This window comes from Mucilaginibacter sp. L3T2-6, from assembly GCF_030519355.1.
Classification (GTDB): Bacteria; Bacteroidota; Bacteroidia; order Sphingobacteriales; family Sphingobacteriaceae; genus Mucilaginibacter.
This window is the reverse complement of the sequence record NZ_JAUMKC010000001.1, coordinates 401494-459164: the sequence shown is the minus strand read 5'-3', so window position 1 is coordinate 459164 and position 57671 is coordinate 401494. Positions and strand designations below refer to the sequence as shown.

Here is a 57671-nt window from a genome sequence, read left to right as displayed (position 1 = left end):
CAGCCGCTACCAGGGCGTTCTCAGCAGCTTTACCCGTTATGTTTTTATTACGCAGGTCTATTAATATCAAATGGTTATCAGTACCTCCGGAAACAATATCGTAGCCTTTTTCGGTAAAGGCCTTAGCCATAGCTGCACCGTTCTTTTTCACCTGGACTATATATTTCATATAATCCTCGCTCAACGCCTCGCCGAAGGCAACCGCTTTTGCAGCAATGATATGCTCAAGCGGGCCACCCTGCGTGCCCGGGAATACCGCCATATCCAACAACGACGACATCATCTTGATTTCGCCCTTCGGAGTTTTCAATCCCCACGGATTTTCAAAGTCTTTGCCCAGCATGATCATACCACCACGCGGACCACGCAGGGTTTTATGAGTAGTAGTAGTAACAATATGACAATGCGACAGCGGGTCGCTTAACAAACCGCGGGCTATAAGGCCGGCAGGATGCGAGATATCGGCCAGCACCAAAGCGCCAACTTCATCAGCTACTTTTCGGATAAACTCATAATCCCAATCGCGCGAGTATGCAGAAGCGCCGCAAATGATCAGCTTTGGCTTTTGCTCCAGGGCAACTTTTTTCAACTGATCGTAATCAACCAGGCCGGTTTCTTTCTTCACCCCATAAAAATGAGGCTCATATAATTTTCCGGAAAAATTTACATGTGAACCATGCGTTAAATGCCCCCCATGAGACAAATCGAAGCCCAAAATTTTATCGCCCGGATTCAGCACTGCCAACATAACTGCGGCATTGGCCTGTGCACCTGAATGCGGCTGCACATTCACCCATTCGGCGTTAAACAATTGTTTGGCTCTTTCAATAGCTATCGTTTCAATTTCATCAACCACCTGGCAGCCGCCGTAGTAACGTTTACCCGGCAGGCCTTCGGCATATTTATTGGTTGCCACCGAACCGGCGGCTTCCATAACCTGCCTGCTAACAAAATTTTCGGATGCAATAAGCTCTATGCCCTCTTCCTGGCGCTCCTGCTCTTCATCCAATAGCTTGAATATTAATTTGTCTCTTTTCATGGATTGTGGTAATGGCGCAAATGTAAGACTTTGAGCGTAAAGCGGAAAGCTAAAAGCTTTAAAAAACAGAATACGAGATCAAGGCTGATAGCTTTCGGCCTGCTTTGCCGAAATCCAGAAATTATTATAGCCCAACCCTATCTGTATATCTATTAATTCCTGCTGCAGCATCTCTAAAACCGCCAGAAAATTATACACAAAGTGAACTTTATTTTCAGAGCGTTCCCTGATGGCATTAAAATCCAGCATTTTATTTATACGCAATAAATCGCCTATTGATTTTTTTTGCTGCTCGATAGTATAAGGGTATTGCACCACCGTATGGGTAACTTCAACGCTGCGATTTTCGAAGCGCTTTAGCAGACGGCTGTAAACCATCATCAGCTTATACAGGTTAAGCTCTGATAATTCTTCGCCCGGCTGGGGGATGGCTTCCGCTTGTTCAATATCAAACTTTACATTTCCGCGTTTTTCCTGCAAAAACCGCTCGTCTTCCAGCGGGTGCAGTTCTTCACATATCTCTTTGAACTTTTTATATTCAACCAGCTTACGTATAAGATTTTCTTTACTGTCTTCCTCGTTAGCTTCGGCATCAGCGTCGTACCGTGGCAGCAGCATTTTTGCCTTGATGCGCATCAGGGTAGCTGCCACTATAATAAATTCACTGGCCAGTTCCATGTTCAGGCTGGTCATGTGGTGAATGTATTCTAAAAAGTCGTCAGTAATCTTGGCAATAGGGATGTCGTGTATTTCCAGTTCATCCCTTTCAATAAAAAACAGCAGCAGGTCAAAGGGGCCCTCAAACTGCGGCAGCTTTATTTCAAAATTTTCCTCGACCATCATCGGCTCAAAAGTAATTTAATTTTTTAGCGTTTTAAAGCTCTGAAAGCTGTATGACAGGCTGATATTTTAAATTGTGCACCAACCACTGCTAAATTTAAGCTGATAACATAAGGCTGTTTTAATAAGGAGAGTAAGCAATAGCCGATATAATTGACGCTGTTTATCTCCAACTGAAATATGATGGAAGTAACTTAGGCCATTTTCAACAACCATTTTATAATGTTTATTAAATATTGATGTTAATTCATAATAAATTGCCGTACTTTGTAAGTTAAATATCTAAGGACTTAAATGCAGGTACCAGCAGGCAATTTACTTCAAACCATCAACTCCCCTTCCGATCTAAGAAAGCTAAAAGAGGATGAACTAAAACAAGTATGCCAGGAATTGCGTCAATTTATTATTGATGTAGTTTCGGTAAACGGCGGGCACTTTGCTGCCAGCCTCGGCGTTGTTGAATTGACGGTGGCACTACAGTACGTGCTGAACACACCCTACGACCAATTGGTGTGGGATGTTGGCCACCAGGCCTATGGTCATAAGATATTAACCGGCCGCCGGGATTTATTCCATACCAACCGTGTACATGGAGGTATCAGCGGTTTCCCCAAACGTTCAGAAAGTGTTTATGACACCTTTGGCGTAGGCCACTCTTCCACTTCAATTTCTGCGGCCTTAGGTATGGCTGTAGCTTCACATTACAAAGGCGAAACCGACAGGCAACATGTTGCTGTTATAGGCGATGGTTCTATGACTGCCGGCATGGCTTTCGAAGCACTTAACCATGCAGGTATCGAAAACTCCAACTTGCTGGTAATATTGAACGACAACAACATGTCTATCGACCCTAACGTGGGAGCGTTGAAGGAGTATTTAACTGATATTACTACCTCAAAGCCCTATAACCGCTTCAGGGACGACATTGCCAATATATTAGCGAAGATCTCGGCAATAGGGCCCGATGCATTTAAAATTGCCCAAAAGCTGGAGAAAAGCATTAAAGGGACTCTCCTTAAAAAGAGCAATTTTTTTGAGGCGCTTAAATTCAGGTACTTTGGCCCTATAGACGGGCATGATGTTGAACATTTGGTACGCGTGCTGCGCGATTTGCGCGATATCCCCGGCCCCAAGTTGCTGCACTGTGTCACCGTAAAAGGTAAAGGCTATGCATTAGCGGAAAAAGATCAGACCAAGTGGCATGCTCCCGGACTGTTCGATAAGATCACCGGCGAAATAAAGAAATCAAAGTCTGATAAGCCACAGCCGCCTAAATATCAGGATGTCTTCGGTCATACCATAATTGAACTTGCTGAGCAAAACCCAAAGATAATGGGTATTACGCCTGCCATGCCCTCAGGATGCTCACTTAACCTCATGATGAAGGCCATGCCAAACCGGGCATTTGACGTAGGTATCGCTGAGCAACATGCGGTAACTTTCTCCGCTGGTTTGGCATCGCAGGGATTAATACCATTTTGTAATATCTACTCAAGTTTTATGCAACGCGCTTACGACCAGGTGATACATGACGTTGCAATACAAAACCTTAACGTAGTTTTCTGCCTGGACAGGGCCGGTCTTGCCGGTGCTGATGGCCCTACACATCACGGAGCTTACGATCTTGCTTATATGCGCTGTATACCAAACATGACGGTATCTGCGCCAATGAACGAAGAGGAATTGCGTAACCTGATGTTTACCGCGCAGCAGGATGATATGGGGCCGTTTGTGATACGGTATCCGCGAGGCAATGGGGTTATGGTAGACTGGCAGCGCCCGTTAAAGGCTATCAAAGTTGGCAAAGGCCGTATGATTTCTGACGGTGAAGAAATTGCGATTCTGTCAATAGGTGCTATAGGCAATGAAGCAGTGAAGGCAATTGCTGTATTGAATGACGAGGGCTTTCACCCGGCACATTATGACCTGCGCTTTGTAAAGCCCCTGGATGAAGCCCTCTTGCACGAAGTATTCCAAAAATTTGAAAAGATTATCACCGTGGAGGATGGCTGCCTTGAAGGCGGCATGGGCAGTGCAGTACTGGAATTTATGGCTGATAACAGTTATAAGTCGCAGGTCGTACGTCTTGGTATCCCTGACCATATCATCGAACATGGTGAACAACCTGAACTTTGGGCCGATTGCGGCTACGATGCGCAGGCCATCGTCCAACAAGTAAAGAAATTAGGAATTAAACAGGCGAAGCATATCATTGCCTCTTGATGTGCTAATTTTGATGTGCGGATCAGAAAATTTGCTAATGAACTAACAATTTGAAAATCATCTTCTCGTTTATTTTCAAATTGTCGAATCCACGTTTTTTCAACAATTCTCACAACACCTGCACATCAATTTGCCTTATATCTTGCCAAATCGTTATACAAGCTGCGGAATGAACTGCGCAGACCTATGGTAAGCATTGTTGTTTTATCGGTAAACTGGCTGTTTTTCTCATTCCGGATGATGCCGCCTATTTCTAAACGTAAATTATATTTCGGATTAAGCAGGTAGGCTACTTTTCCTTCAGCATAAATCATATTGGTTGTTAACCCCTGGCCTATATAATTTCCTTCCTGCCTGGCCGGGTCAGCATAAATTTGAAATGGATCTTTTCCATAGTTTAAGCCATTGATATCCAAGCCATAATGGCCGTAGTCGAGTTCACCGGAAAAGTCGAACCTTTTGTAAGAGTAGTTCAGCAAACCTACCACCTCCCTGAAGTTAGCGCCCCATGGATGAGCCAGCATTTCGCCATTTTCAGTATAGCTCACTATAGCGCTATGCTGTTCGGAATAAGTATAAGGTGTTGCTGAATTTGTTTCAACAAGATAATTTAAATTTTTTACACCAAAGAGGTTTGCGCCCCTAAAGCCAAGTTGCCAACCATACTTATTCCGGTAGCTGCCCTTGCCTGAGAAAAAACTGGCAGATTCAAATTCATCCAACGCAAACTGACCATAAGCAGTAACGCCGTCGCTTATTTTATATTTACTTGTAAGCCCGATTAACGCATTATCCGGGGAACCATTCAGGGCCTCAACCGGACGCAGGAAAATAATTGGATTGAGGTACGACAGATCAAATGGACGGCGGTGGCCGGCATCATCTTTACTATAGAAAACAACCGCATCGAAAAATCCAATAGAAAACCTGTTGCTTACGTTCCAGTCAAGATAATGAAATACAGCCCCTTTTTTTCGGTTATTACCGTTAGCATCTAGATCTACCGGGTCATTAAAACTCGTCCACATAGCCATATACCTAACATTACCAAGGGTACCGGTCAGTCTGAAAAACGGATAAGGCGAAGCGGCATCAGATAACAACATCGAACGGTATCCGTCGCCGATAAATGTTTTATCGCGGCCGAGGGAAATATTCAGATATTTAACAGGCGTATAAGATGCTACCCCGGTGATATAATCCCAATCGTAGCCGTTGGTCTTATAGATCCTGGCATATGCCTGCCCGGGAACAATACCGGTTTGGTTAATATAGGTGGCTATATAATTTGGCACTACTGCCTGGTTTTCATAACCGGCAACATAATAGCTGAATTTATCACCAAAGGTGCCCCCTATCTGCAAACCAAGCGACACTGTATTTGTGGTAAGCTTATTAGAGAATTCCCTGCCTATCCCAAAATCAGGCAATAAATCGGCGTAAAATGTAGAATTAGCGCCTTTGTAATCTATCAAATGTTCATTAAACAATTTATTGTACAAACCACTATGCTGCAAGCCATCTTTTCCATAGTTCAATAATGAATCTACTGTGTGTTTTATCAGTGAGTCATCAGCAAAATATGGCCTTAATGAACTATGCTGCCTCGTTTTGGTAGAATATACATCCGAATTGAGCTTTTGATAAAACTGGTATGAATAAGGCTGGTAAACAGATTGCGACCTGGCAACGCCAACTGCTGCAAAAAGTAGAAGTAAAGCACCAAATATTTTTTTCATAGGGTGTGGTTATTACTCAAAATAATTGAGTGTTTCGAAGCCGCCTTTTTTCAAATAATCGTCCTTTTTTACCAGGTGCAAGTCTGACAGCACCATATCATTTACCAGGGCTTGTAAATCGTATTTTGGTACCCAGCCCAATTTCTCCTTTGCCTTTGTTGCATCGCCAATTAGCAAATCAACTTCCGTTGGTCTGAAATATTTCGAATCAACCTTCACCACCGTCTGGCCGAATTTTAATGCGTCCGGGTTTAGTCCAAGATCCGTAATTCTTTGCTGATCCATATCGATAATTACACCGCGTTCATTTTCATCTTTGCCGCTAAATTCTACCTCTATGCCCAATTCGCCGAAGCTCATTTTGATGAATTCCCTTACTGTGGTGGTTACCCCTGTTGCAATAACAAAATCTTCTGCCGTATCATGCTGCAGCATCAGCCACATCGCTTCTACATAATCTTTGGCGTGACCCCAATCGCGCTGTGCCGACAAGTTGCCTATATAAAGGCAATCCTGCAGACCCATAGAAATTTTTGCTGCGGCACGAGTGATCTTGCGGGTAACAAAAGTTTCGCCGCGTACAGGGCTTTCGTGGTTAAACAAAATACCATTGCAGGCAAACATGTTATAAGCCTCGCGGTAATTCACAATTATCCAGTAGCCGTACAGCTTAGCCACTGCATAAGGCGAGCGCGGATAAAACGGTGTTGTCTCGCTTTGCGGAACGGCTTGTACCAAACCGTAAAGCTCAGATGTAGAAGCCTGGTAAATACGGGTTTTCTTTTCTAATCCCAACAACCTTACTGCTTCCAGTATCCTTAAAGTGCCGATACCATCCGCGTTGGCAGTATATTCAGGGGTATCAAAGCTCACTTTTACATGGCTTTGAGCAGCGAGGTTATATATTTCGTCAGGCTGGATTTCCTGCACAAGCCGTATCAGGTTGGTTGAGTCGGTAAGGTCGCCGTAGTGGAGTTTTAGTTTTACATTAGGCTCGTGCGGGTCGTGGTAAAGGTGGTCAATGCGGTCAGTGTTGAATAGCGACGACCTGCGTTTTATGCCGTGTACCTCGTAGCCTTTCTTCAGCAAAAATTCCGCTAAATAGGCGCCATCCTGCCCGGTTATGCCTGTTATTAAAGCAACTTTCATCAATAAAATGGTGTAATATCTTTACAGCTACAATATTATCCAATTTAATTGTAAATGTGGGTATGCGCAACAGGATTGGATGATTTTTTTGTTTGACCGGTTGTCGCCTTTTTTGGATGCATGTCTAAAAATTGACGTCTGATTTAAAACGTTTTGGTTATGACGTTATGATAATTTGAGTTCAGTTATCTTATATAAAATGCTAAGTGCCCCATCGCTGAAATCCTTGTTTCTGCGTGTATCGTCAATCTGAAGGCTTCGGGAAATTTTCGGATGATCTTAATTCTGTTATCAATAAGCTTTAACAGCTTTTTTGCATATCTCGGCGACCCGTTTCTAACTGTCCAATATCTTAAAATCTCAGTTCGTTGTCTCACGGCCGTTCCGGTCCAAACTACAGTTCGTTTAACCACTTCAGGTCGTTTTTATTCAAATCCTCATGTGAAATTAAATTACCCGACTCTATATCTTTGTCGCTAAGTTTTAGCATTTCAATTTGGGCATCGGTAAGTTGAACCAATTTATCACCTGAAACGCTTTTTTCTACCAACTCGTTTAAAGCGTTCAAATATTCTTTATTTGAAATAGTAAGTAATTTATCGATTAATCTATCCCGTATAGTGTCGATTGTTGCCATACTCAAATTTACATAATTTTCAAGTCTCATTAAACTGATTCGTTCAGAATATTTAGAGTTACATCCGTTTAGACTTTTCCATCTCCACTAACCTTTTGTTACCTTTACCTTATAATGAACCTTTCTACCCCTAACAAATACAACGAGAAATTTCGGGATGCATTAGCCCAGCTTAACCCCGAACAACTGGCCGCAGTAAACAAAATGGATGGCCCTGTTTTGGTTATCGCTGGCCCGGGAACGGGAAAAACGCAAATACTGGCGGCCCGCATCGGTAAAATATTAACTGAGACCGATGCCAATGCCCACGAAATCCTTTGCCTTACTTATACCGATGCCGGAGCCGTGGCCATGCGCAAGCGTCTTTTTGAATTTATCGGCCCTGATGCTTACCGGGTGAATATATATACCTTCCATGCTTTTTGTAATGAAATTATACAGGAAAACCTGGATTATTTCGGGAAGCTGAATATGGAGGCCCTGTCTGATTTGGACTCGGCGATGCTATTTCGGGAGCTGGTGGATGAATTTGCGAACGACCACGTACTAAAGCGTTTTACCGGCGACATTTACTATGATGCGCCACGTTTAAAAAGCCTTTTCTCGGCCATGAAAAGCGAAGGCTGGGATGAGGCGTTTATTCAAAAAGCTGTCCGGGAATACCTGGATGATTTGCCCAACCGCGAAGAATTCATTTATAAAAAGGCAAACGTTAAAGCGGGCATTAAAGCCGGTGACTTGAAGCAGAAAGATATCGACAAGGCCCATGATACCATGAAAAAACTACTGGCTGCAGTAGGTGAATATAAAAACTTCGACCGAAAGATGAAGGCCAGGAGCCGGTACGATTATGACGACATGATCCTATGGGTATTAAAAGCCTTCCGTGAGAACGAAGAATTGCTGCGACGCTACCAGGAGCGCTATCAATATATATTGGTAGACGAGTTCCAGGACACCAGCGGTTCACAAAATGAGCTGCTAAAATTTATATTGAATTATTGGGAAACGCCTAACGTGTTTGTTGTGGGTGATGACGATCAGTCGATCTTCAAATTCCAGGGCGCTAATATGAAGAACATCCTGGACTTTGCGAATGATTACGTTAGTTCACTCTACACCGTAGTTTTAAGGCATAATTATCGTTCCAATCAACACATTCTCGATATTTCGAAAGCGCTGATAAACAACAACCGCGAACGTTTAACAGCACAATTAGCCCTCGATAAAAACCTGAAAGCCGCCCATCCGCGATTCGATAGCCTAATGGTTGAGCCCGTGATAAATGAATACGAAAACCCGGGTAAGGAACTGGTGGATGTTGCTGAGCAAATAAAAAAGTTGCTTGAACAAGGCACCAAGCCTGCAGAAATAGCTGTGATTTATCGCAACCACAGCCAGGTTGAGGAACTGATTCAATACCTGGACACGCAAAATGTAGCCGTTAACACCAAGCGCAAAATCGACATCTTTACCCTGCCATTTGGTGAGAAGATCATCAATATCATGCGATACCTCGCCATGGAAATGGACTCGCCTTATAGCGGCGACGAGCTGCTGTTCGAGGTAATGCACTATGATTTCTTCGATATTGCGCCTATTGAAGTCGCCAAGGTAAGCGTTGCGGTAACCCAGGAAAATTACGCCACGTCGCGTAACAATCAGCCTAAAACGTCGATGCGGCAGTATATCAGCGACATGAAGCTGCCTGCGCAGACCGGACTATTTGAGAAGACGCCGAATTATGGGATGAAGTTTTTGGTAAGCGATATAGATTACCTGCTGAACTATTCTGCCAGCAATACGTTGCAGCAGCTTTTTCAGCAACTAATAGCTAAAATGGGCATCCTGAAATACATCATGCAGCAGCCCGACAAAGGCTGGTATATGCAGGTGCTCACTAATTTCTTCGATTTTATAAAAGACGAAAGCCGCAAAAACCCGGAAATAAAGCTGGCAGATATTGTAGCCACCATCAAGCTGATGAAGGAAAATAAAATCCGGCTGGATTTGAACCAGGTTATCTTTTCGGAAAACGGCGTCAACTTCCTTACAGCGCACGGCTCAAAAGGATTGGAATTTGAACACGTATTTTTAATAGGATGCACCAAAAAGATATGGGACAGCAAGGGCCGCAACCATGGCTTTAGCTACCCGGACACCCTCACACAGGCGGCAGACGACGAGATAGCCCAAAAGGAAGAGTCGCGCCGGTTGTTTTATGTTGCCCTTACACGCGCTAAACAGCATTTGTATATTTCATTTGCTAATAAGGATAAAAACGGCAAGGAGCAGGAGGCATCGCAATTTGTAGGGGAGATCCTGGCTGAGACAGACTTGCAGGTGCGATATCCGGAGGTAAGTGCCGATGCCATGATAAACTTTGCAGCCCTGCAGTTCAGCGAGGCGGACAAGCCAAAAGTGGAACTGCTGGACAGGAATTATATAAACCTGTTATTGCAGGATTATACCCTTTCGGTGACGCATTTGAGCAATTACCTGGACTGCCCGCTAAAGTTTTATTTTCAGTGTTTGATCAGGGTACCTTCAGGTAAAAGTCCGGCTGCTACGTTTGGTCAGGCTGTGCACTGGGCCTTGAACAAAGCATTCAGAAGTTTAAAAGATGATGGCAATGAGTTTCCGCTGACGGAGGATTTTATGAAGGAGTTCCGCTGGTATATGTACCGCAACCGGGATTCGTTTACGAAAGAAGATTTTAAATTGCGCCTGGATTATGGCGAGAAAATACTGCCGCCTTATTATACCCAGAATATTGAAACCTGGAACAAAAACGCGGTTACCGAACGCAGCATAAAAAATGTAGAAGTAGCAGGCGTGCCCATAAAAGGTAACCTTGATAAAGTAGAATTTAACGGCAAGGAGGTTACTGTTGTGGATTACAAAACCGGCAAGTTAAAATACGCCAAGGACAAATTTAACCGCGGAGGGCTGGAAGAACCCGGAGGTGATTATTGGCGCCAGGCGGTATTTTATAAGATATTGGTAGATAACGACCGTACCCTGGACTGGCAGGTGGTAAGCACGATATTTGAATTTGTTGAACCGGTTGATGACGAGTATTACAAAGAAAAGGTAGTAATAACCCCCGAGGACACCGAAATAGTGACCAGCCAGATAAAAGATGTTTACCAGAAAATAATGAATCACGAGTTTGCCACCGGCTGTGGCAAAAAGGAATGTGATTGGTGCCATTTTGTGAAGAGTAATTTTAAGCAGGTGGGGAATGTAATGCAGGAAGAGGAAAATTTGTAATTTTATTCAGAGCTGCAAACTATGGTGGCTTTACGATAAATAATCTATGAAAAAACTATTACTTATTATCCCCGCATTTGTTATTCTGCGAACATCCGCCCAAACCATCATCAAACAGGATAACTCCATTAAACAAATGGTTGATGAGGTATCCTCAAAAAACATCGAGGCCAATATCCGCAAACTGGTGAGCTTTAAAAGCCGGCACACCTTAAGCGACACGACCAGCAAAACAGAAGGCAGCGGCGCAGCGCGCAACTGGATAAAGGCAGAAATGGAAAAATATGCAAAGGAATCGACGGGCCGGATGACCGTGGAATTCGACACATTCACCCAACCTAAAAGCGACCGTATAGATAAGCCCGTAAAACTTAAAAACGTGCTGGCTATTCTAAAAGGAACTGACCCGAATGACACCCGGGTTTACATTGTTTCCGGCCATTATGACTCACGGGTTAGCGATGCGATGAACACCAATTCGGTAGAACCGGGCGCCAATGACGACGCTTCAGGTTCTGCAGTATCAATGGAATTGGCAAGGGTAATGTCTAAATGGTCATTCCCGTCAACCATCATATTTATGTGCGTTGTTGGCGAGGAACAGGGAATATATGGCTCTGCGAATGTAGCCAAACGTGCAAAGGCTGAAAAATGGAATGTAGACGCCATGCTGAATAATGATATCGTTGGTAACACCCATGGCATGGACAATGACATTAAAGACAACAAAAGCGTACGTGTGTTTAGCGAAGGTGTTCCGACTACAGCAGCCAGAAACGAACGTGAAATATCCGCGCTTATATCGCGCGGGGGCGAGAATGATAGTCCATCGCGCGAGCTGGCGCGTTACATTAAAGAAACCGCGGAGCGTTATGTAGATAACCTGGATGTAAGGCTAATTTACCGCCGAGACCGTTTTCTGCGTGGCGGCGACCATACTTCATTTCAGCAACAAGGCTTCACCGCCGTCCGGATTACTGAAATGAATGAAGACTTTACCCGTCAGCACCAGGACATCCGCACCGAAAAAGGCGTAGACTATGGCGACCTGCCTGATTTTGTCGACTTCAATTACGTACAAAAGGTAGCGCGAATGAACCTGTCGGTACTGGCCAACCTGGCCCTCGCTCCAGCTGAGCCGGAAAATGTGGGCGTAATAACCAGCGGCTTAACCAATAAAACTACTCTAAAGTGGGAAGCACCAAAAGCAGGTAAAAAACCAGCAGCCTATTATGTGCTGATGCGCGAAACCATCAGCCCGTACTGGGAGAAGAAGTTTTACGTAGAAGGAACAGGGATCACACTGGATTACTCAAAGGATAATTACTTTTTTGCGGTGCAATCGGTGGATGATAAAGGTCACGAAAGCTTGCCGGTATACCCTAAGCCAGTGAGGTAATTGTGTAGTAAAACGCAGCTTTATCTTGAATTAAGAGATACTTACGCTATGGTATTTATTGTACTGCCGCCAGGATTATTTTACGCTGCGCTTTAATACGATATAATAACCTGCTATAAACACTGCTATTGCTACTGCCAAACTCACCCAGGTTTCGTGGGTAAACATGTTAATGGTTATCTCCGGCATTTTGCCGGATACCCCGTTGTCTTTCGGATGGGTTTGAGATAGTGCCTTCATTGCCATCATGGGGTGTGAGTATGGGAAAAGGTAAGCGTATTCCCAATTATTTGAGGCCAGGATGCTGCCGGTTATGGTGCAAACAAACCCGATGCCCATCGGCTTTAAAAAGTCGCTGAATAAAAGGCTCAATAAAAATTGAATGGAAAGTATACCCAGCGCAGCAAGGAAAAACTTAAGGTAAAGCTGCGTCAAAAGGCCGGCAACACTATATTCGTTAAATTTCAGGCCCGGCTTTACAATACTCAGCAAGTTTCCAAAGCCAAGTGTAAAAAGCACAAATAGGGCAAGACATAAGAACACCAGGAATAGCGCATAAAAATATTTTGCTGCATAAACCGAAAGCTTGGATAACGGCAAGCTAAAAAGTGTTTTCCATGTATCGGCCTTATGCTCAACGTTATTTACCGAATAGGCAATAAAGATGATGAGCATCGGCAGTAACAGCAGTCCCATTATACCCAGTATAGCGCCGGCGAACTGCAGCCATAACATCATACCCGGCGTATTGATCAATTTATCGCTTTTAATAAAGAAACCGACAAATAGCAACAGGCAAAGCAGAAGGGGCAGTAAAACACTGCTCCAGAAACCCATGGTTTTGCGGGTTTTATAAAATTCAGACCGGAACGATAGTATAAATCCTTTCATAGTGCCTCAGGCATTTTGTGTGATGGCTAAAAATAATTTTTCCAGGTCCTGTTGTTGCTTGTTAATGCTGTAAACAGTATAGTCGTTTTGGTTAAGCAGGGCATTTATAGCGCCCATGTTTTCCTTTGATGTAAACGGAACAAACAGGTAATGGTCATTAACTTCGGAAACTTCGATGTTATTTCTCTTCAGGAAATTAGCAGCGTCAACTGTTTTATCGGTTTCAATTTGAACAGACGGTTTACTTAATGCTTCCAGTTCTGCAATACTTCCCTGGAACATCAGCTCCCCAAAATTGATAATACCAACATGTGTGGCCATTTTTTGAATTTCTGCCAGCAGGTGGCTTGAGATAAAAACGGTTTTGTTATGCACGCTGGTCAGTTTTACAAGCAGTTCGCGAATTTCGATGATCCCATTGGGGTCGAGGCCATTAGTTGGCTCATCGAGTATCAACAGTTTCGGGTCGCTTAATAAAGCCAGCGCAATACCGAGGCGCTGTTTCATACCCAGCGAATATTGGCCTGCCTTTTTATTTGCTGCCTGAGATAAATGTACCAGGTCGAGCATATCATCAACCCGCTTTTCAGGCACGCCAAGTAATAATGCCCGGTTCATCAGGTTTTCTTTGCCGCTTAAGTGAAGATAAATGGCAGGCTGCTCTATCAGCGAGCCTATTTGCGACAGAATTTCGATACGGTTGCTTTGCAGCTCCTTATCAAATATATGAATGCTGCCCTCCTGCGTTTTAAGCAGGTTGAGCAGCAATTTTATGGTGGTGGTTTTTCCGGCGCCGTTTGGGCCAAGGAAACCGTAAATACTTCCTTCCGGTACTTGTAACGATAATGATTTAACAACCGTTTGGCTGCCAAATGTAAATGTCAGGTTCTGTGTGCTGATTACCATACTTTTTCTTTGGCTACAGCGCATACAGTTTTTACCAGGTTAACGCTTTTAATAAAAAGCGAAGTAGCCTGAACCTTAGGGGTGCCAACAATAATTTCCCTTTTTTGCTGAAACTGGTAACTTACCCCCATTATCAAGGCAAATAAAACCGGAACCAATAATAATATAAAAGGATTCGAATTTTTGATGAGCGTTTTCATTGTGATTATTTTATGATACAAAGGTTTAAGAAAAAAATTACCTGCTAAAAACATTTAGACCAACACACGGGATTTATAGATAAACGGCGGAATAGAGAAAGCAACCAGTTCGTCGGATTTTTAGGGCCGTTCATCGATAAAACGGTGTGCTATATATAATATAAATGCTTTAAAGCGCTTTAAATAGTATCTTAGGTGTAATGAAAAAAACTCGCTGGCAAGTAATCTGGCACATCGTTATCTGGTTAGCGCTAATCTCGTTTATCATATTTATCAGTAAAACAGATTCCAAGTTAACATCAAAAGAACTATTCATCATTTTTGTGCCCTACGCAGCAGTAAACCTGAGCTTGTTTTATCTTAATTATTTGCTGCTTATACCGCAATTTATGGATAAGAAGAAGTACGGCGCCTACGCCCTGGCTATCGTCTTTACCATTATTGCCTTCGGCTTTATAAAATATGGCGTTGCCTTAATGTTCAAAAAGGTGCTGCTTACAGGGGCGAAGGGCACCGTAACCACTTTCGGCTCTTATTTTTTTCATACTGTTTTTATCAGCATTATTTTCCTGTTTTTGAGCACTGTATTGAAATTTACCGTGGATTGGTTTTTGAACGAACGGATACAACGCGATCTTGAAAACCAGCGGCTTAGCGCAGAGCTGGCATTTTTAAAGTCGCAGATAAACCCCCACTTTTTATTCAATTCTTTAAACAGTATCTATTCGCTGGCTTATCAGCGATCCGCAACAACGCCTGATGCCATACTTAAGCTCTCAGAGATCATGCGTTACATGCTGTACGAATGTAACGACAACAAAGTTGATCTGTCAAAAGAACTGCAATACCTGCAAAATTATATCGAGTTGCAAAAAATACGTTTTAGCGACAAAGCTTACATCGATTATAAGGTAGAAGGCAAGGTTGTAGCGCAACAGATAGCGCCTTTATTGCTTATCGCCTTTATTGAAAATGCCTTTAAACATGGCGTTGCAAACAATCCGCTTACCCCCATCCGCTTGCTGATTGACGTTGACGATGAGCACCTCCATTTTTACATGCAGAATAAAAAACACACTAATAATCGCGACGCATCCGGCGGAATTGGTTTGAATAATGTAAAACGGAGACTAAATTTGCTTTATCCGAACAAGTATAACCTGGACATCCGCGATGAGGCGGACACCTATACTGTTGAATTATCATTAGTTTTATAACATGATCAGATGCCTTATTGTTGACGACGAGCCTTTGGCATTGCATATACTGGAAGATTATATATCAAAGATTCCATTTTTGCAATTGGTTAAGGCCACAACAAACCCTATTGAAGCACTCACCCTGGTGCAGGAAAAACAGATAGACCTGGTGTTTCTGGACGTGCAGATGCCGGAACTTACCGGCATACAGTTTTTGCGCATAGCCAACGGCAAGGCAAAGGTTATATTAACAACTGCTTATCCACAGTACGCCCTGGAGGGTTATGAGCTTGATGTTATAGATTATTTACTTAAGCCTATCGCCTTCGACAGATTTTTCAAATCAGTACAAAAAGCACAAAGCGTTTTGCAGCCGACAGCGGTGCCAGTTCAGCCCGAGCCGGTACAGCAGCAGTTTCAGCAACCGCAAAATGACTTTTTAAGCGATTTTATCTTTGTAAAAACCGAGCATAAGATTCAAAAGGTATATTTAAACGACATCCTTTTTATCGAAGGCTTAAAGGACTATATTTCCATCTTCACTCCGGCCGAGCGAATCATTACCCTCCAAAATATGAAGAAAATGGAAGACGCCCTGCCGGAAAAGAACTTTATCCGCGTGCATAAGTCGTACATTGTATCTATCAACAAAATAGACAGTATTGAGCGCAGCCGTATTTTTATCGGCGATAAAGTGATACCCGTAGGCGATACTTACCGGGAAGATTTCTTTAAGATTATTGACGGGAAGAATATTTGAGCCCTCAGCCAATAGGGGAGTACATAGTCGCCACCGTTTCCCCTTCAGGGGGTCTGTGGGCTCTGCCCTAATGCTTTCTTTATTTCGTTCTCTGCTTCCAATACTATCTCATCTGCCTTTTTACCATCCGTTTCAACGGGTGGCAGTACCGTCCAACTCATAGAAATAAAAGTGTTTAGTGGAAATTTCCCGAAACGTACCATCTTCCATGAATTATTAATAGCTACCGGAACTACCAGTGCGTCGGGACATTTTTTTAGCAGCATAGCCACACCCGCCCCCTGGAATTTGCGGACTACACCATCTGCCGAACGGGTGCCTTCCGGAAATATCATAGCCGACCACCCTTTGGTTTTCATATCTGTTCCTAAACGACCCAATTCAGCCATGGACTGTCGCGGGTCTTTACGGTCGATGTTGGCAGCACCGCCATGGCGCAGGTTATATGATATAGACGGGATTCCCTTGGCCAGTTCAATTTTTGAAACGAACTTGGCATGATAACGGCGCAGAAAATAAATCATCACCGGTATATCGTATAAGCTTTGATGATTAGCCACAAAAATTACAGGCCGGCCGACAGGTATTTTCTGTTTGTCGGTAAACGAAACCGTATTACCCAGTAAGTAGTAAGTGCTTACCAGGAAGAAATTCAGTACATCTACCGATTTCTTATGCGCTGCATAACCAAAAACGTTAAAGCAAAACCACTGTATTGGCTGAAAGATGACCAGTACAAGCCCAAAAAAGATATAATGAATTGGAGATAGTAGAATGCCCAGTATCTTTCTCATATTGTAGCGCAAAGGTAATATTTTAGTTGAATGCTTTTAAGCCCTAAAAATGGAAGAACCCCGAAGAGCGAAAGAGGCAGCAATTAATCAAATCCAACTTAAGCAACTCCTTATAGCTTCCCTTCCAGAATCATTAACCGAACCTTAAGGACTGCGGCAACGGTTATTGCATCGGTTATGTTACCGTCGTAAACCATTTGACAGACGTCGTCGAATGGTAATTTCTTTATAATAAGTTGCTCAGTATCTTCCGGTTCAGATTCAAATTGCTTTAATCCGCGGGCAAGGTAAACGATGCTCGATTCGTCGCTAACTGAATTGGAAAGGTGCAGCCGCTGTATCTCGCTCCAGCTATCCGCCTTTAACCCGGTTTCTTCGAGCAGTTCGCGCTTAGCCGACTCCAACGGATCGACATCCGGTAGCCCGCCACCTTCAGGTAATTCCCAACTATATTGGTCAAGCGGAAATCTGAATTGCCCTACCAGGTAGGTATTCATTTCATCATCCAGCGGCAAAATACCGATGGCCAGGTTTTTAAAGTGCACTTTGCCATAAATACCCGGATTGCCCGAAGGGTTAATCACCTGGTATTCGGTCAGGTTTAGCCAGGGGTTATCGTAAACAGTTTTTTCTGAAGTGATTTGCCAGGGGTTTTCTTCGGGGTGATGCATCCTTCAAATATATGAATATGGCGGCAACTTACCTCCCAAACGCCCACGCTAAAAACTTTGGCATAGCTTTAGCCCACGTTTCTGTATTATGGCCGCCGCCTACCATCTCCATGTATTGAATATCTTCCGGACGGGTAAAGCCTTTACCTTCTAATTCCTTTATCAGGTCTATGGTATCATCTATAGAGTCGATGATACCGTTTTTGTTGCGGTCGCTGGTTTCGTCTTTGGTACCGGTCTGCAGCCAGATTTTGATATCGGGTTTTACTGGCGTGTTTTTTACGATGTCGTGCATAATGCGGTCGCCGTCGGTGTAACCTTTTGCCAGGTCTTTGCTCCTCCACCAAAACGAGCCGGAGAAAACGCCCACTTTATTAAACAACCCGGGGTTATTCCAGGCAATATCTAAAGCAGACAATCCCCCTAAAGAAAAACCTGCGTAAACCGTTGAGTTAAATTTTTCTATCCCGGTTAGTTTAGTGATACCTGGCAGCAATTCTTGTTTTATAAACCCGGTGTAAAGGCCAGCTTTTGCGCCGCGCTTTTTAAAATCAGGCTTGCCGGCGGTGCCATATTCCTGCAGGCGTTCTTCCCCGGCATGTACCGCCACAACCACCACGGGTCTGATACGGCCATAGTTGTTGAGCTCAGCCAGAGTATCCTTTAAATGTATGGCTTCGAGCTCCTGACCATCGTTCAGTAATAATAAATTAAGGGGCTCGGTTATATCGTTATCATCCGGCATTAATAATGTGCATACTACATCGCGCTTCAGCACATCTGATTTAAGGGTAATATTTGTTTCAGTGATAGCAATCTCCATCTCCTGCCAGCTCGCGTACATCTCTATTCAATTAATAAGGCGGCAAAAATACAGAATTGAATTTGAAGATGCGGCAATTTGAAAATTTGATGATATTGATTTGATAATTAATCGTTTTCTAAAATTTTCCGATCGGCTAATCATTAAATTTTTGAATTAAATTTTCTACCTTACATTCACAAAAAACGCAAACATTTTGGTTGAAAAATATCACCGCTGGTATTCCCAAAACCTGGGGACAGATGTAGAAATGCTGGTTTTTGGCGACCGGGGTTACCCCATCATATTGTTTCCAACATCACAGGGAAGATATTTTCAGAACAAAGATGAAGGACTTATAGAGAGCGCCCGGTGGTTTATTGACGAAGGGCTGGTAAAAATTTATTGCCCTGACAGTTTCGACTGGCTTACCTGGTACAACAAGAGCATCCATCCGCTTGAACGTGCCAGCCGTTACAACTGGTATGATAAAATGCTGAACGATGAACTGGCTCCGTGGGCTATGCAAGAAACCGGGGCAAGCAGGATAGCGACTGCGGGCTGCAGCTTTGGCGGATACCATGCAGCCAATTTTGCCTTGAAACACCCGGAAAAGGTGGGTAACCTGTTCAGCATGAGCGGCGCTTTCGATATTAAGCAATTTATGGATGGCGTTTACAGTGACGATGTGTTTTATAACAACCCTGTAGATTATTTGCCCGGCAGCAACCAATCCGGCTTGTGGCATATGAATATTATTTTAGGCACGGCGGAGCATGACATTTGTCGCGACGATAATAACAGACTATCAAACATTTTGAACCAAAAACATATTAGTCATTGGTTGGACGTACGCCCGTTTGCCAGTCATGATTGGCCGGTTTGGAAGGAGATGTTTCCGCATTACCTGTCGACAATCAGGTAGGTACGAGATTTGAGATTATTGAATTGACACATAACATATATCGAAACCGCAACCGGGCTGCCCACTGCAAACCGGCAACTGTAAACTAATACCACCACCCATGAAAAAAATAGGCATCTTATTCGGACAGGAAAAATCATTTCCGGAGGCTTTTGTTGAACGCGTAAATCAAAAGGCCGAAAAAAATATAAGCGCGGAGTTTGTCCGCATCGACAAGGTTATGCAGGCCGAGCCGCTGGATTATGCAGTGATTATCGACCGTATATCGCAGGATGTGCCTTTTTACCGCGCAACGCTGAAAAATGCGGCCATTTGCGGTACCGCGGTGATCAATAATCCTTTCTGGTGGAGCGCAGATGAAAAGTTCTTTAACAATGCGTTGGCGGTAAAAATTGGTGTCCCGGTGCCAAAAACCGTCATTCTGCCGTCAAAGGAATTACCGGATGATACGACCGACCAATCATTCCGCAACCTGGCTTACCCGCTCGACTGGGAAGCAATATTTAATTATGTGGGTTTCCCCGCCTATATGAAACCTTTTGACGGTGGGGGATGGAAAGAAGTTTACCAGATTAATAACCTGGATGAGATGTGGGATAAGTATGGGCGCACTAAACAATATGTAATGATGCTGCAGGAAGAGATTATTTTTGAAGACTATTTTCGCTGCTATTGCATTGGCGGCAAACACGTGCGCATTATGCAGTACGAGCCGCGCAACCCCCATCATTTGCGTTATGAACATGGTAAAGCTCCGGCAGCTAAAAAGTTACTCGACACAGTTAAGAATTATGTAATTAAACTTAATAAGTATCTCGGCTACGACTTTAACACCGTCGAGTTTGCTGTGCGCAATGGCGTACCCTACGCAATAGACTTTTGCAACCCTGCTCCTGATGCGGAGGTAACCAGCGTTGGCCAGGATAACTTTGAGTGGGTTGTTGAAACTGCCGCTGATTACGCTATTGAGCGTGCTAAAAAACAAAAAGATGATATGGACAACCTTACCTGGGGAGAGTATGTAAAAACGAGTGCAGCCAGGGAACAACTGTTATCGTCAGAAAAAAAAGTTGAAAAGAAAGCTGATAAAAAAGAAGCAGCTACCGGCCGGGTAGACCACCCGATTACTGATGAGGGTACCATCATCACCGGTCCGGCAAAACCAAAAAGAACAACCAAAAAGTAAGGATAGCTTTAACAAATGATTTTGATATCCGTCCATAACTTCGCGCAATTACTATGTTTAATTTTTTAAAGAAGAAACCTGCACCTTCGGTTGTCGCATCTGTTCCGTCCGGAGACGGCTTTTTATCAGAAATGAAAGAAAAAGCGCAGGAAGAGTTACCTTACCTGATTGGCTTTATAGAAGAAAACGGAGCACAGGAAGACCTTTTCAGATATGCTGTAAAAGCTAACTTCATAGAAAACGGGCATTCTGAGCATATGTGGGTACAGATTTTTGACTTTAAAAACGGAAGTTTTCACGGTAAATTGGCTAATAAGCCTAATACTGTTAAACAGCTTAAGTATGGCGATGACGTGGTTGTGAAACCTGATGACGTCGAGGATTGGATTTTAGAAGATTTTCTTACGTGCACTAAAGTTGGCGGCTTTTCAAGTAAATATATTCGTGAAAAATCTGAACAACAATAAAAACGAATAATACAACCTAAATTATGAACGAATTCACCTTAGGTGTAGAAGAAGAATTCATGGTGGTTGACCCTGTGAGCAGGGAATTAAGATCTCATGAACAAAAAATTGTCGATGCCGCCCAAAAAATACATGAAGACCAGGTAAAAGCCGAAATGCACCAGGCAGTGGTTGAGGTAGGCACACATATTTGCCATAACACCGCCGAGGCCCGCAAAGAGGTAACTAAACTGCGCGGTACGGTAGCACAGTTGGCCGGCGACATTGGCCTCCGTATCGGCGCCGCAGGCACTCACCCTTTTTCCCACTGGCAGCATCAGTTGATCACTGATCATCCGCGGTATTTTGAGATAGTGGATGAAATGCAGGAAGCCGCCCGCTCTAACCTCATTTTCGGTTTACACGTACATGTGGGCATCCAGTCCCGCGAAATGGCAATACACATCGCCAACCAGGTGCGTTATTTTTTGCCGCACGTTTATGCCCTGTCGACGAATTCTCCATTTTGGGAAGGCCGCAATACAGGGTTCAAATCGTTCCGTACAAAGGTATTTGACAAGTTTCCGCGCACTGGTATACCTGATTTTTTTAGCAGCATCGAAGAATATGACAACTATATCAAACTGCTGGTAAAAACCAATTGTATCGACAATGCCAAAAAAATCTGGTGGGATATACGAGTGCATCCTTTTTTCGAAACCATTGAATTCCGCATTTGTGATTGCCCGATGCTGATTGATGAAACGATGACCTTTGTGGCACTGTTTCAGGCCCTGTGTGCTAAATTGTATAAGCTGAGGCAGCAAAATATGTCGTTTATCAGCTATAACCGCGCGCTGATTAACGAAAACAAGTGGCGCGCAGCCCGGTACGGCATTGATGGGAAAATGATTGATTTCGGTAAAGAGATGGAAGTAAACACACGTTCGCTGATACTGGAGTTGCTTGATTTTGTTGACGATGTGGTTGACGATTTGGGCTGCCGCGATGATTTAAACTACGTGCATAAAATACTGGAACATGGCACAGGCGCCGACAGGCAGTTAGCAGTTTACCAGCAAAATAATAACTTTGCCGATGTTGTCGACTACATTACGTCGCAAACATTAAAGGGAGTATAATTCTAAAATGACAAATTCAGATAAGCCGGAAATCAAAGTCGCCATACTTGATTTTTATAATGGGATTGCGAACGAGGGCATGCGTGGTTTCCGCGAGATATTAGACAGATACAAAGTAAAAAACGGCCTTAACCTTAGCTACCAGGTTTTTGATGTACGCAAAAAAGTTGAGGTTCCGGGCAAAGAATTTGACATTTATATTTCCAGCGGCGGTCCCGGCGACCCGCTGGAGAGTGAAGGCAGCGAGTGGGAGAAAAAATATTTCCAGTTGATCGATAAGCTGGAAGATCATAACTTCTCAAACACATCGCAAAAGAAATATGGCTTTTTTGTTTGCCATTCTTTCCAGCTGATGTGTCGTAAATACGCGTTGGGACATGTGAATATGCGTAAGTCGCCCTCATTCGGCGTTTTGCCGGTTCACCAAACCAAGGCCGGTAAGCACGACCCGGTGTTTGAAAACATGGCCGATCCTTTTTATACGGTTGATTCGAGACTTTGGCAAGTGATTAACCCTGATGAAAAACGTTTCGAAGAACTTGGCATGCAATTGCTGGCTATCGAGAAGGAAAGACCGCACGTAGATTTGCCGCGTGCAATGATGGCTATCCGTTTTAGCGATTATTTTTTCTCGACGCAGTTTCATCCTGAAGCGGACTCAAAAGGCGTAAAATCCCTACTGCTCAAAGAAGAGAAAAAGAAAGAGGTAGTATCTGAGCACGGCATTGAAAAATACAACGAAATGCTGACACGGCTGGATGACCCGGATAAAATTACGTACACTCAAAATACCATGATCCCCAACTTTTTGGACCAGGCAATTTGGAGTTTGCAGGAGGCCTGAACTCGGATTAGAGGATGTGAGGGATAAAAAAGATTTCAAACCGGAGGTGTAGAGACTCGGTACTCCGGTCTCCGGCGGGCAGGTCGCCACAACTATAGATGGCTGAATAGTTTGTGATCTGCATTGAAACGCCAAGCATCTCTGCGGAGGCCGCAATCAAATTCGGCCCGTACGTAAATTATAACATGAAATGAACCCATCCATCCGTAAAACATATAATGCAAGCTTCACCGGCGAAAAGTATCAAAGCTTTTTAAATGCATTGAGCGAAGGTTTAAGCAGTCCTATCCCCTTTCGCGTTGCGGAAACACCGGTGTTCTTAACGGACGATTTTCGTGATAGATTGATTACCGCCGGCGAAGATATTATCACCACCATTTTACAACCCGGCTTTAAAGACCTAACCGAACGTGCCATTCCTGAAAAATGGCGTGTAGCAAATGAAAACGCCCATCCGCATTTTATCGCTCTTGATTTTGGCGTTTGTAAAGATGAAGCCGGCAATATAGTGCCAAAACTAATAGAGTTGCAGGGCTTTCCTTCCCTTTTTGGCTTCCAGGTAAAGATGAGTGATGAATTTAGTGCAAACTTTGATATACCTGGCAACCAAACCGTTTACTTCAATGGCCTTGACAGGAATGACTATATCGAACTGCTGCGAAAAACTATAGTTGGCGATTGCAACCCCGAAGAAGTCGTGGTAATGGATGTCGACGCCTTTCATCAAAAAACCTATGTCGATTTTTTTCAAACACTTAAACTGATAGGCACACCCGTTATTGAGTTAAGCGACCTGCAGCAAGATGGCGACGATCTCTATTATCAACATAATGGCAAAAAACAGCGTATCAAACGCATTTACAACCGCCTGATATTTGATGAGATCGAAACCGATGCCCGCATATTCGATAAGGTGGTTGATGTAAGGCAGCCGCTAAATGTGGAATGGATAACCCATCCTAACTGGTTTTACCGCATCAGTAAATTTACAATGCCGTACCTGCAAGGCGAGTATGTACCTATAACACAGTTCGTTCATCAACTTAAAGAAATACCTGCCGATTTAGACAATTACGTACTTAAGCCATTATTTTCTTTTGCCGGTCAGGGTGTAATCATCGACGTTACAGAAGATGATATTAAAAACATTAAAGACCCGGAAAACTGGATCCTGCAGGAAAAAGTAAATTACGAGCCAGTAGTAGAGGCGCCCGATGGCGGTGTAAAGGCTGAAATACGACTGCTATACCTTTGGCCGGATGGCGATGAAAAACCTACCTTGGCCATCAACCTCGCGCGCTTAAGCCGCGGAAAAATGATAGGCGTACGCTACAATAAAGATTTCGACTGGGTAGGCGGTACGATTGCGTTTATGAGTGAGGGGGAATTTGAAACCAGTATATCCGGTATGAGACAAATATGAGGGCGACAACATCTGCCTCATCATACAAATCTCATTTATGAAGCTATCTTAAACCAAATCATATTTCGCTTGTCTACGTTATATATAAATTGTATTAAATTTGTGACGTGAATATCCAGTTGATTATAATAGCAATACTTTTTGTAGCAGCGGTTTTTTATGTAGGCAGGCTGATGTATAAAAATCTGTTTGTAAAAAAAAGCTGTGGTACTAACTGTAAATGCGGTGTCGATTTTTCTGCCATCAATCCGGACAAACTATCCAAATAACGGCGGAAATCAATTTATATACCTTTAGCAGGTATAAATTATTTATTTGATAGATTTTAATGGCCGATAAACAGGTTTTTCAAACTGATACCCCGAGTAGATGGATCCGTTTTAAGTGGCTTAGCCGCGCGATTATTATCCTGCTGCTGGCAAGCGTAGTGGCTGCGGCTATTACTGTAACCTCCAAGCATTATCCCACACTCCCGAATTTAAACCCGACGCCTAAAAAGCTGAGTAAAGAAGAACTGGAGCAGCTAAAAAGGTCGAAGAAGTTTAAGGATTTCAAAATAGATATAAAAGAAATCGAAAAACTTGCGAAGGCCCGCCATTTACACCAGTTGAAGCGCCCTAACAATAAGGACCGCATAAACGCTGCCTTTTACCGCCCCTGGGAAGCACAAGCCTATGCCTCATTAGCAGAAAATTATACCAAGTTAGACATGGTTGTCAGCGAAGGCCTCTTTATAACGCCGAAGCATGATACGATGGTTGCGAATGTTGATACCGGCTTGATTAACCTTAGTAAAAAGCACCGGAAAACGTCAGTTTTGCTCACTTTGTCGAATTATGTTAATGAAACCAATACCAGTGGCGGCTACGATAGCAGGGACATTGAACGGATTATCAAGGATAAAAAGCTTAGGGCTGAGTTTATTAATAACCTGGCAAGCCAGCTCGCCAGATATAAATTCCAGGGCATAAACCTTGATTTTGATGAAATAAAAGACCGTAACAGTAAAAACTATATTGAATTTGAAAATGAGCTGTACAGGGTGCTTCATGCAGCCGGTTTCCTGGTCACTCAAAACGTAATAGCCGAGGATGAGCAATTTAACCTCGAGCGTTTGGCAAAGATCAACGACTTTTTGTTCGTGATGGCGATTGACCAGCATAACGAAAGCAGTAATGCCGGCGACCTTTCGAACCAACACTGGGTTGAACGCATACTGGACGACGTTTGTACGCGGATACCAAGTGAAAAAGTAATACTAACGGTTGCAGGCGGCGCGATAGACTGGCCTGAAAGCAGTGTCGGCCATTCGATAGGCTATCAGCAGGCTATAGGTATTGCACAGGAAAAAAAGAGCAAAATAACGTTCGACCCATTGTCGGCTAATCTTCATTACAGTTATTTTGATGATGACAGCCTTCAGCATACAGTATACTTTACCGATGCAGCCACCAATTTTAATGTCATCCGGATGGCTGACGATTGGGCTACCGGCGGTGTTGCATTATGGCGTATGGGTGCGGAAGACCCGCGGCTGTGGACGTTTTTTCCAAAAAACCTTTCTATCGATTCGCTGCGAAAAACCGGCATAGATGTTAAAAGACTTACCTCGGTAGGCTTGAATAATAAAATTAACTATGATGGCGACGGCGAGGTGCTTGACTTAATTACCACACCTGATACAGGGCATATAGACGTTCATCTCGACACCAATAATTTTATTATTACCAACCAGGCATATAAAAAGCTGCCTACCAAATATGTAATCAGGAAGTATGGTTATGCGCCAGGCAAAATCGTACTGACCTTTGACGACGGACCCGATCCTGACTATACGCCGCGCATCCTTGATATTTTAAAAAAGGAAAAAGTGCCGGCCGCATTTTTTGTGGTAGGCTCCATGGCCGAAAAAAATGTATCGATCCTCAGACGTGAATTTGAAGAAGGTTATGAAATTGGTAACCATACCTACTTTCACCCGGATATATCAACAGTCAGCATTCAGCGTGTAAACCTTGAGTTGAACGCAACCCGCAAACTGATTGAGTCGGTAACCGGACGTAGCACCATTTTGTTCAGGCCGCCATTTAACGCCGACGCAGAGCCACAAACTCTTGCCGAGGTAATCCCCGTAGCGGAAAGCCGCAAACAAAGTTATATCAATATCGGTGAGTCAATAGACCCGTGGGATTGGCAACCGGGCGTAACAGCGGACAGTATCATCGCCCGTACCATAAGACAAAAAGACGCCGGCTCAATGCTGTTATTACACGACGCCGGCGGCGATACCCGTGAAGAAACTGTAAAAGCGCTGCCGGAAATTATTCATTTCTTTAAAAGCCACGGCTACAAGTTTACCACCATAGCTGATGTATTGGGCAAAACCAAAGATGACCTAATGCCGCCAATAAAAGATGATGCCAACTCAGGTGTTTTAGGTACGCTTTACAACATCTGGATACAGTTCTATTTCTACGGAAACTGGTTCTTGTTATATCTTTTTCTTTCGGCTATTTTCCTGGCGGTAGGGCGTGTGGTGTTGATTGGTATTTTAGCAATAAGACAATACAGGGAAGACAAAAAGGTTAACCGCACCACCATTGACCCGGCGACGTTACCCGCGGTAAGCATTATTGTACCTGGCTATAATGAGGAAGTTACAGCAATAAAAACTATTCAAAGCCTGCTTAAAACCGAATATAACGTTTTCGAGATAATTTTTGTTGATGATGGTTCCAGGGATAAAACATATGAACTGGTTAACACTGCTTACGGTAATCACCCGCTGGTAAAGGTGTTAACCAAGCCAAACGGCGGTAAAGCCTCAGCCTTAAATTTTGGCATAAGCCACGCACAGTACGATTTTGTAGTTTGTATAGATGCCGACACCCAGTTGAAGGATGACGCTATTTACCATTTGATGACCTATTTTTCTGATGCAGAAATCGGCGCTGTTGCAGGGACGGTTAAAGTAGGTAACGAGATTAATATTATCACACGCTGGCAGTCTATCGAATACATAACTGCTCAGAATATGGATCGCAGGGCATTTGATTTAGTAAATAGCATAACTGTAGTTCCCGGCGCGATCGGCGCATTTCGCAAGGCAGCTATCTATAAGGCCGGCGGCTTTACTTATGACACGCTTGCCGAAGATTGCGACCTGACAATGCGCATATTGAAACAGGGCTATATCGTAAAAAATTGCGCAGAAGCGATTGCTTTTACCGAGGCGCCTGAAACCCTTAATGGCTTGCTGAAACAGCGCTTTCGCTGGAGCTTTGGCGTGATCCAAAGTTTCTGGAAAAACAAAGATGCGCTTTTTAATAAAAAGTATAAGTTCTTCGGTATGCTGGGAATGCCTAATATACTGTTGTTTCAAATCATTCTTCCCTTATTTTCGCCACTCGCCGATTTGATAATGATATTTGGTTTATTTAGTGATAAGCCCGGAAAAATATTATTGTTCTATGTTGCCTTTGTGGTGATTGACTTTATTGTATCAATCATTGCCTTCTGGATGCAAAAAGAGGATTATAAAAAACTGGTTTACATTATCCCGCAACGCTTTATATGGCGCCAGCTGATGTACTATGTACTTTTTAAATCCATCCGCAAGGCGTTAAAAGGCGAATTAAGCGGCTGGGGCGCGTTAAAAAGAACAGGAAACGTGACCATCCGGAAAGACGTGCCTGTTACGAATGAATAGGTGCCGCTTTATTCTTAACGATGCGTTTGCCCGGTAGGTTATGTAAGTCCCGGGTCTATTTATGTCCGGACTTCTTTTCTATCAAACAGACGGCATAAGCTACTATTCCTTCCTCGCGACCGATAAAGCCAAGTTGCTCATTGGTAGTAGCTTTAATCGAGATATCCTCTGCGTCGATCCCTGCAGCCTGCGCAATATTAGCCTGCATTGCAGGAATATGCGGGTTGATTTTCGGCGCTTCGAGGCATACCATTGCATCGATATTATTTATGTCCCAGTTTTTTTCGCGCAGCAATTCCATTACATGCTGTAACAGTACCAGACTACTGATACCCTTCCACCGCTCATCCTTATTTGAAAAATGATAGCCAATATCGCGCAGGTTAGCTGCACCAAGCAGCGCATCACAAATAGCATGCAATAACACATCGGCGTCTGAATGACCATAAGCACCCGAGTGATGCTCCAAATTTACTCCGCCCAAAACAAAAGGGTGTCCGTTCTTTAGCTGATGGACATCAAACCCAAACCCGACCTTAATTTTAGCCATTATCTTTTTTTAGAATTTGTATCGCCACCAAAGCTGGCAGATAAAGTAAACCTTAAAGTATTGGCGAGCGGACTATTCTGCTGGCTGGCTGCGAGGTATGAAAAATCGAAACGGAATGCGTCATATTTCAACCCGATGCCGGCTGTGAGGTAATGCGCCCCGCCTTTATTAGCATTCTGGTAAAAGTAGCCCGCCCTGATTGCAAACAGCTGGTTATACCAATATTCTGCACCTGGAGATATAGATATTTCCTGCAATTCTTCGTGAAAACCGCCTGGTGCATCCGAAAATGAGCCAAAAATGCCCGCCGGTACGGAAACGTTATCGTCTTTGCCCTTGATGATATTACCATTCTGATCCCTGATTGGTGGCGTGGGCACCAAAAGTTTGTTTAAATCGACGGTTAAGGTAATTTGATTATAATCATCGAGGTTAATGGTATTAGCTACTCCGATCTTAAGATTTGCAGGGAGGAAATATTTAGGCCCGCCATCGCTGTAACTGATCTTTGAGCCGATGTTAGAGATGTTCGCGCCAAAAGCAAAAATGGCGTCGCTGCCAAACTCCTGGGTGGGCTTATTGTAATACATTGATACGCCGGCGGCCAATGCGTTGCCCGCTTTAGCCTGCTGGCCGGAACCTGTTGCGAAAGCTGCATTTGACAGGCTGGAATGTATAAAACCGACTGTTAACCCAAGCGAAAAACTTTCGCCAAACTTGCGCGCAAATGATGTATTTAAAGAAAATTCGTTGGGTGTATAAGTACCCTGGTTATTCTGTCCTTCGTCTGTAAGCTGGATGCTTCCGTAGTTGAAATATCGCAGTGAAGCTCCGATCGTGTTACGCTCATCAAGCTTATGTGCATAACTTAAGTACGATAAACTGATATCAGGAACCAGTTGACGCAGCCACGGGCTATAAGATAACGATACATTGTCATTACTCTCCAGGTAGGCCAGTTTTGACGGGTTCCAATAAGTGGCATTCACATCAGGAGTTATAGCAACACCAGCATCACCCATGGCCCCGGAGCGGGAATCGGGTGTGATATTCAAAAAAGGTACTGCTGTAGGTATAGCTGTCGAGTAATTTGAGCCATTAGAGCTTGTTTGCGACATTACCAGCGAGGGCAATAAAATGAAAATCGACAAGACAATGGCTTTGCTATATAAAAACTTCATCTGTGAAATTTACTCTTGCTTTTAAAGTAATAAATATATGCTAATTAGGGCCTATTACGTACAATTGTATCAATAAGTTTTCCACCGAAAAAGTTAAAAGGATGCAACTTATAGCGTAGTTTGCCCGTAAAAAGCCAGGTAAAGTTTAAATTCTTTTCGGGGTAAAAGTTAAAAAATTAGCATTTTAGGCAAAATGTATTAAATTTACCTCTTAAATTAACTGTAAGAACATGAGAGTATTTTTTACTAAGACTGCCATAGTATTGTTGGGAGCAGGATTTGTGTTAAGCAGCTGCAGTAAACGTCAGCAATCCAGTAAAACCGGGTTGACTTATAACGACAAAAACAACGGCGGGTATGAACGTTTCAGGCAGACGCACCCCTCTCCCGGCCCCGGTCTTATCCCCATTGAAGGCGGTACTTTCGTGGTAGGTGGCAGCGCCGACCAGGATGTAACTTATGAATATAACAACACCAAGCGCCGGGTAACCATCCCATCCTTTTATATGGACGAAACAGAGGTATCCAACCAGGATTGGCTTGACTATCTGCATTGGATAAATATCACGTTCCCTCAAGACCGTGAACTGTACTATAATGCTATACCCGATACGCTTGTATGGCGCAGGCCGCTTTCATATAACGAGCCTTATGTTGATAACTACTTAAGGCACCCGGCATTTCAGGATTATCCTGTAGTAGGTGTAAGCTGGACACAAGTTCAGGATTACTGTCAATGGAGAACCGACCGTACAAACGAAAATATCCTTCGTGAACGCGGTAATTTAGTTGCCTGGAAAGATCTGAATGGTAATGGAAAAGGCAAGAATGCCACCGCTGCGGCAGCAAGCAAAGAACCATTCAATACTGATATTTATCTGAATAACCAGATGCGTGGCCCTGGTATTGACGGGAAAAAGATGCTCCCAGATTTAAGCCCGAATGCAAAGCCGGCAGCCGGTGCAACCGGCAAAGCCGGTAAATTGGTTAGACCAGTACGTATGGAAGATGGCATCCTGAAGCAAGGATATCGCCTGCCTTCAGAGGCCGAATGGGAATATGCAGCGCTTGGGCTGATAGGCAATACACAATTTGAAAATATTGACGACGGCAAAGTTTATCCGTGGAATGGTCTTGGTGTTCGCTCCTCTAAAAAAGCAACACGCGGCCTTATACTGGCTAACTTTAAGCGTGGCATGGGCGACAATGCCGGTGTAGGCGGCTATTTGAACGATAAGGCCGACATTACCGCGCCGGTAAGGGCGTATCCGCCAAACGACTTTGGCTTATATAACATGGCAGGTAACGTAAATGAGTGGGTTCAGGATACCTACCGCCAAACCTCGTTTGAAGAATTTGATGATTTCAATCCCTTCCGTGGTAATGAGTTTACTAACAAAAGATTGGCTGACCCTACCAAAGGTCTGTATGCAAAAGATAAATATGGCAGGCCGATAAAAGATCCGTCAAAGTCGAACAGAAAGATGAAGTACAGTGAGCTAATAGCCCTGCAGCAGGCACAGGCCAGTGGTACTGATGCTAATGCTGCGCAAGCCGCGCCTGCAAACGGCGCAACTCCTGCAAATGGAAATACATCTGCAACCCCTCCGGGTGGCCTAAGAGCTGATTTAGCAGGCAAACCATACAATGCCGACTACAGGGGTTATAATGATACCGTTAACACAGCGTTATACGGCAAAACTACCCTTGTTAACGACCATTCGAAAGTTTACAAGGGCGGTTCATGGAACGACATGGCTTTTTGGCTCAACCCTGCAACACGCAGGTTTATGGACCAGGACGATGCAAGCGCAGAGGTTGGTTTCCGTTGTGCAATGACGCTGGTTGGCGCTCCGGAAATTCACCCTGAAGGCAAACCCCACTACAGCATTAAAAAGGCTAAGCCATATAAGGCAACCCGCTAACAGATGTTCCGAAGATATATATGACAATAAAAATGCGCCCGGATGAGGCGCATTTTTATTTATGGGATCATTTGAGCAGAAACTTACAGGGTTTGGGGAATGCCGTAACTTAGGATCTACAGTCAAAAACTCGCTGATTTCGAAGATCCAGGTTCAAAAATTTTCAGAACATCATGAGAACCTGGTTCTTTTCAACCTTGTCTCCAGGTTTTATTTTGATTGTTTTAACAGTAACATCGGTAGGAGCCTTAATAATATTTTCCATCTTCATTGCTTCTAAAACAAACAGGTTATCACCCTTTTTAACCTCCGTACCTTCGGTAACAAAAACCTTTAACACCAAACCGGGCATGGGGGCCTTGATCTCGCTGATTTTAGTGGAATTTAAGTTACTCAGGCCAAGTTTATCCAGCAAAATATCAAACTGGTCCTTTGCAGTGATGTTATAGATGTTATTATTAACCTTAATTTCAGCTGTTTTATCTGACGGGTTAAAACTAACTACCTCAACATTGTATGATTGAAGATCATTAATTACGTGATACATGGTCGCATTTAATAGCGATATGTCGGCAGCGGCTGCCTCGCCATTTATTAAAAGCTGGTCCCCGTTTCTTTCTGTTTCGTAATTGAATTGGTTATTTATCGTTAATTTATACATTTTAGTTAAGATATGAGGTGCAAATACAGACCGGTAGAGTCTATTGTGTTAAAACATACTGAATTATATTGGCGCCCATTTTAAGCGCTTTTATACGGTTTTCCTGGGTGTCATTAGCATAAGTACCGTAGTCCTCCCATCCGTTGCCCAGATCGCATTCATAAGTGTAAAAACATACCAGGCGGCCTTTATAAATCAGGCCAAAGCCCTGCGGGCGCTTACCATCATGCTCATGAATTTTGGGCAGGCCGTTTGGAAATTGAAATTTTTGATGATAAATAGGATGATTTAAAGGTAATTCTACAAAATCAAGTTCCGGAAACACTTTTTTCATCTCGCGACGGATAAACTGGTCAAGGCCGTAATTATCGTCGATATGCAGAAAACCTCCGCCGGTAAGATACTTTCGGAGGTTGCGTACATCCTGATCAGAGAATATAACATTGCCGTGTCCCGTCATGAAAATAAACGGATAATTAAATATCTCGGCGCTGCCAACTTCAACCACCTCATCTTCCTGCTGAAAATTGGTCCTAAGGTTGTCGTTGCAAAACTTTATCAGGTTAGGCAGGGCTGTACGGTCGCCATACCAATCTCCCCCGCCACTATATTTAAGTTTGGCCATTTTATAGGTCGGGGCAGTAAAACTGGTGTTAATTATAATAAGAATTAAGGCAAAGACAAATATAGCAACAGGTTTAAAACTCATTACCCTGCGGATAAGCTTTTCCCTCTTCCCGCATATTGGTGGTTGTTTTTCCATAGCCACTCCACCAATAATTTTTGTTATACCTTCAGACATTATAAAGCTTTAGCTAATCAACCCTATTCAAAAAATTCACCTCGAAACATGCCTCCAGGGCGGCCGTCTCTGTTCTTAAACGACTTTCCCCTAAAGTTATGGCTTTATACTGATTTTTTAATGCGATATCTACTTCATCAAGTGTAAAGTCACCTTCGGGACCTATCAGTATTAAACTGCGGCTTTGCAATTGCAGTTCATTACGCAGACTTACTTTGTTGCCCTCCTCGCAATGCGCAATAAATTTTTGCCCGTTAAAAGCGTTTGCAATAAAGCGGTTAAAGGCAACAGCCTCATTTAGCACAGGATGATAGGCCTTTAATGATTGTTTCATGGCAGAGGTGATTATCTTATTCAATCTCCCGGTCTTTACCTCCTTGCGTTCGGAACGCTGGCAAATTAAGAATGATATTTCATCAATCCCTATTTCGGTAGCTTTTTCCAAAAACCATTCGATCCGTTCAATGTTTTTTGTCGGAGCGATGGCGACGTGCAAATAGTGATTTCGCTTGCGATACCCGTTAATAACAGACTTTATTTCGAGGATAGTGCGTTTAGGATGCGGATCTATAATAGCCGCCACATAAAGGCCGCCCTTACCATCTATGAGCTGCACTTCGTCGTCCTTTTGCAGGCGCATCACACGTATGGCATGCTTACTCTCCTCTTCATCCAAAAAAAATTGTTTATGTAAAGGATTAATGCCGGGAGTATAAAATAGATGCATTTTGAGGTGAAAGCTGAAAGCGTAAAGCTAAAAGGTATTGTGGAATTATCCTAATTGCAGAGATTAAAGCTGAAAGGCGAATGCTAAAAGCCCCAAAAGGCGACTATGAAGATAAGCGACAGTTCGTTATGATCCTGTAAACCAATCAATGCAAATCCACTGTATCATCTTCGCTGATAAGCAACTCCAGCTTAACCGACTCGATGTTTTGGTCTGATTTTTTAAGGACCGTGATATTGTAACCATTGGATTCCTTTTGCTCGCCGACGTCCGGTATCTTGCCAAAGATATCACCTAACCAGCCGGATACGGTATCAAAGTCACCATCTTCCGGCAAATCATGCGGAAGATGTTCATTCACGTCATAAATCGGCGCCAGTGCATTCACAATGAACTCGCGATCGTTTACCCGTTCAACTATTGGCTTCTCTTCGTCGTATTCGTCCTGAATCTCGCCTACCAACTCTTCAACTATATCTTCAAGGGTCACCATACCTGCGGTACCGCCAAATTCATCAGACACAATCGCTATCTGTATGCGTTTTTGCTGCAGCTCAGCCATCAGGTCGTTAATTTTTTTTGTTTCCGGAACGAAGTAGGGTTTCCGGATAATATCGCGCAGCTGAAAATCCTGATTGCTGGCCAGTAAAGGCAGGATATCCTTTGCGTGAACGATGCCAATTATCTTGTCTATAACATCATCATAAACCGGCATTCGCGAGTAGCCTTCGGATATGATTGTCTGTACTAATTCGTCCTTAGGCGTACTTACATCAACACCTGATATTTTAGTACGCGGCACCATAATGTTTTTTACCACGCGCTCATTAAAATCAAACACATTTTGAATCAACTCATGTTCATTAGAGTCGAGCGCTCCGGTTTCCTTGCCCTGTTCAAGCAGGTATTGAAGCTCCTCGGAACTGTGGTGCGATTCACCCCCTTCCACCTGTTTGATCCCCATCAGGCGTAAGATTGCTGTAGCAAAATAATTTAAGATGGTTATGAGTGGCCTAAAAACCACAAAAAACACCTGCAATGGTGCTGAAACGGCAAGAGCGGTTCGCATTGATCGCTGTATTGCGATATTTTTGGGTGCAAGTTCACCGAAAATTATACTAATAAAAGTAATAAACACAAATGCAAGCACGTGGCTTATATTAACCAGTATGTTCGATGGATTATCATAGCCGAACCAGGTAAATATTTTAAGAACGACGTTTGTGAATACGCCCTCGCCAATAACACCCAGTGCCAATGATGCAATGGTTATACCCAATTGTGTTGCCGCCAGATAACCATCAAGGTTACCCATAATGCTTCGCGTAAGCTTAGCCATACGGCTGCCTGATTTTACCTTTAGCTCGATCTGCGACCCTCGCACCCGAACCATAGCAAATTCCGCGGCTACAAAAAAGCCGTTAAGCAGCACCAGGAAAAAGGTTAGGAATATATATAAACCGTTTATTTCTCGCCCGGGGTCCATATATTAATTATTGATAAACCGGAAAGGTACTTTTATACAGTTCCAGACTTTCTTTTATCACTTTATAGGCATAACGCTTGCCAAGTAAATGCTCAATAGTCACGTTTTTACCCTCCAGCTTCTTATAGTCTTTAAAGAAACGAACAATCTCTGTCATAGCATGCGGCGGCAATTCGGCCAGGTCGTTAATGTAATTAACCGACATATCGTTTTTTGCAACTGCAATAATCTTGTCATCCTGCTCGCCATTGTCAACCATGTGCATTACGCCTACCACCTTTGCCTCAATAATGGACATAGGGAATACATCGATCGAACATAAAACCAATATATCAAGCGGATCATGATCGTCGCAATAGGTTTGCGGAATAAATCCATAATTTGCAGGATACATTACCGAAGAAAACAACACACGGTCGAGTTTTAGCAGGCCTGACTCTTTATCGATTTCGTATTTGGCTTTTGAGCCTTTAGGGATTTCTATTATTGCGTTTACAATTTCAGGGGTATCGTCTCCGGGTGAAACCTGGTGCCAGGGATGTTGTGTGCTCATTTAATTCTCATTTAACTCTTTAACGCTTCGCTTGGAAACCATTTGCTTTATTAAAGCAATAACCAGCGGAATTGTTGTAATTATTATCAACCCGACAACGATATATTCCATGTAATCCTTTAGCTGAGGGTATCTGCGGCCAAGGAAGTAACCACTTAAGGTAAATGTACAAACCCAGGCAACGCAGCCGATAAGGTTATAAATCGTAAATTTTCTAAGGTCGACTTTAACAACTCCTGCAAAGATAGGTGCAAAAGTTCTAATTATTGGAAAAAATCTGCCTAATACCAGCGCCATGCCCCCATATTTTGTATAAAAAGCTTCAGCAAGCTTTACGTAACGCTGCTTAAAGAACAGCGAATTATTTTTGTTAAAGAGTTTAGGCCCCGTTCGGTAGCCAAACCAATAACCTGTATAATTACCCAGAACTCCCGATGCGACGAGTGATACAACTAATGTAAAAATAGACACATCAAGCTTCCCGCTCGAACACAACAGGCCTGAAAGAAATAAGAGGTAATCGCCGGGAAGGAAAAACCCAAAAAACAAACCGGTTTCAGCAAATACTACTACCAGCAAAAAGTAAAAACCTACGCTGATGATGTATTTGGCCTCAGTTAAATTATATAGGTGGTCCCAAAAGTTATCCATGCTGTACCTGTAAAACTACTAATATATTTGTGAATATGTAATACATCTGTTACCATTCTTATTATAAGAAGTACTTATCTTTTGTGAACTTTGATCTAACTTAAATTAATCACAGCAACAATAACTAATAAAACGGCCCAACTCTCAAATATTCGTTCTGAGCTACCTGTTTGTTCCTTCAAATCTAGTGCGGTATAAATGAAACGAAAGAAATTAAAAAAGAGTTAATAAATTTCCAACCGGTATAGTGCAGTTCACGCTGTTTAGCCCTTTCGGTGAGCCGCTAAACGAGCGTTTGGCGTTTATTAATAATAATGACCAGCTTAAATTAGATATTGACGCAAAGGAAAGCTACGCCGCAAGGCAAAAGGTGAACATAAAGCTTACCGTGAAAAACAAAAATTATAAAAAAATAACAGCAGGTAGCTTTTCGGTTGCGGTCACTGATGAAACCAAAGTGCCGGTAAATGAACCCGGTGAAAACACAATCCTATCCAATTTATTATTAACCTCCGAACTGAAAGGTGCTATAGAGCAACCAAATTATTACTTTACAAATGTTACTAAAAAAACCAATGCCGACCTTGATGTTTTAATGTTGACACAAGGCTACCGGCAATTCAGCTGGAAAAAAGTATTGACCGAAAGCCTGCCAACCACGGCTTTTAAACCCGAAAAAGCCCTGGAAGTATCGGGCAACGTTAAAACTGCCGGTGGTAGGCCTATTTCCGGTGCTAAAGTAACGTTATTCAGCAAGTCGGGCGGACCATTCTTAATGGATACATTGACCAATGCGAATGGAAAGTTTGTTTTTCCGAATTTAATTTTTGGAGATAGTGTAAAATTTGTAGTGCAAGCTAAAGTAACCAAAGGCCAGGATAATGTGGTACTTGACCTTGACAACATAATAAGTCCGCCGATAACATGCGAAAAAAGCTCAACCAGCGCTCTCAACTTTTTGACTGATACATCGATTTTTTTGACGAATGAGAGATTGTTTTACCAGGAACAAAAGAAATACGGGATTAATAAAAAAACATTGATGCTAAAAGAAGTCGTGGTAAAGGACAAGAAATTAACCAAGGAGCTGCAACAATCACAAAATTTAAACGGGAAAGGTAATGCCGACCAGGTCGTAACTGCCAAGGATTTGGAAACGCTGGCATGCGGGAAACTCTTAGATTGTTTGCAAGCCAAACTGACCGGTATTGTTTTTATAAAAAAACTCAACCAAACCATGATGTACGTTAGACGACTTGGTGGCATGGACATGACAAAATCTTCCATTCTCCCGGATCCAATGCAAATTGTGGTGGATGGAAATTTTGTAGATTATGACGTTGCTAATGATTTAGATCCAACCGATGTTGATGCCGTAGAGGTATTAATGGGCCCACACTCCAGCGCCATCTACGGCAGTCGTGGTGCTTCGGGAATGCTGATAGTAACAACCAAGCCAGGTCGAAAAGAAAAGAATTACTACCGGTACGCGCCTGGCGTAATAAGCTTTATGCCAAAAGGATTTTATAAAGCACGCGAATTTTACTCTCCCCGGTATGATAGCCCGAACCTAAATAAACAAATGATCGACTTGCGCAGTACAATTTTCTGGAACCCGGACATCAGGATTGATAAAAATGGAACAGCTTTATTTGACTATTTTAATGCAGATAGCAAAGGAACTTACCGAATAGTAATTGAGGGTATTGATGCAGATGGCAATTTAGGCAGGCAAGTGTATCGGTATAAGGTTGGAGATTAGAGATTGACGATCGGATATTAGAGAAGAGTAGATTGTAGCCGTGATATGGTATTATTGGTTGTGTCTTTGGTTGACAGATTACAAAAAGACATTTCCAAGTGTAGAGACGGACATTACTCCGTCTCTGCAAATATTGTTCTTAAAAAAACTTCGAAATAACTTCCGGATAAACTCCTATCAGAATTGTAGCCAGCGCAGAAAAGCCCAGCACTAGCTTGTAATAAACAGGTACTACCAACTCGGTACGTTCTGCATCGCGGAAGTACATCGCTACGATTACCCTGAAATAATAGAAGATGCTGATGATTGCATTTACCACTGCCAAAATAACCAACCATACCTGGTAATGCTTTAACGCTGTAGTGAACATGTAAAACTTACCAATAAAACCTGCGGTTAACGGGATACCGGCCAATGAAAGCATTGCGATGGTGACAACCAATGCCAGGAATGGGTTCTTTTTGCCCAGGCCATTGAAGCTTTCAAAACTGTCGCTGCCTGACTGCTGCTGTACTAAAATTAAAGCGCCAAATGCAATTATCGAGGCAATAGAATAAGCGGCCGCGTAAGTAAGCACCGAGCTTCCTGAACTTGCCCCCAAAGCCACGATAGCAAATAACAAGTAACCAGCATGTGATATACTCGAAAATGCCAGCATGCGCTTAAAGCTATGTTGGTATAATGCGGTTATGTTTCCAATAAATAATGTAGCGACAGTAATTGCCAGTAACACCGGCGCCCAGAAGTCGGAAAGCGGTGCAAAGCAGGCAGAGAATAAACGCAGGAACGCGGCAAAGCCAGCAGTTTTAACCACCGTGGACATAAAAGCCGTTATCAGTGTTGGTGAACCTTCGTACACGTCGGGAGTCCAGAAATGGAATGGCGCTGCGCCAACTTTAAAGCAAAGGCCAACGATGATCAGCAGCACGCCTGTATAAAACATAGGAGTAATATCGTTTGCGTGCGGATGATCCAATACCCAGTTGCTGATAGCCTCAAGACTAAATGAGCCCGTAGAGCCGTAGATTAAGGTGATACCCAACAGCAGGAAACCGGTGGAAAATGCCCCCATCAGGAAGTATTTTAACGCAGCTTCGTTTGAAGAAAAATCGCTTTTTTTAATACCCGCCAAAATATAAAGGCTTACAGACATGATTTCGATACCAATAAACAGCATGGTAAGGTTATAGAACGAAACCATAGCAATTATTCCTGCCAGCGAAAACAACATAATAGCATAATACTCGGCAACGTGCGTGCTTATTCTTTCGAAATAACCCCTTGACAGGAATATGATCAGAACAGTTGTTATGATGGTAATGGTTGAAAAAGCCACTGAAAAATTATCAAACAGCATCATGCCATGATAAATCGGCACGGCATTACTGTTCCACTGACCAATAGCACACCCTAATGCTGCTAACAGCCCGATAACCGTAACCGGCAACAAAGCTTTATGGGCCTTGTATAAACCTAAGTACAAAAGCAGGATAGGTAAAACCGATATGATAATTAAAGTATTCATTTATTTGAGTTGCGGGAATTTAGGGTACACTACATTAAACAGGTGAGTAACCGAAGCCTCAGATATATGAAGGATGGGCTGCGGGTAAATACCGATAATTATAATCAGGGCGCAAATAACAGAAAGTGCAATGGTTTCTGAGCCGCTGATGTCAATAAAGGTTATCGTAAGATCATTGGTAGGGCCATGCATTACTTTTTTGTACATACGCAGCATATAAACCGCACCAAATATCATCGTCAGGCCCGCAGCGGTAACCATCCAGATATTCCACTGAAATACGCTGCTTAGCAATAAGAACTCTCCTACGAAACCGTTGGTAAGGGGCAGGGCCACAGTGCCAAGCACGATAATTAAAAACGCAACCGCAAATTTGGGGGCTACTTTAGCTATACCACCCAAATCACTGAGCTGGCGGGTATTTAAACGCCTGCTGATTATATCCCAGATAAAGAACATTCCGACTACGTTGATCCCATGGCTTAGCATCTGTATCATGGCGCCTTGCAAACCTTCTATAGTAAATACAAATATACCGGCGGCAATTAAGCCAACGTGAGCAATAGACGAATAAGCCACTAAACGCTTACCATCATTTTGTTTAAACGCGATGATAGATGCGTACCCTATACCGATAACCGAAAGCATGATGGTCATGCTCTGCCAGTCGAAAAAGCCGAGCGGCGCATTCGGTATCATCCAGCGGATAACACCATAAACACCCATCTTCAGCATAATACCCGATAACATCATAGTACCGGCAGAAGGCGCTTCGGTGTACGTATCCGGCTGCCAGGTATGAAGCGGGAATACCGGCATCTTTATGGCAAAGGCCAGGAAAAACGCCCAGAATACAAACGCCTGATGATGCGCATCGAGGCTGAGTTTATAAAAATCGAACAGGTTATATGTGTTTGATGGCGACTGCAGGTACAGGTAAATTATAGCCAGCAGCATAAACAACGATCCTGAAAATGTATAAATGAAGAATTTCAGTGTTACCCGGATGCGGTTTTCTCCGCCCCACAAGGAGCAAATGAAGTATATTGGTATCAATGCAGCTTCCCATCCCACATAAAATAAAAAACCATCCAGCGCAGTAAATACCACTAACATACCTGCCTGCATAAATAATATCAGGGCATAAAATGCGCCTTCATTTTTATACTGATGTTTGTAGGTTGTTAATATGATCAACGGAACAAGTATCGTTGTAAGCAATACCAATATCATGCTGATGCCATCTATACCGGCGGTGAAATACACTCCCATTTTAGGTATCCATGGCATGTCAACTCTAAACTGGGTAGTTGCGTCAGGTACAAATTTAGATAAGAAGTATAAGGCTATTGCCAGCTCGGCAACGGAAAAAGTTAACGCCGCGTGCTTAGCCGTTCCGTTTTTAAACAGCAGGACTACCAGAGCAGCAATTACCGGCAAAAAAATTAAAATACTAACCGTCATTTTATGTTGTAAACGCTAATCGTTCTTTATGCTTTAGTTAAAATGTACATCAATATCGATATGATACCTATTACCATCATGAATATATAAAATCCTACGTTACCTGTTTGCAGCAGACGCAGACCCTTGCTGGTTTCCATGGTGCCCTTACCTAAGCCGTTAACAATACCATCAATACCCATGCGGTCGACTACCTTATAGAAAAAGTCAGACAATGCGTCGAGCGGCTTGCGTATAATAGCATCATACAGTTCATCGATATAAAACTTATGATAAGATATGTCAATCAATGCCGGGCGCTCCTCGCCATCCCGAACCGGCACATGCGAATTTTTAACGTATTTAACATAAGCGTAAAGAATAGCAATAAGCGCCGCACCGACAGATACACACATTAAAGTTATTTCTGTGGCTTTTGATAATTCAGGTGCTACCAGCAACGGTGCGGATTTTGCGAAAACCGGGGCGAGGAACTGGCCAAGTGCATGATGTCCGCCCAATACTTCCGGAACACCAATGAAGCCAGCGGCAATTGATAGCACTGCCAATACCGCTAAAGGAATAGTCATTGATGCTGGCGACTCATGCAGGTGGTGCTCCTGCTCATGTGTACCGCGAAATTTACCGTAAAAAGTAAGGTAAAGCATACGGAACATGTAAAAGGCCGTGAACATGGCGGTTACCACACCAATTATATACATAGGCGTGCTGTGCATAAAGGTGTGTGCCAAGATTTCGTCTTTAGAGAAGAAACCGGCAAATGGCGGTATGCCGGATATTGCCAGCGTACCAATAAGCATGGTTATAAAAGTAATTTTAAGCTTACCTTTTAAGCCCCCCATGTTGCGCATGTCCTGCTCGCCGCTTACTGCGTGGATTACAGAACCTGCACCAAGGAATAATAATGCCTTAAAGAAAGCGTGGGTTAAAACGTGGAAGAAAGCCCCCGTATAGGCACCTACACCCAAACCTAAAAACATATACCCCAACTGAGATACGGTTGAGTAGGCAAGGACCTTTTTAATATCAGTTTGTGTTAAAGCTATTAAAGCCGCGATCACGGCTGTAGTTAAACCGATAACAGCCACTATATGCATTGTAACCGGCGCTAATGTGAAGAGGATGTTGGAGCGGGCAATCATGTAGACGCCTGCAGTAACCATGGTTGCCGCGTGTATCAGCGCAGAAACCGGTGTTGGACCCGCCATCGCATCAGGTAACCATGTAAATAATGGCAACTGCGCCGATTTACCAACCGCTCCCACAAAAAGAAGGATAGTGATTAACGTAAAAGGAACGCCTGCAAATTCTTTGTTTGCTGCTTTTGGGAAGATGTCAGCAAATGCGGTGCTGCCAAAAAAGATGATCAGCAGAAATATACCAAGGATAAAACCAAGGTCGCCAATGCGGTTCATCACAAATGCCTTTTTAGCCGCATCTGCATAATCCGGATTGGTGTACCAGAAACCGATAAGCAGGTATGAGCAAAGCCCCACACCTTCCCAGCCAATAAACATTACCAGGTAGTTTGAGCCCATCACCAACAGCAACATAAAGAAGATAAACAGGTTGAGGTAAGCGAAGAATTTACCGAAGCCCGCGTCATCATGCATGTAACCTGCTGAATAAACATGGATTAAAAACCCCACACCTGTTATGATCAGCAGCATTATTGAACTAAGCTGATCGACCAGGAACGCGAAGGATACATGAACACTGCCGGCAGCAAACCAGTCGAACAGCTTCACATCAAAACCATGGCCCGCCGACTTCACCTCGAAAAATAAGCCTACGCTTATCGCAAATGAAACCATTACCATCAAGCTACCGATAAAGCCGATAACCCCTTTTGATAAGGTATTGCGGCCAATACCGTTAATGATAAAACCGGCCAACGGTAAAACAGGAATAAGCCAGATATATTTGTCCATTTATGCCCCCTAGCCCCCTAAAGGGGGAATTTTTTATTTTCTATTTCCTGAATCTGGGATAGAATTTTGTTATTATTATAATTTACTATTAATCGTCAGCCCCTTTCCTGCTTCCATTTAGGAAGCCGGGGCTTCACTTTTACCATTTCAACCTGTTCAGCACGTTAATGTCTATCGAGTTTGTGTTGCGATAAATCATCACGATAATGGCCAAACCAACAGCTACTTCGGCGGCCGCCAGGGCCATGATAAAAAAAACGAAAACCTGCCCGGTAGCGTCCCCGCGGTAAACAGAGAAAGCGGTAAGCAGCAGGTTAACCGAATTTAGCATCAGCTCAACCGACATAAATATTACGATGGCATTGCGGCGTATCAAAACCCCGATTACACCTATCGAAAAGATTATTGCACACAGCATGATGTAATGGTTCAACGGGATGCCGTGTATTGTTTTTGTTAGTGTTTCCATTATGCTGCTTTTGGGTCTTTAGTCGCCAGTAAAACAGCGCCTACCATTGCCGAAAGCAGCAATACCGACGAAATTTCAAATGGCAATAAAAATTCGTTGAACAATATTTTACCAAGATTTTTTACCAAACCGAGATCGTTGTTCTGCGTAACCACCGAATCTGACATTTTAAAGGCTTTAAGTGCAGCTACTATGGTTATTAAAAAGCATGCACCGCCTATAAATCCTGCAATTTTAACCAGGTTTGATTTGCGCGGCTCCGACTCCTTATTCAGGTTGATCAGCATCAGCGTATACAGGAAAAGGACGAGGATCGCTCCCATATATACTATAAAGTTAACTATCGCCAAAAACTGGGCGTTCATTAAAATATAGTGGATGGTGAACGTAAAAAAAGTTAGAATCAGGTACAGGATGCTATGTACGGGATTCCTGGCAGTGATAACCAGGATGGAGAAAAATATAGACAGAAATGCGATGAAGTAAAATGTACTCATGGTTTATATTTCAAAATACCTTTACCCCGTAAAAGAGCAGGGCAAAGGTATAAAACTTCTTTATTGATTTAAGGGAGCTTCTACTAATTTGTCTTTACCGTAAATAAAATCCTTCCTTAAATAGTCTGATGGTACGTGCGGGCCGTCTAGGTATATAGCCTCTTTAGGGCATGCTTCTTCACACAATCCGCAGAAAATGCAGCGTAACATATTGATCTCGTAAACGGCTGCATATTTTTCCTCGCGATACAAATGTTCCTCACCTTTCTGACGCTCTGCAGCTATCATAGTGATGGCTTCCGCCGGGCACGAAAGTGCACACAACCCGCAGGCGGTGCAGCGTTCTTTACCATTCTCATCGCGTTTAAGCGAGTGCATGCCGCGGAAGTTTTCCGAATACTCGCGTTTTTCTTCAGGATAGCTGATGGTAACCGGCTTTTTGAAAAAGTGCTTAATCGTAATACCTAAGCCCTTGGCAATAGCCGGCAGGTAAGCCCGCTCTAAAAAGTTAAGCGGCTTCGATTCAACTAATTTCTTTTTATTACTTAATGATTCCATTCTATCGATCCTTATTTAATAAACTGCATAACCACGCCTGTAATAATTATATTGGCGATCGCCAGCGGTATCAGCACTTTCCAGCCCAGGTCCATCAGCTGGTCGTAGCGGAAACGCGGAATAGTCCAGCGCACCCACATGAAAAAGAAGATGAACAAAAACACCTTACCAAACAAAAACACTGTACCTAAGATGGTAACCAGGTTTTGTGAGTGGATCAAGTCCATGAAGGGGAAGTTGTAACCGCCAAAGTATAGCGTAGCCATTACTGCCGACGACACAAACATGTTGATGTATTCGGCGAACAGGTAAAAGCCAAGTTTCATTGATGAGTATTCCGTGTGATAGCCGCCTACCAGCTCAGTTTCGCATTCAGGCAAGTCAAATGGCGAGCGGTTGGTTTCGGCAAACGCACATACCAAAAATATCAGGAAACCCAGCGGCTGACTAAAAACATTCCAGCTGAAATAATGACCGTTCCAGAAGCCATGCTGTTGTGCAGCAATGTGGCCGAGGCTTAATGTACCGGTAGTCATCAACAGGGCGATAATAGATAAGCCCATCGCAATTTCGTAGCTGATATTCTGTGATGCCGCACGGATTGCGCCTAACAACGAATATTTGTTATTTGACGCCCAGCCGCCTATCATAATTCCATAAACGCCCAGCGATACTACCCCGAAGATATACAGGATGCCTACATTGATGTCGGCTATCTGTAAGTCAAAGGTATAGCTGCCAATTGTTAACTTCTGCCCCCAGGGAATTACTGCGGAGCCGATACAAGCCGTCATGATAGCGAGCGAAGGGCCTGCTATAAACAAAAATGTATTAGCATTTGTCGGGATGATCTCTTCTTTCAGGAACATCTTGCCGCCATCTGCCAAAGGCTGTAAAATGCCCCATGGCCCCGCGCGGTTAGGGCCTACCCTGTCCTGCAAAAATGCTGCGATCTTACGCTCAGCATAGGTTGAATACATGGCAATAACCAGGCTGATAGCGAACACAATCACTACCAATACGATCTTAATTATAATTTCTGCAGTTCCCATTATAACCGTGTGTCCCTTTCAAATTGTTCTTTATTGGCTTCAATCAGTACCGGGTTGGTTTTAACAACCGGCAGCGGCACAAAATCGTAGTGATTTGCACTAATAACAGAGTTGTTAGCAATATGGCGCGGGCCATCTATCACCCAGTCCGAAGTTTTCTTTTTATCAAAGCGGCAGGTGTTGCAAATGAACTCCTCAACTTCGCCATATTGATCTTTTCGCGCTGTTACACGCAATACGTCTTCGCCTTTATACCAGAGAGTAACCTTACCATTGCACTTTTCATGGTCGCAATCGCGGTGAGCGTCTACAGGTTTGGTGAACCATACACGGTTCTTAAAGCGGAAAGTTTTGTCAGTCAAAGCGCCTACCGGGCAAACGTCAATTACGTTTCCGGAGAAGTCGTTATCAACAGCTGCATGAATATACGTTGATATTTCAGAATGGTCGCCGCGATTAAGGATACCATGTATGCGGTGGTCTGTTATCTGGTCGGCAGTAAACACGCAGCGGTAACAAAGTATGCAGCGCGTCATGTGCAACTGTATTTTATCACCGATATCAATCTTCTCAAATGTACGGCGGTCAAACTCGTAGCGGGTTTTGGCGGCGCCATGTTCGAAGCCAAGATTCTGCAGGTCGCACTCGCCGGCCTGGTCGCAAATCGGGCAATCCAGCGGGTGGTTCAGCAGTAGTATCTCCACTATCCCTTTACGCGCCTCTATTACCTCAGGTGAGGTAATATTCTGCACTTCCATTCCATCCATCACTGTGGTACGGCACGATGCTACTAACTTCGGCATAGGGCGGGGATCTTTTTCAGAGCCCTTACTCACCTTTACCAAACAGGTACGGCATTTACCGCCGCTACCTTCCAGCTTCGAGTAATAGCACATAGCAGGCGGAACAATGTCACCACCTATCTGCCTTGCGGCATTCAGTATGGTTGTTCCTGGTTCTACGTCAATGGCAATGCCATCTATTGTTACTTTCATTTTAATTAAAAAGTCAAAAGCCATTGGGAAAATCAAAAGCAAAAAGCCAGAATTAAAAAATCAAAACCCGATGGAGCTGAGCAGCATCGCGTTCTTCTTAATTTTTAGTTTTTACTTTTAAATTTTAAAGCCCTTTACTTTTGAAGATTAATAATTATCGAAGCAATGATCTTTGACAATTCATCAGCTTCGCTTATAAATTTATTTATTTCATCTGTGCTGACACCTGTATTTAGAGTATCTCTAATCAGTCACAGCCAGTATTTTGTTTCATTAGCCGACTTTAAGGCTGTATTGTAAAAGTTCTTAAAGTCTTTAACCAGCTTCCCGCCTTTGCCTCTGCTATATTCGCCCCTATCAACGTTCCGCTTCTTAGTACCTGGTCAAAAATTGAAAAGCAGATCCTTTCATATGTAGCTTCTTTTACGAATTGAACTGTTTCTTTCGAAAATTGATAACATCTAGGTTTAACACCGAAAGGCTTGTCACCCAATTACTATCAGCTTTCTATTTTTGAATTTTTACTTTTTAATTTTTATTATCCATTACGCTACCGTCTCTTCCTTCTTGGGTAACGGATCAGCATAATGCGCTAACCCGTAATTACGGGTTTGGGCTTCTGCACCGTGCGTAACATGCCATTCAAATTCATCCCTGAAGTGGCGAATCGCACTGGCCACCGGCCATGCTGCTGCGTCACCCAACGGACAGATCGTATTTCCTTCTATTTTCTTCGATACGTCAACCAGCAAATCCATGTCGCTCATTTTGCCATGACCATGCTCTAAACGGTGCAATACCTTTTCCATCCATCCTGTACCTTCGCGGCATGGCGAGCACTGACCGCAACTTTCGTGATGATAGAAACGGGTAAAGTTCCAGGTGTTGCGCACAATGCACTGATCTTCGTCATAAGCTATAAATCCGCCTGAACCCATCATCGTACCGCTTACAAAGCCACCGTCGGCTAATGATTCATAGCTCATCAGGCGGGCGTCGCCGTTAACGGTTTTCATAAACAGGTTAGCCGGTAAGATCGGTACCGACGAACCGCCTGCAACAACCGCTTTCAGGCGTTTTCCATTGGCTATACCGCCACAGTATTCGTCGCTGTATAAAAATTCTTCAACCGGCAAACCCAGGTCAATTTCGTAAACGCCCGGTTTCTTCAGGTTACCACCTGCTGATATCAGCTTGGTACCTGTACTGCGGCCGATGCCGATTTTAGCATATTCTTCTCCGCCGTCGTTTATAATAGGAACTACAGCAGCTATCGATTCAACGTTGTTCACCACCGTAGGGCAGCCATATAAACCAGCAATAGCCGGGAATGGCGGTTTGATACGCGGGTTACCACGTTTGCCTTCCAGCGACTCCAGCAAAGCAGTTTCTTCGCCACAGATATAAGCGCCGCCGCCCGGCTGCACATACAGTTCAAGGTCGTAACCGGTGCCTAAAATATTTTTACCGAGAAAGCCTGCATTTTTTGCTTCGGCGATGGCTTTTTCAAGGATGCGTATCTGCGGCATCATCTCGCCGCGAACGTAGATATAAGAAACCTTTGCACCCAAAGCGAAACTTGACACGATCATGCCCTCAATCAGGGCATGAGGAATGTAAGTCATCAGGTAGCGGTCTTTAAAAGTACCCGGCTCCGACTCGTCAGCGTTGCAAACCAGGTAACGGGCAACACCTTCGGGCTTGGCCAAAAAACTCCATTTCATACCGGTTGGGAAACCGGCCCCGCCGCGGCCCCGCAAACCCGATTTTTTGACTTCTTCAACTATTTCCTCAGGGGTCATAGTTTTTAAAGCCTTTTCAACCGAGCGATAGCCGCCTTTCTGGCGGTAAACGTCAAAGGTATTAATACCTGGTACGTTAATATGCTCCAACAATAATTTGCGTCCCATTAGTTATTACCCTTTGCTTTTAAATCAGCAATTAGCTTATCAACGGATTCGTTGGTTAAATTCTCGTAAAAAGTATATTCAGGTCCTATCTGCAATACCGGGCCATACCCGCAGGCTGCCAGGCATTCAACACCGCGCCAGCTAAACAGGCCATCCGGCGTAACTTCGCCTTCCTTCACGCCAAGTTTCTGCTCAATGTGATCCATTATTTTTTCGGCGCCTACTATACCACAAGGCCCGGTTCGGCATACTTCCAGCACATATTTGCCCTGGGGGCGCATAAAATACATGGTATAAAAAGTAGCAACCTCATACACCTCAATATCTTGTATCTTCAGGTAGTCAGCAACTTTATCCATGGCAGGTACGCTCAACCAACCGTATTCAGCCTGCACCAGGTGCAGGATAGGTAACAGGGCCGACTTTTGCTTACCTTCGGGATAACGGCTAACTATCTCGTCAAATTTAGCTACCAGTTCCGGCGAAAAATTAACCGGAGTTTGCTGTTGTTCATCAACTCTAAGCATCTAATTCTCCGGCTATAATATTTAAACTACTCATGTTAATAATCGCGTCAGACAATAACATCCCGCGGCTCATTGGCGCATACATCTGGTAATTGATGAAGCTCGGCCGGCGGAAGTGCAGGCGGTATGGCGCCCGTCCGCCATCGTTCACCAGGTAGAAACCCAGCTCGCCGTTAGCGCCTTCTACAGAATGATAAACTTCGGTAACCGGTGTATCGATCTCGCCCATCACAATTTTAAAGTGATAAATAAGCGCTTCCATGTTATTGTAAACCTCCTCTTTTGGAGGCAGGTAGAATTCAGGAACATCAGCATGGAAAATGTGGGAAGGTTCTTTCTCCAGCTTAACCAAAGCCTGCTCAATCAGGCGAATGCTCTGCCACATTTCCTCGTTACGCACCAGGAAACGGTTGTAAACGTCGCCGTTGGTACCAACAGGTACGTCGAAATCAAAATCTTCGTATGACGAGTATGGGTTCATCGCCCGTACATCGTAATCTACACCCGCAGCGCGCAGCAGCGGGCCGCTCCAGCTATAGCTTAAAGCGTCCTCAGCTGTTACAGCGGCAACATCTTTGGTACGATCAATGAATATACGGTTGCGATTAAATAGTGCTTCAAACTCTTTTAATGCTACCGGAAAGTCTTTTAAGAATTTGCGCAGCTTAGCGAAAGCGATAGTATTGAAGTTACGCTCAAAACCGCCGATACGGCCAATGTTCGTTGTTAAACGCGAACCGCAAATCTCTTCGTATATTTCATAAATAGATTCACGGTGTTCCATCATGTAAAGGAATCCCGTGAAAGCGCCGGTATCAACACCCAATACACCATTGCAGATGATGTGGTCGCTGATGCGGGCCAGTTCCATAATGATGATACGCAGGTAGTCAACGCGCTTTGGTGTTTGTATGCCCAACAGTTTCTCTACCGTCATGTGCCAGCCCATGTTGTTAATGGGCGACGAGCAGTAGTTCAGCCTGTCGGTAAGCGGGGTGATCTGGTAAAATGGCCTGTGCTCAGCAATTTTTTCGAAGGCACGGTGTATATAACCAATGGTTGATACACCGCTCACGATCCTCTCGCCGTCCAGCTGGAGCACATTCTGGAACACGCCATGTGTTGCCGGGTGCGTTGGCCCCAGGTTAAGGGTTGAATATTCGCTTTGCGGGTCGTTATCTATAAATACAGGATGATTCTGCATAGCTGTTATCTTCCAAAAAAGTAATCTTTCTTATCAACGCGGTTAGGATCTTCCAGCGGATACTCCCTGCGCATTGGGAAAGCGGTCATATCGTCAACATTCAATATCCTGCGTAAATCAGGATGGCCGTCAAATATCACCCCGAATAAATCGTAGGTCTCGCGTTCCATCCAGTTGGCGCCATTCCAAAGTGTAGTAGCAGTTGGGATGTGTGTATCACCGTCCGCCAAAAATACTTTGATACGCACGCGCACGTTATTCACCAAACTGTGCAGGTGATAAATAACGCCTATCGGCTTTTCTGTCTCCGGGTAATGGATGGCGGTAATATCAGTCAGATAGATAAACTGCAAAACCGGGTCGTTCTTTAACCAGGTTAATATGTCTATAATATGCTCACGTCCCGTTTCGAGCGTAAGCAGCCCAAAAGGCTCTCCGGTCGAAGTAAGCTGACCTGGAAACTGGGCGTCAATCTTACTTAAAAGTTCTTCGTTTGATATTTTGCCCATTATTGTATTCCGTATGAAGCTAAAAGTTTCTGGTATTTTGGTTCGCTCCTGCGGCGCAGCGACTCAGTTTTTACCAATTGCTGTATCTGCATAAAACCATCGATAATTGCCTCGGGGCGCGGAGGGCAGCCGGGAACGTAAACGTCAACCGGTATTACCTCGTCAATCCCCTGCAAAACAGAATAAGTATCGAAAATTCCACCGCTCGACGCGCATGCGCCAACGGCCATTACCCATCTTGGTTCGGCCATTTGCAGGTAAACCTGCCTTAAAACCGGACCCATCTTTTTTGATATTGTGCCCATTACCATCAGCAGGTCGGCCTGGCGCGGCGAAAAGCTCAAGCGCTCGGCGCCAAAACGGGAAAGGTCATAATGCGAAGCCATGGTAGCCATAAACTCTATACCGCAGCATGATGTTGCGAACGGCAAAGGCCACATTGAATTTGCGCGTGCTATACCTATTGCTTTGTCGAGCGAAGTAGCAAAGAAACCTGCACCTTCTACGCCTGCGGGGGCATCAACTAATTGAATATCACTCATAATGTATATGATACAAAACTCACTCCTAATGAGTCGGAAGCCTTTAGAAAGCCAACCGGAAATGTAACTTTTACAAATTTCCGGCCAAGAATAAAGGCGTTTATAGTTAGCCTATAAAACAATACAAATTTACAATATTTTATAATGTATAAAGTACACTGTGCAACAAGGCGGATATATTTAGAATTATTCTTAATAAGTCACAGGGTTCTGGAAATTGAAAGTCCGGAAGTGATATTCTGCATATTCATTGAACTGTTTCGAGAGCTTAGTTGTGATCTTTAAGACCCCAGCCCTTTCCCGTCATCCGGACTTACTAACTGCCAGACTCTGGACGAAAAACTAATCCCAATCCAGCGCCTTTTTCTTAATTACATAGATAAAGCCCAGTAACAGTGTGCCCATAAAGATAAACATCTCTATCATGCCGCTGCTGCCGGCTGCTGTAAATTCTTTATAGTTTACCGCCCAGGGATACATGAATATTACCTCAACGTCGAACAATACGAAAAGGATAGCCACCAGGAAATATTTGATGGAGATAGGGGTACGTGCATTACCGATAACCTCGATACCCGACTCAAACGGGGTCAGCTTGTCTTTGGTAACCCTTTTTGGACCGATTTTGTGGGTAACAAACATAGTAGTAACCACAAAACCTAAGGCCACGACCATTTGAAAAATGATAGGCAAATAATTAACGGGTAAACTTTGTACTTCCATGGTGCAAATATACAAACGGGATGATAATAAAAAAGCCTCCCGAAAAATCGGGAGGCCTTCCTTTATTTAAATTTATTATTTACTCTTAGCTCCGGCGGCAGCCTTACCCTTAGTTTGGAAGTAATAAACTACTTGCGGGTTATTAGGGTCAAGATCTTTGGCCTTATTGAAATAATCCAGCGCTTTAGCGTGGTCATTGTCTTTATACTCGGCGTAGTTACCAAGATAAGCGTAAGCCGCAGCTACACCTTCCTTATCCTTGTCAGCTACAGTGCCGCTTGCCGTAGTGATCTGAATGTATTGTTCATAAAGCGGTTTTGCCAAACCTTTAAAAGCCTTGGGATCATTGCGATCACCGTCTTCAAAGTCTTTCACCTGGGCATGCATAGAAACAACAGCTGCGATTGGCTTCGACACCTTACGTTCAACATAGGCAAACGCAGAATCGGCTTTTATCAAGTAAGTCGAGTCTGGTTTTGGGGCATTCTTATCCTTTTGGGCAGCAACGTATTGTTGCTTGTAAGCTTCGAACCAGCTGTAGCCTTCTTTATAATGGTCTTGCAACTGAGCCGAACGAGATCTTTGTCCATAAAAATTATAGGCTTTTGCAGCATCTGCGTACTTTCTTTGCTGATACAAGGCACCCGCAATTTCACCATACAGGTCTACTTGCGTAGTGTCAAGCGTCAATGCAGTGCGCAGGTTCTGGATACCTAAAGAATCTTTCTTCTCTGCTAATTGCGTCTTCCCAAGATATAGGTAATCGGCTGGGATCAAACGCTTTTTGTCCGCCTCATTTATCCATTTAGTCAAAGCAGTTTCAGCAGCAGGATAGTCTTTATTCTCATAGGCAGCATATCCTAAATAACGATATACCCTTAAGTTGCTTTTTTGTGAGGAAGAAAGGTCTGTTGCAACCTTTTGCAGTGTCGTGAAGTCTTTTGCCCTGAATACAAAGTCAGCATAACGCATTTGCGACTCAGGAGAATAATCAGTGAGGCTGATATATTTCTTATAATTGTCAGCCGCCTGTTTTACTTTCGCCTGGTAGGTGGTGGGATCCTTGGGAGCCTGGCGCAAGTTAGTTTCAGCCCATTCGCGGTAAGCAGGGCCATAGTTAGGGTCAATAGCCAAGGCCTTTTTAAATTCATCTTCGGATGCGTCGAAATTTTCTGCATAACGCCATAATACGCCGATAGCAACATCAGCTGCAGCAAGCTTAGGGTCGATAGCCAAGGCATTGCTGTACTGTGTATAAGCGTCAGTGCTTTTTAACTGTGAGCGGTATGCATCACCCATCGCTACCAATATCTCAGCATCTTTCTTATCAACAGCTGCACCTTTTTGCAAAACAGCTAATGCGGCATCTGCGTCGGCTGCGGAAATTTTCGAGCCGTTAACGCCGACACTGCTGCCTTCAACTGGTAAAAGGTAGCTTAATCCAATATACAGGTAAGGCTTGCTGTCTTTCTTCGGTGTTGCAGCAATGGCCTGGTTAAATTCGTTGGTAGCGGTCGCATTGTCTTTTTCAATATGGGCAACTGCTCCTAAACCTACCATATTTAATGCCGACTTAGGGTTCACTGCCAGGCCTTTGTTGAAAAAGGTCTTCGCTGAATCGGCGTCATCCTGCTTCAAATACACCCAGCCAAGGTAAAAGTAATTTTCATCCTTATCGGCCTGTGTGGTGGTAAGGTTTTTAAGCATCGACTTCGCTTTCTGGTACTGCTCGGCATCAATGGCTTTTTTAGCGTCTGCGAGGCTTTGTGCAAAGGCCTGCGATCCTAAAACCATCAAACCCAGCCCTGCTCCGGCTATCCTACTAATCATTTTCATTTTGAGTTCCTTGTTTTTTAACGGTGAGATTTAACGAACAACTAAGATATAAATATCTGTACGCTAAGCCTCCCCGGGTTCACAATTTATTTTAGTTATATAGTTTATAGTTTCTGCATTACTGTTCTAAGTAATACATGTTTAGTTTAAAAGATAATGTTGCAATTGCAATATTATTGCAATGATATTAATTTTTCGACTAAAATAACAGGTACAAGTTTAAACAAGTTTGTTACAAAGCAAATAATCGTGACATATTGATGATAGAGCGGATAAGCCAGAAGCCGGAAGAATTAAGTCAAAAAGATAAAGACTTAAAACTACTGACTTAAGACTAATGACCATTTACTGTATCACTTTTCTGATAATATTAACTTCCCTGCCCGGGATAGCAAAAGGCAGCAAACCCGATTTCAATATGATGCGTTGCCCCCTGTCACCTGCAACAAACGCCGCAAACTCCATCCCTATGCCCATCTTGCCGGTAAAGTTTAAAATATACAGGCTTCGGGTAAGAGGGTATTGTTTCAGCGCCAGGGTTTCCTGCGATGGTGAATAATAAGCGCCGGACGGATTTTTTACATCATCTTTTACCGACATTATCTTTACCCTGTTAACCGCATCTTCATAATCCTTTTCCGGGTCGTTCAGCCAGCTGAACCCGGTAATGCCAATGGCATTGGGGTGCCCGCTCACGTATTTGATGACCTCTTTATTAGACTTAAGCGAATAAATATTTTTTTGTTTCAGATTACTTCCTGAAAATTCTTTAAGGTAACGTACCAAACCGGAGTTAGGGTTATCAAAAACGATATCTTTATCGGTTTTAGTATTCCCGTTAAGCATTTTTTTTATTTCACTAACAGTAATTGCAGTGTCCTTTGAAGCCTGGTTAACAATCAATGTTACTGCGTCAATTGCAAAACAATTAACTATTGGCTTTATATTTTTCGATTGCAGAACTTTGTTCTCTTCTGCATTCATTTCACGTGCAAGAATGAGCACCCTTACACTATCAGAAAAGAGCATATTTACCGCATTATTTTCGGGCGCATAAATAACTCTCGGGTGGCTTTTTTTGTAAGTATCCTTGTAGACGTAGAGTTCCTGTTCAATGATAGGCTTAAAAGATTCATCCACCACAAATATTGAAGCGCGGTCGGCGTTTGGTGCCTTTTCAGCCTTTTGTTTACAGCTGCCCAACGCACCAAGTATCAGTGTACCTGTACAAAAAAGCTTAAAACTAAATTTCATCCGGTCTCTTTTTTAACAAACGTGAAAAACGCAATATTCCGTAGATCACCAATATTGCACCAAAACCGATACGCTGCATTTTGGAAAAGTTTGGCAGCATAGCGTCCCAAAAAATAACCATCCCGGCCAGCGTCATTACGCAAACAAATCCCAATACGCCTAAAATAAGCAAAAACCGCCTTGCGGGCGATTTTTGCTCTCGATTATAAAATGACATCGAATATTAATTATTCAGCAAGTGCAAAGTTGATCGGCACGCTGTATGCAACACGAACCGGGCGGCCGTTTTGAATACCTGGCTTCCACTTCGGAGACGACTTCAAAACACGTACTGCTTCTTCGTCGCAACCATCACCAATACCACGCGACACTTTAATATCGGTTAATGATCCATCGCGTTCGCAAACGAAACTTACAATAACCTTACCTTGTGTGCCGTTTTCACGGGCTACAGCGGGGTAACGTATGTTCTTGCTCAGGTAAGCGTAAAATTTCTCGATACCACCTGGAAAAGAAGGAACCTGCTCAACCGAGGTAAAGATCTTATTAGGGTCTTCTTCAGTAGCCTTTACATCCGAAGTACCTACCGGCTCATCAATAACCACGTCGGCATTTTTGTCGCCTTTCAGGTTTTTCTGGCCCGGGTCAGCTACTTTCAGCTCTTCTACTGTAGGTGGTTTTTCCTTCACCTCAACGTCGGGCTTTACAACCGGCGGCGGGAATTTTACCTGGTCAACCTTCGGTTTTGGCGGCTCAGGCGGAGGTGGCGGAGGTGGTTTTTTCAGGTCCACAGGCGGTGGCGAAAGAACCACATTGGTTATTTTAATTTTTTCCTTTCCTTTCGGAATGAAACCAGAAATCATATCCATGATTGTATTTGCAGAAATTGCTAAAACAAATACGATTACACCTATTATAAGAGCTTTACGTGTGTTCTTGTCGTTGCTCTTTCTTAGTTCGTAAGCGCCATATGCTTTGTTGCGATCTGTAAAAACAACATCAATCCAATGCTGGTTTAATATGTCTAACTTTGATCCAAACATTTTTTTTGGCTTTAATATTAATTAACGTTCAAGTAATTCAAATATTACTACAACAGTCCCTGGTCTTTTAATGCCTTTTCTTCAATAGGCAAAATCTTCACAATCGCGTATGATTTGATATTGGTGATGCTCATTTCGTCAAGAGCCGAAACCAAATTCTCATAGGTCGATTTGTCGCTCGGCTTTATCAAAACGATCATAAAGTTATCCGGTCCCGCATGGGTAGACGCAACCTGATTTCCATTTTCAATTAAAGCTTTGCGTAAACCATTCGGGCCGTAGCCATCTACGGTGGGCGCCGATTTACCGGGCTCGCCCATATACCATTCCAGCTTATTATGCGCGCCAAGCAAGATCGTCATGGTTCTTGTTGCTGCAACAGGTAGCTGGCTGGTTTTTACGGAGTTGTCCGGCATGGCCAAATTCATCGCCTTTGGCTTGTTTAGCGTAGTGGTAAACATGAAGAAGGTGATCAACAAGAAAGCCAGATCCACCATCGCTGTCAAGTCAACGCGTGTTGATGCTTTTTTACTTCTTATCTTCCCGCCTTTATGCTTACCCCCGCCGGAGGTATCTAATTCTGCCATCTCTTTATTTTTTTGCTTGTTTTCTAAGCGTTGTGATTAAATCAAACTTAAATAATTTCTGGTGGCCCAATACAGTTATCACCGTATTCACTACCGGGTATTCCTGCAGCCTGTCGCCTTTTATTGCAATGCTGTAATCCTTACCATGCAACGCCCGGTCAGCCTTACGGGCATTAAGTATCCAGTTAGACAACTCATTATTATTCGTAGTGTCGGCAGGTATACCTGTTTGCTGAAACTTCGCTACGTCATTGGTAGGCGTGTTCAGAAATGACTTCATTTGGTTCATCGGAACGCCAAATAATTCTGTATTTGCAAACCTGTTCTGTTCTGCAGGGGTAAAATCTACGTGATAAATCTCGCCCATTGTTTTCAGCGTCTCAACGCGAACGTCATTACCGCTGAATGACAGAAATATAGGGTTTGTTTTGTTAACGGTTTGCTTACCGATTGCTATAGTCAAAATGTTATCGTCAGGCACCTGAATTTCTTTGGATGAAGCCGGAACCTCAGCCTTAGAAGGGTCATCCACCTTTGGTTTTGCCGTTAA

General features: G+C 43.5%; 55 protein-coding genes (2 of these 55 only partly in view). 15 read left to right on the top strand and 40 right to left on the bottom strand.

What is annotated here, in order from left to right; genetic code table 11:
- Together glyA and Q3W13_RS02095 are read right to left on the bottom strand one after the other, a co-directional pair.
- Positions 1 to 1039: the 5' portion of a serine hydroxymethyltransferase gene (glyA, locus tag Q3W13_RS02100; RefSeq protein WP_302860969.1), read on the bottom strand. Its footprint begins 254 nt before the window's first position; 1039 of the gene's 1293 nt are visible here — the first part of the coding sequence; the start codon lies at positions 1037 to 1039; its stop codon lies off the left edge, out of view.
- Positions 1040 to 1117: 78 nt separating this feature from the next.
- Positions 1118 to 1882 carry a ScpA family protein gene (locus Q3W13_RS02095; protein ID WP_302860968.1) on the bottom strand — a complete coding sequence of 255 codons (765 nt, stop codon included), beginning with the start codon at positions 1880 to 1882 and terminating at the stop codon, positions 1118 to 1120.
- 291 nt (positions 1883 to 2173) lie between these two features.
- On the opposite strand from Q3W13_RS02095, the gene dxs reads away from it, so the two are divergent.
- The gene (gene dxs / locus Q3W13_RS02090; protein ID WP_302860966.1) at positions 2174 to 4102 is read left to right on the top strand and encodes a 1-deoxy-D-xylulose-5-phosphate synthase; all 1929 of its coding nucleotides are present in this window, start codon (positions 2174 to 2176) and stop codon (positions 4100 to 4102) included.
- A 125-nt stretch (positions 4103 to 4227) separates the two neighbouring features.
- Here the strand turns inward: dxs and Q3W13_RS02085 are convergent, their stop codons facing one another.
- From Q3W13_RS02085 to Q3W13_RS02075, 3 genes are all read right to left on the bottom strand, one after another.
- Positions 4228 to 5841, bottom strand: coding sequence for a gliding motility protein RemB (locus Q3W13_RS02085; RefSeq protein ID WP_302860964.1), 1614 nt, complete (start codon positions 5839 to 5841; stop codon positions 4228 to 4230).
- 12 nt (positions 5842 to 5853) lie between these two features.
- Positions 5854 to 6990, bottom strand: a complete 1137-nt coding sequence (gene gmd, locus Q3W13_RS02080; protein ID WP_302860963.1) for a GDP-mannose 4,6-dehydratase — start codon at positions 6988 to 6990, stop codon at positions 5854 to 5856.
- 394 nt (positions 6991 to 7384) lie between these two features.
- A complete protein-coding gene (locus Q3W13_RS02075; protein WP_302860962.1) occupies positions 7385 to 7627 on the bottom strand; it encodes a hypothetical protein in 243 nt (80 codons plus the stop codon).
- 114 nt (positions 7628 to 7741) lie between these two features.
- Here Q3W13_RS02075 and Q3W13_RS02070 point away from each other — a divergent pair, with 114 nt between their 5' ends.
- Both Q3W13_RS02070 and Q3W13_RS02065 read left to right on the top strand, forming a co-directional pair.
- Complete coding sequence (locus Q3W13_RS02070) at positions 7742 to 10900, top strand: ATP-dependent DNA helicase (RefSeq protein ID WP_302860960.1); 3159 nt, start codon at positions 7742 to 7744, stop codon at positions 10898 to 10900.
- 46 nt (positions 10901 to 10946) lie between these two features.
- Entirely contained in the window at positions 10947 to 12299 is a 1353-nt protein-coding gene (locus tag Q3W13_RS02065; RefSeq protein ID WP_302860947.1) for a M28 family peptidase, read from the top strand.
- Between the two features lie 75 nt (positions 12300 to 12374).
- On the opposite strand, the gene Q3W13_RS02060 is transcribed toward Q3W13_RS02065, so the two are convergent.
- The 3 genes from Q3W13_RS02060 to Q3W13_RS02050 are packed head-to-tail and all read right to left on the bottom strand — an operon-like array spanning position 12375 to position 14296.
- Positions 12375 to 13190 (bottom strand): ABC transporter permease, encoded by an 816-nt coding sequence (locus Q3W13_RS02060; protein ID WP_302860945.1) that lies wholly within the window; start codon positions 13188 to 13190, stop codon positions 12375 to 12377.
- A gap of 6 nt (positions 13191 to 13196) precedes the next feature.
- Complete coding sequence (locus Q3W13_RS02055) at positions 13197 to 14096, bottom strand: ABC transporter ATP-binding protein (RefSeq protein ID WP_302860944.1); 900 nt, start codon at positions 14094 to 14096, stop codon at positions 13197 to 13199.
- On the bottom strand, positions 14090 to 14296 hold the full coding sequence (locus Q3W13_RS02050) for a hypothetical protein (RefSeq protein WP_302860942.1): 207 nt from the start codon (positions 14294 to 14296) through the stop codon (positions 14090 to 14092). Before Q3W13_RS02050 ends, Q3W13_RS02055 begins: the two co-directional genes overlap by 7 nt.
- 200 nt (positions 14297 to 14496) lie before the next feature.
- Between Q3W13_RS02050 and Q3W13_RS02045 the strand changes: the two genes are divergently transcribed.
- Together Q3W13_RS02045 and Q3W13_RS02040 are read left to right on the top strand one after the other, a co-directional pair.
- Positions 14497 to 15513 carry a sensor histidine kinase gene (locus Q3W13_RS02045; protein WP_302860939.1) on the top strand — a complete coding sequence of 339 codons (1017 nt, stop codon included), beginning with the start codon at positions 14497 to 14499 and terminating at the stop codon, positions 15511 to 15513.
- Between the two features lies 1 nt (position 15514).
- Positions 15515 to 16255 carry a LytTR family DNA-binding domain-containing protein gene (locus Q3W13_RS02040; protein ID WP_302860938.1) on the top strand — a complete coding sequence of 247 codons (741 nt, stop codon included), beginning with the start codon at positions 15515 to 15517 and terminating at the stop codon, positions 16253 to 16255.
- A 44-nt stretch (positions 16256 to 16299) separates the two neighbouring features.
- Here the strand turns inward: Q3W13_RS02040 and Q3W13_RS02035 are convergent, their stop codons facing one another.
- From Q3W13_RS02035 to Q3W13_RS02025, 3 genes are all read right to left on the bottom strand, one after another.
- Positions 16300 to 17049 carry a 1-acyl-sn-glycerol-3-phosphate acyltransferase gene (locus tag Q3W13_RS02035; RefSeq protein WP_302860937.1) on the bottom strand — a complete coding sequence of 250 codons (750 nt, stop codon included), beginning with the start codon at positions 17047 to 17049 and terminating at the stop codon, positions 16300 to 16302.
- Positions 17050 to 17159: 110 nt separating this feature from the next.
- On the bottom strand, positions 17160 to 17720 hold the full coding sequence (locus Q3W13_RS02030; RefSeq protein WP_302860935.1) for an NUDIX hydrolase: 561 nt from the start codon (positions 17718 to 17720) through the stop codon (positions 17160 to 17162).
- A 28-nt stretch (positions 17721 to 17748) separates the two neighbouring features.
- Positions 17749 to 18564, bottom strand: coding sequence for an esterase family protein (locus Q3W13_RS02025; RefSeq protein ID WP_302860934.1), 816 nt, complete (start codon positions 18562 to 18564; stop codon positions 17749 to 17751).
- A gap of 175 nt (positions 18565 to 18739) precedes the next feature.
- Here Q3W13_RS02025 and Q3W13_RS02020 point away from each other — a divergent pair, with 175 nt between their 5' ends.
- The 8 genes from Q3W13_RS02020 to Q3W13_RS01985 all read left to right on the top strand — a co-directional run bounded on the left by Q3W13_RS02020 (position 18740) and on the right by Q3W13_RS01985 (position 28197).
- A complete protein-coding gene (locus Q3W13_RS02020; protein WP_302860933.1) occupies positions 18740 to 19447 on the top strand; it encodes an esterase family protein in 708 nt (235 codons plus the stop codon).
- A gap of 100 nt (positions 19448 to 19547) precedes the next feature.
- Positions 19548 to 20633 (top strand): RimK family alpha-L-glutamate ligase, encoded by a 1086-nt coding sequence (locus Q3W13_RS02015; RefSeq protein ID WP_302860932.1) that lies wholly within the window; start codon positions 19548 to 19550, stop codon positions 20631 to 20633.
- A gap of 53 nt (positions 20634 to 20686) precedes the next feature.
- On the top strand, positions 20687 to 21100 hold the full coding sequence (locus Q3W13_RS02010; protein ID WP_302860931.1) for a DUF2314 domain-containing protein: 414 nt from the start codon (positions 20687 to 20689) through the stop codon (positions 21098 to 21100).
- A 23-nt stretch (positions 21101 to 21123) separates the two neighbouring features.
- A complete protein-coding gene (locus Q3W13_RS02005; RefSeq protein WP_302860929.1) occupies positions 21124 to 22221 on the top strand; it encodes a carboxylate-amine ligase in 1098 nt (365 codons plus the stop codon).
- Positions 22222 to 22228: 7 nt separating this feature from the next.
- Positions 22229 to 23065 (top strand): type 1 glutamine amidotransferase, encoded by an 837-nt coding sequence (locus Q3W13_RS02000; protein ID WP_302860927.1) that lies wholly within the window; start codon positions 22229 to 22231, stop codon positions 23063 to 23065.
- A gap of 190 nt (positions 23066 to 23255) precedes the next feature.
- On the top strand, positions 23256 to 24488 hold the full coding sequence (locus Q3W13_RS01995; RefSeq protein WP_302860925.1) for a hypothetical protein: 1233 nt from the start codon (positions 23256 to 23258) through the stop codon (positions 24486 to 24488).
- Positions 24489 to 24595: 107 nt separating this feature from the next.
- Positions 24596 to 24757 (top strand): FeoB-associated Cys-rich membrane protein, encoded by a 162-nt coding sequence (locus tag Q3W13_RS01990; protein WP_302860923.1) that lies wholly within the window; start codon positions 24596 to 24598, stop codon positions 24755 to 24757.
- Positions 24758 to 24816: 59 nt separating this feature from the next.
- Positions 24817 to 28197: a glycosyltransferase gene (locus tag Q3W13_RS01985; protein WP_302860921.1), complete on the top strand. Its 3381-nt coding sequence runs from the start codon at positions 24817 to 24819 to the stop codon at positions 28195 to 28197.
- Between the two features lie 55 nt (positions 28198 to 28252).
- Here the strand turns inward: Q3W13_RS01985 and ispF are convergent, their stop codons facing one another.
- Both ispF and porV read right to left on the bottom strand, forming a co-directional pair.
- The gene (ispF, locus tag Q3W13_RS01980; protein WP_302860920.1) at positions 28253 to 28747 is read right to left on the bottom strand and encodes a 2-C-methyl-D-erythritol 2,4-cyclodiphosphate synthase; all 495 of its coding nucleotides are present in this window, start codon (positions 28745 to 28747) and stop codon (positions 28253 to 28255) included.
- The gene (gene porV, locus Q3W13_RS01975) at positions 28747 to 29928 is read right to left on the bottom strand and encodes a type IX secretion system outer membrane channel protein PorV (RefSeq protein ID WP_302860919.1); all 1182 of its coding nucleotides are present in this window, start codon (positions 29926 to 29928) and stop codon (positions 28747 to 28749) included. Before porV ends, ispF begins: the two co-directional genes overlap by 1 nt.
- A gap of 230 nt (positions 29929 to 30158) precedes the next feature.
- On the opposite strand from porV, the gene Q3W13_RS01970 reads away from it, so the two are divergent.
- Positions 30159 to 31853 carry an SUMF1/EgtB/PvdO family nonheme iron enzyme gene (locus tag Q3W13_RS01970; protein ID WP_302860917.1) on the top strand — a complete coding sequence of 565 codons (1695 nt, stop codon included), beginning with the start codon at positions 30159 to 30161 and terminating at the stop codon, positions 31851 to 31853.
- Between the two features lie 163 nt (positions 31854 to 32016).
- Here Q3W13_RS01970 and Q3W13_RS01965 read toward each other — a convergent pair whose 3' ends face one another.
- From Q3W13_RS01965 to Q3W13_RS01940, 6 genes are all read right to left on the bottom strand, one after another.
- On the bottom strand, positions 32017 to 32514 hold the full coding sequence (locus Q3W13_RS01965; RefSeq protein WP_302860915.1) for an acetyl-CoA carboxylase biotin carboxyl carrier protein subunit: 498 nt from the start codon (positions 32512 to 32514) through the stop codon (positions 32017 to 32019).
- A gap of 40 nt (positions 32515 to 32554) precedes the next feature.
- Positions 32555 to 33223: a DUF4159 domain-containing protein gene (locus tag Q3W13_RS01960; RefSeq protein ID WP_302861027.1), complete on the bottom strand. Its 669-nt coding sequence runs from the start codon at positions 33221 to 33223 to the stop codon at positions 32555 to 32557.
- Between the two features lie 106 nt (positions 33224 to 33329).
- Entirely contained in the window at positions 33330 to 34043 is a 714-nt protein-coding gene (locus Q3W13_RS01955; RefSeq protein WP_302860914.1) for a 16S rRNA (uracil(1498)-N(3))-methyltransferase, read from the bottom strand.
- A 145-nt stretch (positions 34044 to 34188) separates the two neighbouring features.
- Positions 34189 to 35529: a hemolysin family protein gene (locus Q3W13_RS01950; protein WP_302860912.1), complete on the bottom strand. Its 1341-nt coding sequence runs from the start codon at positions 35527 to 35529 to the stop codon at positions 34189 to 34191.
- A 7-nt stretch (positions 35530 to 35536) separates the two neighbouring features.
- Entirely contained in the window at positions 35537 to 36082 is a 546-nt protein-coding gene (locus Q3W13_RS01945; RefSeq protein WP_302860911.1) for an inorganic diphosphatase, read from the bottom strand.
- Positions 36083 to 36733: a DedA family protein gene (locus Q3W13_RS01940; RefSeq protein ID WP_302860909.1), complete on the bottom strand. Its 651-nt coding sequence runs from the start codon at positions 36731 to 36733 to the stop codon at positions 36083 to 36085.
- Between the two features lie 247 nt (positions 36734 to 36980).
- Here Q3W13_RS01940 and Q3W13_RS01935 point away from each other — a divergent pair, with 247 nt between their 5' ends.
- The gene (locus Q3W13_RS01935) at positions 36981 to 38495 is read left to right on the top strand and encodes a carboxypeptidase regulatory-like domain-containing protein (RefSeq protein WP_302860907.1); all 1515 of its coding nucleotides are present in this window, start codon (positions 36981 to 36983) and stop codon (positions 38493 to 38495) included.
- A gap of 139 nt (positions 38496 to 38634) precedes the next feature.
- Here the strand turns inward: Q3W13_RS01935 and Q3W13_RS01930 are convergent, their stop codons facing one another.
- From Q3W13_RS01930 to Q3W13_RS01835, 21 genes are all read right to left on the bottom strand, one after another.
- Positions 38635 to 40020, bottom strand: coding sequence for an NADH-quinone oxidoreductase subunit N (locus tag Q3W13_RS01930; protein ID WP_302860905.1), 1386 nt, complete (start codon positions 40018 to 40020; stop codon positions 38635 to 38637).
- Positions 40021 to 41484: a NuoM family protein gene (locus Q3W13_RS01925; RefSeq protein ID WP_302860904.1), complete on the bottom strand. Its 1464-nt coding sequence runs from the start codon at positions 41482 to 41484 to the stop codon at positions 40021 to 40023.
- Positions 41485 to 41510: 26 nt separating this feature from the next.
- Complete coding sequence (nuoL, locus tag Q3W13_RS01920) at positions 41511 to 43415, bottom strand: NADH-quinone oxidoreductase subunit L (RefSeq protein ID WP_302860903.1); 1905 nt, start codon at positions 43413 to 43415, stop codon at positions 41511 to 41513.
- Positions 43416 to 43554: 139 nt separating this feature from the next.
- The gene (gene nuoK / locus Q3W13_RS01915; RefSeq protein WP_302860901.1) at positions 43555 to 43884 is read right to left on the bottom strand and encodes an NADH-quinone oxidoreductase subunit NuoK; all 330 of its coding nucleotides are present in this window, start codon (positions 43882 to 43884) and stop codon (positions 43555 to 43557) included.
- The gene (locus Q3W13_RS01910) at positions 43884 to 44381 is read right to left on the bottom strand and encodes an NADH-quinone oxidoreductase subunit J (RefSeq protein ID WP_302860899.1); all 498 of its coding nucleotides are present in this window, start codon (positions 44379 to 44381) and stop codon (positions 43884 to 43886) included. The genes nuoK and Q3W13_RS01910 overlap by 1 nt, the downstream gene beginning before the upstream one ends.
- 60 nt (positions 44382 to 44441) lie before the next feature.
- Positions 44442 to 44939: an NADH-quinone oxidoreductase subunit I gene (locus Q3W13_RS01905; RefSeq protein WP_302860897.1), complete on the bottom strand. Its 498-nt coding sequence runs from the start codon at positions 44937 to 44939 to the stop codon at positions 44442 to 44444.
- An 11-nt stretch (positions 44940 to 44950) separates the two neighbouring features.
- Positions 44951 to 45991 (bottom strand): NADH-quinone oxidoreductase subunit NuoH, encoded by a 1041-nt coding sequence (gene nuoH, locus Q3W13_RS01900; protein WP_302860895.1) that lies wholly within the window; start codon positions 45989 to 45991, stop codon positions 44951 to 44953.
- Positions 45991 to 47010: a 2Fe-2S iron-sulfur cluster-binding protein gene (locus Q3W13_RS01895; protein WP_302860894.1), complete on the bottom strand. Its 1020-nt coding sequence runs from the start codon at positions 47008 to 47010 to the stop codon at positions 45991 to 45993. Before Q3W13_RS01895 ends, nuoH begins: the two co-directional genes overlap by 1 nt.
- A gap of 259 nt (positions 47011 to 47269) precedes the next feature.
- Positions 47270 to 47479, bottom strand: coding sequence for a four helix bundle protein (locus Q3W13_RS25185; RefSeq protein WP_368077613.1), 210 nt, complete (start codon positions 47477 to 47479; stop codon positions 47270 to 47272).
- Between the two features lie 52 nt (positions 47480 to 47531).
- Complete coding sequence (gene nuoF, locus Q3W13_RS01890) at positions 47532 to 48896, bottom strand: NADH-quinone oxidoreductase subunit NuoF (RefSeq protein ID WP_302860892.1); 1365 nt, start codon at positions 48894 to 48896, stop codon at positions 47532 to 47534.
- A complete protein-coding gene (nuoE, locus tag Q3W13_RS01885; RefSeq protein ID WP_302860890.1) occupies positions 48896 to 49423 on the bottom strand; it encodes an NAD(P)H-dependent oxidoreductase subunit E in 528 nt (175 codons plus the stop codon). The genes nuoF and nuoE overlap by 1 nt, the downstream gene beginning before the upstream one ends.
- Positions 49416 to 50627 (bottom strand): NADH-quinone oxidoreductase subunit D, encoded by a 1212-nt coding sequence (locus tag Q3W13_RS01880; protein ID WP_302860888.1) that lies wholly within the window; start codon positions 50625 to 50627, stop codon positions 49416 to 49418. The genes nuoE and Q3W13_RS01880 overlap by 8 nt, the downstream gene beginning before the upstream one ends.
- A 5-nt stretch (positions 50628 to 50632) precedes the next feature.
- Positions 50633 to 51136, bottom strand: coding sequence for an NADH-quinone oxidoreductase subunit C (locus Q3W13_RS01875; protein WP_302860886.1), 504 nt, complete (start codon positions 51134 to 51136; stop codon positions 50633 to 50635).
- Positions 51136 to 51678, bottom strand: coding sequence for an NADH-quinone oxidoreductase subunit B (locus Q3W13_RS01870; RefSeq protein ID WP_302860885.1), 543 nt, complete (start codon positions 51676 to 51678; stop codon positions 51136 to 51138). The genes Q3W13_RS01875 and Q3W13_RS01870 overlap by 1 nt, the downstream gene beginning before the upstream one ends.
- 342 nt (positions 51679 to 52020) lie before the next feature.
- Positions 52021 to 52401: an NADH-quinone oxidoreductase subunit A gene (locus Q3W13_RS01865; protein ID WP_302860883.1), complete on the bottom strand. Its 381-nt coding sequence runs from the start codon at positions 52399 to 52401 to the stop codon at positions 52021 to 52023.
- Positions 52402 to 52476: 75 nt separating this feature from the next.
- A complete protein-coding gene (locus tag Q3W13_RS01860; protein ID WP_302860882.1) occupies positions 52477 to 54237 on the bottom strand; it encodes a tetratricopeptide repeat protein in 1761 nt (586 codons plus the stop codon).
- Positions 54238 to 54582: 345 nt separating this feature from the next.
- Positions 54583 to 55491: a PstS family phosphate ABC transporter substrate-binding protein gene (locus Q3W13_RS01855; protein WP_302860880.1), complete on the bottom strand. Its 909-nt coding sequence runs from the start codon at positions 55489 to 55491 to the stop codon at positions 54583 to 54585.
- Entirely contained in the window at positions 55481 to 55708 is a 228-nt protein-coding gene (locus tag Q3W13_RS01850; RefSeq protein ID WP_302860878.1) for a hypothetical protein, read from the bottom strand. Before Q3W13_RS01850 ends, Q3W13_RS01855 begins: the two co-directional genes overlap by 11 nt.
- A gap of 10 nt (positions 55709 to 55718) precedes the next feature.
- Complete coding sequence (locus Q3W13_RS01845; RefSeq protein ID WP_302860876.1) at positions 55719 to 56534, bottom strand: energy transducer TonB; 816 nt, start codon at positions 56532 to 56534, stop codon at positions 55719 to 55721.
- A gap of 47 nt (positions 56535 to 56581) precedes the next feature.
- Entirely contained in the window at positions 56582 to 57121 is a 540-nt protein-coding gene (locus Q3W13_RS01840) for a biopolymer transporter ExbD (protein WP_302860875.1), read from the bottom strand.
- A gap of 4 nt (positions 57122 to 57125) precedes the next feature.
- On the bottom strand, positions 57126 to 57671 hold the 3' portion of the coding sequence (locus Q3W13_RS01835; RefSeq protein WP_302860873.1) for a biopolymer transporter ExbD. Its footprint extends 90 nt past the window's final position; 546 of the gene's 636 nt are visible here — the last part of the coding sequence; its start codon lies off the right edge, out of view; the stop codon is at positions 57126 to 57128.

Excerpts from the sequence above, each read along its gene's own strand:
- Q3W13_RS01950 (WP_302860912.1), bottom strand. The coding sequence starts at position 35,529 with ATGGACCCCGGGCGAGAAATAAACGGTTTATATATATTCCTAACCTTT.
- Q3W13_RS01985 (WP_302860921.1), top strand. The coding sequence starts at position 24,817 with ATGGCCGATAAACAGGTTTTTCAAACTGATACCCCGAGTAGATGGATC.
- Q3W13_RS02095 (WP_302860968.1), bottom strand. The coding sequence starts at position 1,882 with ATGATGGTCGAGGAAAATTTTGAAATAAAGCTGCCGCAGTTTGAGGGC.
- Q3W13_RS01895 (WP_302860894.1), bottom strand. The coding sequence starts at position 47,010 with ATGGCTTTTGACTTTTTAATTAAAATGAAAGTAACAATAGATGGCATT.
- Q3W13_RS01860 (WP_302860882.1), bottom strand. The coding sequence starts at position 54,237 with ATGAAAATGATTAGTAGGATAGCCGGAGCAGGGCTGGGTTTGATGGTT.
- nuoF (WP_302860892.1), bottom strand. The coding sequence starts at position 48,896 with ATGGGACGCAAATTATTGTTGGAGCATATTAACGTACCAGGTATTAAT.
- Q3W13_RS02045 (WP_302860939.1), top strand. The coding sequence starts at position 14,497 with ATGAAAAAAACTCGCTGGCAAGTAATCTGGCACATCGTTATCTGGTTA.
- nuoH (WP_302860895.1), bottom strand. The coding sequence starts at position 45,991 with ATGGGAACTGCAGAAATTATAATTAAGATCGTATTGGTAGTGATTGTG.
- Q3W13_RS02000 (WP_302860927.1), top strand. The coding sequence starts at position 22,229 with ATGACAAATTCAGATAAGCCGGAAATCAAAGTCGCCATACTTGATTTT.
- gmd (WP_302860963.1), bottom strand. The coding sequence starts at position 6,990 with ATGAAAGTTGCTTTAATAACAGGCATAACCGGGCAGGATGGCGCCTAT.
- Q3W13_RS01955 (WP_302860914.1), bottom strand. The coding sequence starts at position 34,043 with ATGCATCTATTTTATACTCCCGGCATTAATCCTTTACATAAACAATTT.
- Q3W13_RS01965 (WP_302860915.1), bottom strand. The coding sequence starts at position 32,514 with ATGTATAAATTAACGATAAATAACCAATTCAATTACGAAACAGAAAGA.
- Q3W13_RS01940 (WP_302860909.1), bottom strand. The coding sequence starts at position 36,733 with ATGGATAACTTTTGGGACCACCTATATAATTTAACTGAGGCCAAATAC.
- Q3W13_RS01960 (WP_302861027.1), bottom strand. The coding sequence starts at position 33,223 with ATGAGTTTTAAACCTGTTGCTATATTTGTCTTTGCCTTAATTCTTATT.
- nuoE (WP_302860890.1), bottom strand. The coding sequence starts at position 49,423 with ATGCTTAGAGTTGATGAACAACAGCAAACTCCGGTTAATTTTTCGCCG.
- nuoK (WP_302860901.1), bottom strand. The coding sequence starts at position 43,884 with ATGGAAACACTAACAAAAACAATACACGGCATCCCGTTGAACCATTAC.
- Q3W13_RS02060 (WP_302860945.1), bottom strand. The coding sequence starts at position 13,190 with ATGAAAGGATTTATACTATCGTTCCGGTCTGAATTTTATAAAACCCGC.
- Q3W13_RS01880 (WP_302860888.1), bottom strand. The coding sequence starts at position 50,627 with ATGCAGAATCATCCTGTATTTATAGATAACGACCCGCAAAGCGAATAT.
- porV (WP_302860919.1), bottom strand. The coding sequence starts at position 29,928 with ATGAAGTTTTTATATAGCAAAGCCATTGTCTTGTCGATTTTCATTTTA.
- dxs (WP_302860966.1), top strand. The coding sequence starts at position 2,174 with ATGCAGGTACCAGCAGGCAATTTACTTCAAACCATCAACTCCCCTTCC.
- Q3W13_RS01995 (WP_302860925.1), top strand. The coding sequence starts at position 23,256 with ATGAACCCATCCATCCGTAAAACATATAATGCAAGCTTCACCGGCGAA.
- nuoL (WP_302860903.1), bottom strand. The coding sequence starts at position 43,415 with ATGGACAAATATATCTGGCTTATTCCTGTTTTACCGTTGGCCGGTTTT.
- Q3W13_RS01875 (WP_302860886.1), bottom strand. The coding sequence starts at position 51,136 with ATGGGCAAAATATCAAACGAAGAACTTTTAAGTAAGATTGACGCCCAG.
- Q3W13_RS02025 (WP_302860934.1), bottom strand. The coding sequence starts at position 18,564 with ATGTACGCGAGCTGGCAGGAGATGGAGATTGCTATCACTGAAACAAAT.
- Q3W13_RS02035 (WP_302860937.1), bottom strand. The coding sequence starts at position 17,049 with ATGAGAAAGATACTGGGCATTCTACTATCTCCAATTCATTATATCTTT.
- Q3W13_RS01910 (WP_302860899.1), bottom strand. The coding sequence starts at position 44,381 with ATGAGTACATTTTACTTCATCGCATTTCTGTCTATATTTTTCTCCATC.
- Q3W13_RS01970 (WP_302860917.1), top strand. The coding sequence starts at position 30,159 with ATGAGAGTATTTTTTACTAAGACTGCCATAGTATTGTTGGGAGCAGGA.
- Q3W13_RS01845 (WP_302860876.1), bottom strand. The coding sequence starts at position 56,534 with ATGTTTGGATCAAAGTTAGACATATTAAACCAGCATTGGATTGATGTT.
- Q3W13_RS01930 (WP_302860905.1), bottom strand. The coding sequence starts at position 40,020 with ATGAATACTTTAATTATCATATCGGTTTTACCTATCCTGCTTTTGTAC.
- Q3W13_RS02075 (WP_302860962.1), bottom strand. The coding sequence starts at position 7,627 with ATGGCAACAATCGACACTATACGGGATAGATTAATCGATAAATTACTT.
- Q3W13_RS01905 (WP_302860897.1), bottom strand. The coding sequence starts at position 44,939 with ATGGAATCATTAAGTAATAAAAAGAAATTAGTTGAATCGAAGCCGCTT.
- Q3W13_RS02010 (WP_302860931.1), top strand. The coding sequence starts at position 20,687 with ATGTTTAATTTTTTAAAGAAGAAACCTGCACCTTCGGTTGTCGCATCT.
- Q3W13_RS02005 (WP_302860929.1), top strand. The coding sequence starts at position 21,124 with ATGAACGAATTCACCTTAGGTGTAGAAGAAGAATTCATGGTGGTTGAC.
- Q3W13_RS01870 (WP_302860885.1), bottom strand. The coding sequence starts at position 51,678 with ATGAGTGATATTCAATTAGTTGATGCCCCCGCAGGCGTAGAAGGTGCA.
- Q3W13_RS02085 (WP_302860964.1), bottom strand. The coding sequence starts at position 5,841 with ATGAAAAAAATATTTGGTGCTTTACTTCTACTTTTTGCAGCAGTTGGC.
- Q3W13_RS01865 (WP_302860883.1), bottom strand. The coding sequence starts at position 52,401 with ATGGAAGTACAAAGTTTACCCGTTAATTATTTGCCTATCATTTTTCAA.
- Q3W13_RS01850 (WP_302860878.1), bottom strand. The coding sequence starts at position 55,708 with ATGTCATTTTATAATCGAGAGCAAAAATCGCCCGCAAGGCGGTTTTTG.
- Q3W13_RS02030 (WP_302860935.1), bottom strand. The coding sequence starts at position 17,720 with ATGCATCACCCCGAAGAAAACCCCTGGCAAATCACTTCAGAAAAAACT.
- Q3W13_RS01840 (WP_302860875.1), bottom strand. The coding sequence starts at position 57,121 with ATGGCAGAATTAGATACCTCCGGCGGGGGTAAGCATAAAGGCGGGAAG.
- Q3W13_RS01855 (WP_302860880.1), bottom strand. The coding sequence starts at position 55,491 with ATGAAATTTAGTTTTAAGCTTTTTTGTACAGGTACACTGATACTTGGT.
- ispF (WP_302860920.1), bottom strand. The coding sequence starts at position 28,747 with ATGGCTAAAATTAAGGTCGGGTTTGGGTTTGATGTCCATCAGCTAAAG.
- Q3W13_RS02015 (WP_302860932.1), top strand. The coding sequence starts at position 19,548 with ATGAAAAAAATAGGCATCTTATTCGGACAGGAAAAATCATTTCCGGAG.
- Q3W13_RS02070 (WP_302860960.1), top strand. The coding sequence starts at position 7,742 with ATGAACCTTTCTACCCCTAACAAATACAACGAGAAATTTCGGGATGCA.
- Q3W13_RS01945 (WP_302860911.1), bottom strand. The coding sequence starts at position 36,082 with ATGAGCACACAACATCCCTGGCACCAGGTTTCACCCGGAGACGATACC.
- Q3W13_RS01925 (WP_302860904.1), bottom strand. The coding sequence starts at position 41,484 with ATGACGGTTAGTATTTTAATTTTTTTGCCGGTAATTGCTGCTCTGGTA.
- Q3W13_RS02055 (WP_302860944.1), bottom strand. The coding sequence starts at position 14,096 with ATGGTAATCAGCACACAGAACCTGACATTTACATTTGGCAGCCAAACG.
- Q3W13_RS02065 (WP_302860947.1), top strand. The coding sequence starts at position 10,947 with ATGAAAAAACTATTACTTATTATCCCCGCATTTGTTATTCTGCGAACA.
- Q3W13_RS02040 (WP_302860938.1), top strand. The coding sequence starts at position 15,515 with ATGATCAGATGCCTTATTGTTGACGACGAGCCTTTGGCATTGCATATA.
- Q3W13_RS02050 (WP_302860942.1), bottom strand. The coding sequence starts at position 14,296 with ATGAAAACGCTCATCAAAAATTCGAATCCTTTTATATTATTATTGGTT.